This window comes from Bradyrhizobium sp. CCBAU 21365 (assembly GCF_015291305.1).
Taxonomy (GTDB): domain Bacteria; phylum Pseudomonadota; class Alphaproteobacteria; order Rhizobiales; family Xanthobacteraceae; genus Bradyrhizobium; species Bradyrhizobium elkanii.
Genome location: NZ_CP030036.1, coordinates 6,514,060 through 6,568,789, shown reverse-complemented (window position 1 = coordinate 6,568,789; position 54,730 = coordinate 6,514,060). Strand labels below are relative to the sequence as shown.

61 protein-coding genes (2 of these 61 running past the window's edge) are annotated in these 54,730 nt (G+C 64.0%); 31 read left to right on the top strand and 30 right to left on the bottom strand.

From position 1 onward, the window contains the following. A protein-coding gene (gene flgK, locus XI02_RS31030; RefSeq protein ID WP_172647510.1) for a flagellar hook-associated protein FlgK crosses the window boundary here: on the top strand, positions 1-166 show its end. 1,610 nt of this gene lie to the left of the window's left edge; the window shows 166 of its 1,776 coding nt (coding positions 1,611-1,776); its start codon lies off the left edge, out of view; the stop codon is at positions 164-166. Positions 167-182: 16 nt separating this feature from the next. Further along, on the top strand, positions 183-1,091 hold the full coding sequence (locus tag XI02_RS31025) for a flagellin (protein WP_018272904.1): 909 nt from the start codon (positions 183-185) through the stop codon (positions 1,089-1,091). 12 nt (positions 1,092-1,103) lie between these two features. Here XI02_RS31025 and XI02_RS31020 read toward each other — a convergent pair whose 3' ends face one another. The 4 genes from XI02_RS31020 to XI02_RS31005 all read right to left on the bottom strand — a co-directional run bounded on the left by XI02_RS31020 (position 1,104) and on the right by XI02_RS31005 (position 4,538). Further along, the gene (locus XI02_RS31020) at positions 1,104-2,042 is read right to left on the bottom strand and encodes an ABC transporter substrate-binding protein (protein WP_172647511.1); all 939 of its coding nucleotides are present in this window, start codon (positions 2,040-2,042) and stop codon (positions 1,104-1,106) included. Then, a complete protein-coding gene (locus XI02_RS31015) occupies positions 2,039-2,326 on the bottom strand; it encodes a cytochrome c (protein WP_050999374.1) in 288 nt (95 codons plus the stop codon). The genes XI02_RS31020 and XI02_RS31015 overlap by 4 nt, the downstream gene beginning before the upstream one ends. A 76-nt stretch (positions 2,327-2,402) precedes the next feature. Beyond that, positions 2,403-4,067 (bottom strand): methanol/ethanol family PQQ-dependent dehydrogenase, encoded by a 1,665-nt coding sequence (locus tag XI02_RS31010; RefSeq protein ID WP_018272901.1) that lies wholly within the window; start codon positions 4,065-4,067, stop codon positions 2,403-2,405. A gap of 225 nt (positions 4,068-4,292) precedes the next feature. Continuing rightward, entirely contained in the window at positions 4,293-4,538 is a 246-nt protein-coding gene (locus XI02_RS31005; protein ID WP_129965166.1) for a hypothetical protein, read from the bottom strand. A gap of 193 nt (positions 4,539-4,731) precedes the next feature. On the opposite strand from XI02_RS31005, the gene XI02_RS31000 reads away from it, so the two are divergent. From XI02_RS31000 to XI02_RS30985, 4 genes are all read left to right on the top strand, one after another. Then, on the top strand, positions 4,732-5,130 hold the full coding sequence (locus tag XI02_RS31000) for an EF-hand domain-containing protein (protein ID WP_026193097.1): 399 nt from the start codon (positions 4,732-4,734) through the stop codon (positions 5,128-5,130). 334 nt (positions 5,131-5,464) lie between these two features. Beyond that, positions 5,465-5,545 (top strand): pyrroloquinoline quinone precursor peptide PqqA, encoded by an 81-nt coding sequence (gene pqqA / locus XI02_RS30995; RefSeq protein WP_009031067.1) that lies wholly within the window; start codon positions 5,465-5,467, stop codon positions 5,543-5,545. A 226-nt stretch (positions 5,546-5,771) separates the two neighbouring features. Continuing rightward, positions 5,772-6,656 carry a hypothetical protein gene (locus tag XI02_RS30990; RefSeq protein WP_370143006.1) on the top strand — a complete coding sequence of 295 codons (885 nt, stop codon included), beginning with the start codon at positions 5,772-5,774 and terminating at the stop codon, positions 6,654-6,656. A gap of 117 nt (positions 6,657-6,773) precedes the next feature. Beyond that, positions 6,774-7,010 (top strand): hypothetical protein, encoded by a 237-nt coding sequence (locus tag XI02_RS30985; protein WP_018272897.1) that lies wholly within the window; start codon positions 6,774-6,776, stop codon positions 7,008-7,010. A 5-nt stretch (positions 7,011-7,015) separates the two neighbouring features. On the opposite strand, the gene XI02_RS30980 is transcribed toward XI02_RS30985, so the two are convergent. Genes XI02_RS30980 through XI02_RS30965 form a run of 4 tightly spaced genes read right to left on the bottom strand, consistent with a single transcriptional unit; the run spans position 7,016 to position 9,782 of the window. Next, on the bottom strand, positions 7,016-7,369 hold the full coding sequence (locus XI02_RS30980) for a hypothetical protein (protein WP_018272896.1): 354 nt from the start codon (positions 7,367-7,369) through the stop codon (positions 7,016-7,018). Between the two features lie 40 nt (positions 7,370-7,409). After that, entirely contained in the window at positions 7,410-8,120 is a 711-nt protein-coding gene (locus XI02_RS30975) for an ABC transporter ATP-binding protein (protein ID WP_038379094.1), read from the bottom strand. Continuing rightward, positions 8,110-8,847, bottom strand: coding sequence for an ABC transporter permease (locus XI02_RS30970; protein WP_018272894.1), 738 nt, complete (start codon positions 8,845-8,847; stop codon positions 8,110-8,112). Before XI02_RS30970 ends, XI02_RS30975 begins: the two co-directional genes overlap by 11 nt. A 2-nt stretch (positions 8,848-8,849) precedes the next feature. After that, positions 8,850-9,782: an ABC transporter substrate-binding protein gene (locus XI02_RS30965; protein WP_244620827.1), complete on the bottom strand. Its 933-nt coding sequence runs from the start codon at positions 9,780-9,782 to the stop codon at positions 8,850-8,852. A gap of 149 nt (positions 9,783-9,931) precedes the next feature. On the opposite strand from XI02_RS30965, the gene XI02_RS30960 reads away from it, so the two are divergent. Further along, the gene (locus XI02_RS30960) at positions 9,932-10,273 is read left to right on the top strand and encodes a hypothetical protein (protein WP_018272892.1); all 342 of its coding nucleotides are present in this window, start codon (positions 9,932-9,934) and stop codon (positions 10,271-10,273) included. Positions 10,274-10,398: 125 nt separating this feature from the next. Here the strand turns inward: XI02_RS30960 and XI02_RS30955 are convergent, their stop codons facing one another. Further along, positions 10,399-11,223, bottom strand: a complete 825-nt coding sequence (locus XI02_RS30955) for a quinoprotein dehydrogenase-associated SoxYZ-like carrier (protein WP_018272891.1) — start codon at positions 11,221-11,223, stop codon at positions 10,399-10,401. Positions 11,224-11,266: 43 nt separating this feature from the next. Beyond that, the gene (locus XI02_RS30950) at positions 11,267-12,193 is read right to left on the bottom strand and encodes a quinoprotein relay system zinc metallohydrolase 2 (RefSeq protein ID WP_018272890.1); all 927 of its coding nucleotides are present in this window, start codon (positions 12,191-12,193) and stop codon (positions 11,267-11,269) included. Positions 12,194-12,360: 167 nt separating this feature from the next. Here XI02_RS30950 and XI02_RS30945 point away from each other — a divergent pair, with 167 nt between their 5' ends. Beyond that, positions 12,361-13,242 (top strand): substrate-binding domain-containing protein, encoded by an 882-nt coding sequence (locus XI02_RS30945; RefSeq protein WP_018272889.1) that lies wholly within the window; start codon positions 12,361-12,363, stop codon positions 13,240-13,242. 10 nt (positions 13,243-13,252) lie between these two features. Beyond that, entirely contained in the window at positions 13,253-13,807 is a 555-nt protein-coding gene (locus XI02_RS30940) for a PQQ-dependent catabolism-associated CXXCW motif protein (protein ID WP_172647512.1), read from the top strand. Between the two features lie 28 nt (positions 13,808-13,835). Here XI02_RS30940 and XI02_RS30935 read toward each other — a convergent pair whose 3' ends face one another. The 6 genes from XI02_RS30935 to XI02_RS30910 all read right to left on the bottom strand — a co-directional run bounded on the left by XI02_RS30935 (position 13,836) and on the right by XI02_RS30910 (position 18,716). Continuing rightward, complete coding sequence (locus XI02_RS30935; protein ID WP_026193095.1) at positions 13,836-14,132, bottom strand: copper-binding protein; 297 nt, start codon at positions 14,130-14,132, stop codon at positions 13,836-13,838. A 142-nt stretch (positions 14,133-14,274) separates the two neighbouring features. Continuing rightward, on the bottom strand, positions 14,275-14,892 hold the full coding sequence (locus tag XI02_RS30930; protein ID WP_244981071.1) for a hypothetical protein: 618 nt from the start codon (positions 14,890-14,892) through the stop codon (positions 14,275-14,277). After that, a complete protein-coding gene (locus tag XI02_RS30925; protein WP_194483244.1) occupies positions 14,889-15,737 on the bottom strand; it encodes an ABC transporter permease in 849 nt (282 codons plus the stop codon). Before XI02_RS30925 ends, XI02_RS30930 begins: the two co-directional genes overlap by 4 nt. After that, entirely contained in the window at positions 15,734-16,555 is an 822-nt protein-coding gene (locus XI02_RS30920) for an ABC transporter ATP-binding protein (RefSeq protein ID WP_018272883.1), read from the bottom strand. The genes XI02_RS30925 and XI02_RS30920 overlap by 4 nt, the downstream gene beginning before the upstream one ends. Beyond that, on the bottom strand, positions 16,552-17,529 hold the full coding sequence (locus XI02_RS30915) for a YVTN family beta-propeller repeat protein (RefSeq protein ID WP_172647514.1): 978 nt from the start codon (positions 17,527-17,529) through the stop codon (positions 16,552-16,554). Before XI02_RS30915 ends, XI02_RS30920 begins: the two co-directional genes overlap by 4 nt. A 5-nt stretch (positions 17,530-17,534) precedes the next feature. Beyond that, positions 17,535-18,716 (bottom strand): ABC transporter substrate-binding protein, encoded by a 1,182-nt coding sequence (locus XI02_RS30910; protein WP_018272881.1) that lies wholly within the window; start codon positions 18,714-18,716, stop codon positions 17,535-17,537. Positions 18,717-18,862: 146 nt separating this feature from the next. Here XI02_RS30910 and XI02_RS30905 point away from each other — a divergent pair, with 146 nt between their 5' ends. Beyond that, a complete protein-coding gene (locus tag XI02_RS30905) occupies positions 18,863-19,378 on the top strand; it encodes a DUF3280 domain-containing protein (RefSeq protein WP_244981072.1) in 516 nt (171 codons plus the stop codon). Positions 19,379-19,543: 165 nt separating this feature from the next. Here the strand turns inward: XI02_RS30905 and fghA are convergent, their stop codons facing one another. Continuing rightward, positions 19,544-20,383: an S-formylglutathione hydrolase gene (gene fghA, locus XI02_RS30900; protein WP_172647515.1), complete on the bottom strand. Its 840-nt coding sequence runs from the start codon at positions 20,381-20,383 to the stop codon at positions 19,544-19,546. A gap of 30 nt (positions 20,384-20,413) precedes the next feature. Further along, on the bottom strand, positions 20,414-21,034 hold the full coding sequence (locus XI02_RS30895) for a response regulator transcription factor (RefSeq protein WP_172647516.1): 621 nt from the start codon (positions 21,032-21,034) through the stop codon (positions 20,414-20,416). A gap of 184 nt (positions 21,035-21,218) precedes the next feature. On the opposite strand from XI02_RS30895, the gene XI02_RS30890 reads away from it, so the two are divergent. Then, positions 21,219-22,583, top strand: coding sequence for a histidine kinase (locus XI02_RS30890; RefSeq protein WP_172647517.1), 1,365 nt, complete (start codon positions 21,219-21,221; stop codon positions 22,581-22,583). Here the strand turns inward: XI02_RS30890 and XI02_RS30885 are convergent. Both XI02_RS30885 and XI02_RS30880 read right to left on the bottom strand, forming a co-directional pair. After that, positions 22,580-23,014: a YkvA family protein gene (locus tag XI02_RS30885; RefSeq protein ID WP_244981073.1), complete on the bottom strand. Its 435-nt coding sequence runs from the start codon at positions 23,012-23,014 to the stop codon at positions 22,580-22,582. The two genes, XI02_RS30890 and XI02_RS30885, sit on opposite strands and share 4 nt — an antisense overlap. 30 nt (positions 23,015-23,044) lie before the next feature. After that, positions 23,045-24,019: a helix-turn-helix domain-containing protein gene (locus tag XI02_RS30880; RefSeq protein WP_016847804.1), complete on the bottom strand. Its 975-nt coding sequence runs from the start codon at positions 24,017-24,019 to the stop codon at positions 23,045-23,047. A 421-nt stretch (positions 24,020-24,440) separates the two neighbouring features. Here XI02_RS30880 and xoxF5 point away from each other — a divergent pair, with 421 nt between their 5' ends. The 5 genes from xoxF5 (at position 24,441) to XI02_RS30855 (ending at position 29,699) form a co-directional block, all read left to right on the top strand. Then, on the top strand, positions 24,441-26,246 hold the full coding sequence (gene xoxF5 / locus XI02_RS30875; RefSeq protein WP_018272874.1) for a lanthanide-dependent methanol dehydrogenase XoxF5: 1,806 nt from the start codon (positions 24,441-24,443) through the stop codon (positions 26,244-26,246). A gap of 122 nt (positions 26,247-26,368) precedes the next feature. Next, positions 26,369-26,851, top strand: a complete 483-nt coding sequence (locus XI02_RS30870; protein WP_038379125.1) for a c-type cytochrome, methanol metabolism-related — start codon at positions 26,369-26,371, stop codon at positions 26,849-26,851. A gap of 50 nt (positions 26,852-26,901) precedes the next feature. Further along, positions 26,902-28,011, top strand: a complete 1,110-nt coding sequence (locus XI02_RS30865; RefSeq protein ID WP_026193090.1) for an S-(hydroxymethyl)glutathione dehydrogenase/class III alcohol dehydrogenase — start codon at positions 26,902-26,904, stop codon at positions 28,009-28,011. Between the two features lie 33 nt (positions 28,012-28,044). Then, complete coding sequence (gfa, locus tag XI02_RS30860) at positions 28,045-28,608, top strand: S-(hydroxymethyl)glutathione synthase (RefSeq protein WP_018272871.1); 564 nt, start codon at positions 28,045-28,047, stop codon at positions 28,606-28,608. 137 nt (positions 28,609-28,745) lie between these two features. Next, complete coding sequence (locus XI02_RS30855) at positions 28,746-29,699, top strand: hypothetical protein (protein WP_172647518.1); 954 nt, start codon at positions 28,746-28,748, stop codon at positions 29,697-29,699. A gap of 9 nt (positions 29,700-29,708) precedes the next feature. Here the strand turns inward: XI02_RS30855 and XI02_RS30850 are convergent, their stop codons facing one another. Then, entirely contained in the window at positions 29,709-30,185 is a 477-nt protein-coding gene (locus tag XI02_RS30850) for a hypothetical protein (protein ID WP_018272869.1), read from the bottom strand. Between the two features lie 194 nt (positions 30,186-30,379). On the opposite strand from XI02_RS30850, the gene XI02_RS30845 reads away from it, so the two are divergent. After that, positions 30,380-31,519, top strand: a complete 1,140-nt coding sequence (locus XI02_RS30845; protein ID WP_018272868.1) for an epoxide hydrolase family protein — start codon at positions 30,380-30,382, stop codon at positions 31,517-31,519. A 174-nt stretch (positions 31,520-31,693) separates the two neighbouring features. After that, a complete protein-coding gene (locus XI02_RS30840; protein WP_311988744.1) occupies positions 31,694-33,412 on the top strand; it encodes a metallophosphoesterase in 1,719 nt (572 codons plus the stop codon). On the opposite strand, the gene XI02_RS30835 is transcribed toward XI02_RS30840, so the two are convergent. After that, positions 33,409-34,443 (bottom strand): AI-2E family transporter, encoded by a 1,035-nt coding sequence (locus tag XI02_RS30835; protein WP_172647519.1) that lies wholly within the window; start codon positions 34,441-34,443, stop codon positions 33,409-33,411. The two genes, XI02_RS30840 and XI02_RS30835, sit on opposite strands and share 4 nt — an antisense overlap. 84 nt (positions 34,444-34,527) lie before the next feature. Next, complete coding sequence (locus XI02_RS30830) at positions 34,528-34,992, bottom strand: GNAT family N-acetyltransferase (protein ID WP_172647520.1); 465 nt, start codon at positions 34,990-34,992, stop codon at positions 34,528-34,530. A gap of 13 nt (positions 34,993-35,005) precedes the next feature. Between XI02_RS30830 and XI02_RS45550 the strand changes: the two genes are divergently transcribed. Beyond that, positions 35,006-35,482, top strand: coding sequence for an invasion associated locus B family protein (locus tag XI02_RS45550; RefSeq protein WP_244981074.1), 477 nt, complete (start codon positions 35,006-35,008; stop codon positions 35,480-35,482). Between the two features lie 233 nt (positions 35,483-35,715). On the opposite strand, the gene XI02_RS30820 is transcribed toward XI02_RS45550, so the two are convergent. Further along, positions 35,716-36,510: a class II aldolase/adducin family protein gene (locus tag XI02_RS30820; RefSeq protein WP_021080321.1), complete on the bottom strand. Its 795-nt coding sequence runs from the start codon at positions 36,508-36,510 to the stop codon at positions 35,716-35,718. A gap of 187 nt (positions 36,511-36,697) precedes the next feature. Between XI02_RS30820 and XI02_RS30815 the strand changes: the two genes are divergently transcribed. Both XI02_RS30815 and XI02_RS30810 read left to right on the top strand, forming a co-directional pair. Further along, on the top strand, positions 36,698-37,435 hold the full coding sequence (locus tag XI02_RS30815) for a M81 family metallopeptidase (protein ID WP_172647521.1): 738 nt from the start codon (positions 36,698-36,700) through the stop codon (positions 37,433-37,435). Next, positions 37,432-38,442, top strand: coding sequence for a glutathione S-transferase N-terminal domain-containing protein (locus tag XI02_RS30810; protein WP_172647522.1), 1,011 nt, complete (start codon positions 37,432-37,434; stop codon positions 38,440-38,442). Before XI02_RS30815 ends, XI02_RS30810 begins: the two co-directional genes overlap by 4 nt. A gap of 40 nt (positions 38,443-38,482) precedes the next feature. Here XI02_RS30810 and XI02_RS30805 read toward each other — a convergent pair whose 3' ends face one another. From XI02_RS30805 to XI02_RS30785, 5 genes are all read right to left on the bottom strand, one after another. Beyond that, a complete protein-coding gene (locus tag XI02_RS30805) occupies positions 38,483-39,112 on the bottom strand; it encodes a 2-hydroxychromene-2-carboxylate isomerase (RefSeq protein ID WP_172649127.1) in 630 nt (209 codons plus the stop codon). A 507-nt stretch (positions 39,113-39,619) separates the two neighbouring features. Further along, on the bottom strand, positions 39,620-41,536 hold the full coding sequence (locus tag XI02_RS30800; RefSeq protein WP_172647523.1) for an NAD(P)/FAD-dependent oxidoreductase: 1,917 nt from the start codon (positions 41,534-41,536) through the stop codon (positions 39,620-39,622). A 9-nt stretch (positions 41,537-41,545) separates the two neighbouring features. After that, complete coding sequence (locus XI02_RS30795) at positions 41,546-42,319, bottom strand: SDR family NAD(P)-dependent oxidoreductase (RefSeq protein WP_194483243.1); 774 nt, start codon at positions 42,317-42,319, stop codon at positions 41,546-41,548. After that, positions 42,316-42,960, bottom strand: coding sequence for a TetR/AcrR family transcriptional regulator (locus tag XI02_RS30790; protein WP_172647525.1), 645 nt, complete (start codon positions 42,958-42,960; stop codon positions 42,316-42,318). The genes XI02_RS30795 and XI02_RS30790 overlap by 4 nt, the downstream gene beginning before the upstream one ends. After that, on the bottom strand, positions 42,957-44,453 hold the full coding sequence (locus tag XI02_RS30785; RefSeq protein WP_172647526.1) for an AMP-binding protein: 1,497 nt from the start codon (positions 44,451-44,453) through the stop codon (positions 42,957-42,959). Before XI02_RS30785 ends, XI02_RS30790 begins: the two co-directional genes overlap by 4 nt. A gap of 172 nt (positions 44,454-44,625) precedes the next feature. Here XI02_RS30785 and XI02_RS30780 point away from each other — a divergent pair, with 172 nt between their 5' ends. The 10 genes from XI02_RS30780 (at position 44,626) to XI02_RS30735 (ending at position 53,570) form a co-directional block, all read left to right on the top strand. Beyond that, positions 44,626-45,885, top strand: a complete 1,260-nt coding sequence (locus XI02_RS30780) for an ABC transporter substrate-binding protein (RefSeq protein WP_172649128.1) — start codon at positions 44,626-44,628, stop codon at positions 45,883-45,885. Positions 45,886-45,981: 96 nt separating this feature from the next. Continuing rightward, positions 45,982-46,884: a branched-chain amino acid ABC transporter permease gene (locus tag XI02_RS30775; protein WP_038379135.1), complete on the top strand. Its 903-nt coding sequence runs from the start codon at positions 45,982-45,984 to the stop codon at positions 46,882-46,884. Beyond that, entirely contained in the window at positions 46,881-47,909 is a 1,029-nt protein-coding gene (locus XI02_RS30770) for a branched-chain amino acid ABC transporter permease (RefSeq protein ID WP_172647527.1), read from the top strand. The genes XI02_RS30775 and XI02_RS30770 overlap by 4 nt, the downstream gene beginning before the upstream one ends. Beyond that, positions 47,906-48,685, top strand: a complete 780-nt coding sequence (locus tag XI02_RS30765; protein ID WP_069275405.1) for an SDR family NAD(P)-dependent oxidoreductase — start codon at positions 47,906-47,908, stop codon at positions 48,683-48,685. The genes XI02_RS30770 and XI02_RS30765 overlap by 4 nt, the downstream gene beginning before the upstream one ends. 2 nt (positions 48,686-48,687) lie before the next feature. Then, entirely contained in the window at positions 48,688-49,446 is a 759-nt protein-coding gene (locus tag XI02_RS30760; protein WP_172647528.1) for an ABC transporter ATP-binding protein, read from the top strand. Further along, a complete protein-coding gene (locus XI02_RS30755) occupies positions 49,443-50,159 on the top strand; it encodes an ABC transporter ATP-binding protein (protein ID WP_018272843.1) in 717 nt (238 codons plus the stop codon). Before XI02_RS30760 ends, XI02_RS30755 begins: the two co-directional genes overlap by 4 nt. 104 nt (positions 50,160-50,263) lie before the next feature. Continuing rightward, a complete protein-coding gene (locus XI02_RS30750) occupies positions 50,264-51,463 on the top strand; it encodes a CaiB/BaiF CoA-transferase family protein (RefSeq protein WP_172647529.1) in 1,200 nt (399 codons plus the stop codon). Positions 51,464-51,479: 16 nt separating this feature from the next. Continuing rightward, complete coding sequence (locus XI02_RS30745; RefSeq protein ID WP_172647530.1) at positions 51,480-52,256, top strand: enoyl-CoA hydratase/isomerase family protein; 777 nt, start codon at positions 51,480-51,482, stop codon at positions 52,254-52,256. After that, positions 52,257-52,712, top strand: coding sequence for a MaoC family dehydratase (locus tag XI02_RS30740; protein WP_018272840.1), 456 nt, complete (start codon positions 52,257-52,259; stop codon positions 52,710-52,712). A 3-nt stretch (positions 52,713-52,715) separates the two neighbouring features. Then, complete coding sequence (locus XI02_RS30735; RefSeq protein ID WP_038379140.1) at positions 52,716-53,570, top strand: CoA ester lyase; 855 nt, start codon at positions 52,716-52,718, stop codon at positions 53,568-53,570. Here the strand turns inward: XI02_RS30735 and XI02_RS30730 are convergent, their stop codons facing one another. Next, positions 53,571-54,730, bottom strand: the 3' portion of a protein-coding gene (locus tag XI02_RS30730) for a CaiB/BaiF CoA-transferase family protein (protein WP_018272838.1). Its footprint extends 70 nt past the window's final position; only the last 1,160 of its 1,230 coding nucleotides appear in the window; the start codon falls outside the window, past its right edge — the gene reads right to left on this strand; it ends in the stop codon at positions 53,571-53,573.

Genomic DNA, 54,730 nt, shown 5'->3' with positions numbered 1-54,730 from the left:
GCAGTCGACCTATGCGAATTCGCTGTCGTCGCAGTCCGGCGTCAACATTGACCAGGAGAGCGCAAATCTGAGTGCGTTGCAGAACAAATACGCTGCCGCCTCCCAGATCATTACGGCCATCAACGCCATGTTCTCGGCGCTGATGACCGCGATGAGCGCAAGCTGAACCCGAGGCCGTCGTCATGATGATGCGTGTTGCCACCTTCGCGCAGTCGGACCAGATGATATCGAGCGCGCTGCGGGTGCAGGCGGTGATGGCCAACGAGCAGGTGCAGGAGTCCTCCGGGCTGCAATCCGAGGATTTCGGCGGCTACGGTTCCGGCGCCGGGCGCGTCATCAATCTGCAGGTCTCGGTGACGCGTGCGCAGTCCTATATCGACGCCAGCCAACTCGCCGACAACAAGGTGCAGGTGATGTATTCGGCGGTCGGCTCGGTGACCGACATCATCACGCAGCTGCGGACCCAGCTCAGCGCGGCCACCACCGGCAGCAGCACGGCGACGGCATCGGTGATCAACTATGCCCAGCAGGCCATGGCGCAGATGCAGGGGCTGCTCGACACCCAGTATGACGGCGAATATGTCTTCAGCGGCGCCCGCACCGACACTGCGCCGGCGGACCTGTCGAGCTTTGGGACGGGCACCGGATCGCTGACGACATCAGACACCAGCTACTACAAGGGCGACAGCGAGATCGCGTCCGTGCGTGTGTCGGACAGCCAGTCGATCTCCTACGGCATCACCGCCGACAATCCGGCGTTCGAGCAGGTGATGCGGCTCTTGAAATTCGTCGGCAACAGCTCGAATTTGTCGTCGAGCGATGTCTCGCAGGCCCTCGACCTCGCCAGCGATGCGCTGGATGCCACCTCCACCGTGCAGGCAAAGCTGTCAACCGCGGCGTCGCAGATCGAGACCGCCAGCACGAACCAGAGCGATTATCAGAATTTTGCGAAAACGCTGTCGACGGACCTCACCAGCGTCGACGTCGCGGCCGTGACGGCGCAGCTTTCGACCTATCAGGCGCAGCTGACGGCGTCCTATTCGGCGATCTCCAAGATCCAGAGCATGAATCTGGCGAGCTATTTGCGATAGCTATCGCCAGTATCACCGGTTCAGGATTTTCAGCCAGACATCGCCGAGGATGATCGGCTCGCGCGGCGGAAGCCAGGTGAGGCCGGCGGCCTTGCCGAGCTCCGCGATGGTGCCCTTGGCCTGCAGATCGGTGAGAGCCTTGTTGACGGATTCCAGCAGCGCCTTGTCGGTTTCGAGCGCAACGTAGCCGCGGTTGGCGCCGATCGGATAATAGTAGCCCGAGGCCGTGATCCTGGTGTCGGGATGTTCAGCGCGGTAGGCGTCGAAGCGGCGCAGGTCGAGCAGCGTGGCGTCGAATTCGCCGCGTTCCAGTTCGCCCAACAGATCGCTGCGCCCCGGAACGAGGTGCGTGATGTCGTCGATCAGCTTTCCCTTGTCGAAGGTCATCAGGATGGCATCGCCCAGCGTGCCGCTTTCGATCGTCAGGCGAAGCCCGGCGAGATCGCCGATATCGCCGATCTTGCGCTCCTTGATCTTGTCCTTGGCCTTGGGACCGAGGACGACGGTCATCGGCGAATAGATGTAGGGCTGGCTTGGCGCCAGCACCCCGATCGGGATCCGCCGGCGGCGATCCTCGCGGGTGGCGCCGTCGAAGTCCGGCAGCTTGGCCGTCGTGACGCCGGGCGCCTTCAGCGAGTCCTTGGTGAGGGCGTAGCCGCCGACCAGCGAGCAGCGCCCGTCCGACAGCAGCGCATTGGCCTCGAGCGCAGGGCTCGAATCTTCGTCGAGCTTGCTCTCGAACCACTGGATCCTGAGCGGCCGTCCAAGCCGCTCGGCAATCGCCTGCGCGAGCGCCACGTCGAAGCCGGCATCCGGCTTGCCGCGATGATGCGCCGACAGCGGCGGCAGATCCTCGTCGAGGCATACCTTGAGCGGGTCGTCGGCAGCGTGCGCTGCGGCCGGCATGGCAAGAAGCAGAGCCGTCGCGGCGCCCGCAAGCAGGGCCCTCATGGGGTCCTCCGGCTCGACACGAAGGCCCAGACGTCGGCGATCTCCTGCTCGTTCAGGATGTCGACCCAGGGCGGCATCTTGCCGTTCTTGCCTTGCTTCACGGTGGTGACGAAGCGGGTCTTGTCGTCGGGAAACGCGCGCAAGTCCGGCGTGATGGTGCCGGAATTGACCATGTTGGGCCCATGGCAATGCGAGCAGTTCTTGGCGTAGGTGACCTTGCCCTGGTCGGCCTGACCCTGAAGGTCGATTGCGGTGGTTTGCTGTGCGGCGGCCGGGATCAACATGATCAAGGCCGTCGCGACGGCGGCGAAGATCGCCGCCGTCAACAGGGTTACTCGTTCAGTCACGTGTGCTCCGCGCTCAGTTCTTGACCGCGAAAACCCACAGCGAGCCGCCGGGTGGGACCTTGGCAAGCCGCTCGTCGCCCGAGAACAGCGAATAGACGCCGCCATAGCCCGAGGTGACGGCGACATACTGCACGCCGTCCTGCTGCCAGGTGACGGGTTGTCCTTCGATGCCCGAGCCGGTCTGGAACTGCCAGAGCTTCTTGCCGGTATCGGCATCGAACGCCTCGAATTCGCCGGTCAGCTGACCGGAGAACACCACGCCGCCGCCGGTGGAGAGCACGCCGGAGAAGCGCGGAATGTCGCTCGGCGCTTCCCACTTCGCCTTGCCGGTCATCGGATCGATCGCCTTCAGGTGGCCGCGCGGTCCGGTGCCCCATTCCCAGGGATCGGTGAGATCCATGCCGAGATACCATTCGCCCTGCTTGAACGTCACCGGCTCGGCCTTGTATTTGCCGCCGAAGGCGAGCGTGTTGGCGTAGGCGAGGCCGGTCTGCGGATTGAACGACATCGGCTCCCAGTTCTTGCCGCCGAGGATCGACGGGTAGACCGTGACCTTCTTGCCTTCACGCGCATCCTTGGTGATGTCGGTCTCGATCGGCCGTCCGGTCTTCATGTCGATGCCGGTGGCCCAGTTGACGTTCACATAGGGATTGGCCGCGAGCAGCTTTCCGTTGGTGCGATCGAGCACGTAGAAGAAGCCGTTGCGGTTGGCGTCCATCAGCACCTTGGTCGGCTTGCCCTCGACGTTCATGTCGGCGAGCACCATCTCGGCCACCGAGTCGTAGTCGAACGGATTGTTCGGCGAGAACTGGTAGTGCCACTTGATCTTGCCGGTCTTCGGATCGAGCGCCAGCACCGAGCAGGTGTAGAGGTTGTCGCCGGGGCGCACCGCCGAATTGAACGGTCCGGGATTGCCGATGCCCCAATACACCGTGTTCAGTTCGGGATCGTAGGAGCCGGTGATCCAGGTCGAGCCGCCGCCGAGCTTCCAGGTGTCGCCCTTCCAGGTGTCGCCACCGGGTTCGTCCGGGGTCGGGATCGAGTAGGTGCGCCAGAGCTTTTTGCCGGTTGCCGGATCCCAGCCATCGATGAAGCCGCGGGTGCCGAATTCGGCGCCCGAGATGCCGGTGATCACGACGCCGTCGGCGACCAGCGGGGCCACCGTCATCGAGTAGCCTTCCTTGATATCCGCAGCCTTCTGGCGCCACAGCTCCTTGCCGGTCTTGGCATCGAGCGCGATCACATTGGCGTCGAGCGTGGTGCGGAACACCTTGCCGTCATACAGCGCGGCACCGCGATTGATGATGCCGCAGCAAACGATACGCGGCGTCTCGGCGGGATACTCGACCTTGGTCTTCCAGATCTGCTTGCCGGATTTGGCGTCGATCGCGATCGTGGCGTTGTGCGTGGTGACGTAAATGACACCCTGGTAGACGAGCGGCTGCGATTCCTCGCTGCGGTCGTCGTTCAAACTGTAATTCCAGACCGGCACCAGATTTTTGACGGTGTCCTTGTTGATCTGGTTCAGCGTCGAGAAGCGCTGAAGATTGTAACCCATGCCGTAATTGAGAACGTTCGAAGTATCAGTCGCCCCCTTGACCAACTGCTCGTTGGTCTGGGCGCTTGCACCATACGATGCAAGAATCACGAGGCTTGCGGCCAGCGCAATGCGTCTCATCCTATCCTCCCAATGAAACCTTTTTTCTGCACGCCTATTCCTGACGTTGCGGACGGAACCATCCGCCTGAAACCAAAACGGGTCAATACGAAAACGTGAACGAGCGCCCGCTAACCGCGCGAGGCCGGTCGATAGCGTCAGGTTTTTGGCAAACGGTCCGTGGCTTACCGTCGCGTGGAATACGCTACACCAGCGCAGCCCGCCGTTATGCCGCAGCGCGAACGGTCAGCTGGACGGCGTAGGGGGACAGACACTCGGCCGCGGTTTCGCGCCCCGCTTGTCCGGCGGCACATTGCAATTATCGATACGCTGCTCGTCGGTCCATTTGCGGCCGAGCCGCTCCTTGCCGGTGAGCACGCGCTGCTGGACCGCCTCCGCCGATGGGGCAGGGTGCCGGGTCTGCGCGGACGCAGGCGCGATCAGACCGAGCACGACCAGACAGCCCAACGCACTCCTGCAAATGTCGCTCATGGCTCACCTCGATCATCCTGGTGCGATACGTCGGAGCTCCACAGGTGACCGGTCGGGAGGTCCCTTTCCACCCGAAAGCCGACGAGGGCTCACTGGTTGCGCCAGCTGTCAAAGATTCGCCGAGGCTGTTATGATGCGCCTTTCGTGGCGCGCTTCGCCCCGTCGCCGGAGCGGCACGCAAGGGAGATGAATGATGATTTCGCGCCGATCGCTTGCTCTGACTTTGGCCATGGCCGTCCTGTCGGCGCCCGCCCTGGCGGCATCCGGCCGCAAGGGCGCGCTGAAGATGCTCGATCCTGACAATGACGGTACGGTCGATCTCGCCGAAGCCAAGAAGGCTGCCGCCAATCTGTTCGCGAAGCTCGATCCCGACCATGACGGCACGCTCGACGCGCGCGAATTGCGCGGACGGCTGACCGCGAAAGAACTGGCCGCCGCCGATCCGGATCACGACGGCACCCTGACGCTCGACGAATACCTTGCGGTCGTCGAGCAGCGCTTCAAGGCCGCCGATCCCGACAATGACGGAACGCTGGATGCGAAAGAGTTGAAGTCGCGTGCCGGCCGGGCCCTGCTGCGCCTGCTCAAATAGGTTGCCAGCCGGCGAACTTTGCCGGGCGGATTGCCGTATATTGACGCAGGATTCCGCGCATAACAAAAAAAGCTGCGATTTCGCTCTTGGGCAAGACGCGGCTGGATGAATCGGGTCTCCTTACCCGCGCGTCGCCGCCCGGCAGCCGGAAAATGCCCGACAGATCAGTGTCGGAGTTCCCAATGCCGGGCAGATGTCAGCGAGCCGTCGTCCGCTTCGGCATGTCCAGCAGCGAAGTCGGGTCCTTACCCGGCCGGCTTGCGCCCTGGAAAAGGCAGCCCTAGCTTGCCGCGCGGCGCGAGGCTTGCGCCAACTTATGACTTGGGAGAAGGAAATGGCCTGGAAAACACCGAAGATCGTTGAAGTGCCGGTGGGCATGGAAATCAACATGTACGCCTGCGCAGCGCGCAAGTAATCTTAAGACAAGTAACGCGAGACAGCCTGCCCGGTTCGTGCAGCGCGCTGCATCGAGCCGGGCAGGCGTCTCTTGTGGAAAGTGTCTTTCGCGGGCCCTGATGCGGCCGCTCGGACAGCTTCCCTCATACCCTTCCCACAAGACCTTGGGGCCGACACCACCTGCGCGATTGGCGGGCCTTGCTGCTTTGTCCTACAGTGTGGCCGGAGGCGGTGGTGCGGGGACGATGAATCCAAAGATCAGGACCGGGCGCTGGATAGGGATGCTGTGCGCGTCGATTGCCGGCATCGCGGCGGTGTTGCCGCCTCGCGCCTATGCCGAGGACTTTGATACCGAGCACATTTTCGGCTTCATGATCGGCTCCGACGTGGGCAATGTCGGCGAGCGTGAATTCCAGAGCCAGACCACCGGGCGCTTCGCCAAGGACGGCGGCCGGTATCGCACGCTCAATCAGGAAATGGAGCTCGAGCTCGTGCCCGCGCCGAATTTTCGCGTCGAGCTCGGAACGTCATTCAGCGCATACGACATCGGCCGCGTTCCGGGTCTTGACGATCGGCGCCAGCTGTCGTGGCAGAGCGTCTCGGTCGATTTCCGCTATCGCTTTCTGAACCGCGAGGCGGCGCCCTTTGGCATGACGGTCGCGCTGGAGACGCGTGCCGATCGCGTCGACGAGACGACGGCCGCCGCCGTCCGTAGCTATGGCACCGAACTCACGGTCGCGTTCGACCGCGAGGTGATCCCGAATTTTCTCATCGCGGCCCTCAACCTGAGCTATGAGCCGGAATGGACGCGCACGCCGCGCACCGGCGCTGCGGATCAGGATGCAACCATCGGTGCCGCATTCGGCCTGATGGCCAGGGTGAAGCCGGATATCCTGATCGGCGGCGAAGCGCGCTATTTCAGGAAGTATGAGGGAATCGGCCTGGATGAATTGTCGGGGCAGGCGCTGTTCATCGGGCCCACCGCCTATTTCCAGCTCTCCGAACGTTCACGGCTGACCGCGACCTGGAGCGTCCAGGTCTGGGGGCAGCGGGCCGGGAGCAACGCTGCCCTCGATCTGGTCAATTTCGAGCGCCATCAGGCGCGGCTGGTGTACGGTTTGAACTTCTAGCGCGTGAAGCCTCTGGGGCCGGGTTCCGCAACTTTTCACGGGGCTGTGAAACCCGGACTTGGCTGATTACGTATTTCGTCGTGTTATCTATTGCATGAGCACGCTTGGGGATCGCGCATGAACCCGATTGATCTGATCGTCACTGTATGTGCCGTGCTGTCGCCCGCCACCTGCGAGGAGCAGCATCTGGTGTTCAACTGGAACGGCTCGCTACAGCAATGCGTCATGGCCGCGCCGCCTTACATCGCGCAATGGGTCGGCGAACATCCGAAATGGACCGCGGTGCGCTGGCGTTGTGAATATCCGCACAGCAACGATCGGGCCGGCGCGGGCGGCGAGCCGCCGGCGGGTTAGCCTTCCTATTTGTTGCAGTCCTTCAGGTCCTTGTCGGATACCGAAAACACGGCGTCCGCCTTGATCTCGATGTCGCGAACGAAGCACTGCCTGGCGCCGCTGTAGCCGACCTTGGCGTCGTAGCGACCGGGTTCGACGCCGGTGATGCGCAGCCGCTCGTCGTGGTCGACTTCCTTGTCCTTGTCGTTGAGCGTCTGGTTGGGGCCCCACGCGTTCTTGCCTGCCGGCGACAACTCAAAGCTCGAAATCGTGGCGCTGGTCAGATTCCACAGCCGAATGCCTTTGCCCTTGCTTTGGGCGAGCACTGTCGCCGGCAGCACAAGCAATGCAACACCAACAGCGATCAACGCGCGCGACATCCAGCCTCTCCCTTATGCTTTGTCCAAGGATGACGGCGTCTCACATATTTGCAAGGTCCAACTGTGAGAGTTGCCGCTTGATTTCGTCGATCTCGGGCTCGCTGCGCGTCGCGCGCGGTGCGGCGATGGTCTCGACGTGGAGGATTCGGGCCGGCCGCGACGACAGGAAGAACAGGCGATCGCCGAGGCGGACCGCGTCGTCGAGATCGTGGGTGACGAGCAGGGTCATCATTTTCCGGCTGGCCACCAGCGTCGCGACCTGGTCGCGCAGCCGCCCCGCGAGTGCATTGTCGAGCGAGGCCAGCGGCTCATCGAGGATCAGGAAATCGGGCTCGATGGCGAAGGCGCGGGCCAGCGCGACCCGGCGGGCGAGGCCGAGCGACAGCTCCGCGGGAAAATGGTTGCGGTGCGCGCCCAGTTCGAGCACCTCGAACAGCGCAGAGAGCGTGCTGTCGCCGACATGCGGCGCGGCCAGCCGCACATTCTCCTCGACCGTGCGCCAGGGCAACAGCCGCGGCTCCTGGAAGACCATGCCAAGGCGCATGCCCGGCGATCGCGTGACACGGCCCTGGTAGTTGGCGTCGAGCCCGGCGAGGATCCGGAGCAGGGTGCTCTTGCCGCAGCCTGACGGGCCGAACAGCACGCCGACCTCGCCGGCGTTCAAGGTGAAGGTGACGTTGTCGAGCACGTCGTGCCGCTTCCCGGCCGCGCTCTCAAAACTCTTGCCGGTGATATTGACCTCAAGCTGCACGGAGCCGCCACCGCGTTAGCCTGGTTTCAAACGGCTGCACCAGCAGGGTTTCGATGACGAGCACGACACCCGCAAAGCTCAGCGAATAGGCGAGCAGCAAGGGGATGTCGAACAGCTGGAAGGCGACGCCGATCTCGAAGCCGACGCCGTTCGGCCGGCCGAGATATTCAGCGACCAGCACGATCTTCCAGACCAGCGAGAGCCCGGAGCGCGCAGCGGCCGCGATGTAGGGCGCAAGCTGCGGCAGGATCACATCACGGAAGGCGCGGCCGCGCGGAAAAGAAAACGCCGCCGCCATTTCGTCGAGCGCAGGGTCGAGCGCGCGGGCGCCCTCGCGCAGGGTGACGACGGCGGTCGGCAGCTTGTTGATGGCGATGGCTGCGATTGCCGCGACCTCGGTCAGCCCGGCCCAGATGTAAGCGAGCACGATGACGACGAGCGCGGGCAAATTGAGCAGCAGGATCAGCCAGGGATCGCCAAGGCGATTGGCAAGCGAGACACGGCCCATCAAATAGCCGATCGCCGAGCCGAGCGCCATGGCAAGGGTGAAGGCCAGCGCGACGCGCGCCAACGTCGCGCCGAGATTGACGAACAGCGCGCCCGATCGGGCTTCGGCGACGAGCACCGACAGCACTGCAGGCGGCGCCGGCAGCTTCGCATCGCCGATCAGCAGCGAGGCAATCCACCAGGTCGCGATGAACAGCGCGAATGAGAGGAGACGCAGCACCGCTAGTCTCCCGGGATCGCTTGGTAGAAGGTGCCGGGATCGAGTTCGGTTGCCGTGCCGACCAGGTCGCGGCCGCCGAGCTGCGCCAACACGCGGTAGAGCACGCGGGCATCCGCCTCCTCTTCGGCGATCGGACGGCGCGGAATGCCTTCGCGATAGCGCTCACGATAGGCATGCAGGGTTGCGGCATCCTGCGCGCCGGTGAGCGACGCGATCGCGTCCCATTCGGCATCCGAGGTCGCCAGAATCTCTTTCGCGGCGCGCGTCACGGCGATGAAGCGGGCCACCAGATCCTTGTTGGCGTTGGCCCAGGCTTCGTCGAACACGTAGCCGATCATGGCGATGCGGCCCTTGCTGCCGAGCTTTTGCAGGATCTCCTCCATCCCGGCGAGCCGGCGAAAGCCCTTGGCTTCGAGCGCGGCGCAGAAATTCCAGTAGTTGAGCGTCGCATCCATCTCGCCGCCGAGCGTCTTGGCGGCCAGCAGCGGCGGTGCGCCATAGACGATGGTCGCCTGCGACTTCAGGTCGACGCCGTCCTGCTTCGATGCGGCCTGCAGCAGCAGCCAGTTCTTGTCGATCGCGCCGCCGGCAATGGCAAGCTTGCGCCCCTTGAGGTCCGCGAGCGTCTTGACCGGCGAGGAGGCCGGGACCATCACGGCGCCCAGCGCGCTCGAATAGGGATAGAATTGCAGCTTGGCGCCGAGCGACCGCTCGCGCGACACCCAGGGCCAGTCCGATACCATCACGTCGGCCGTGCCGGCGCGCAGCGCGATCTTGCCGGCCTCGGGGCTGGCCAGCTCGACGACGTCGATCGACAGATTGGCCTTCTTGTCGAGACCATGGGAGCGAATGACGGCCAGTTCCCAGGCCAGCGTTCCGGTCTTCTGCGCTGCAACGCGGATGGTCTGCGCGTAGCACGAGGTGCCGAACTGCATGACCGCCAGAACTGCCGCAGCCAACACCGTGCGTACAGAGATGATCATCGCTTCTTGAGCCACTTCCCCGAATGTTTTCTTTTCTGATCAACATCCATAGCATAGCTTGCGGAAAGAGAAGAGGAAGCAGGACCATGGCAGGAGCTGGCATGCTACGACCGATTGTCGCCATCCTGGTGCTCGCCGGGACGGCCGTCAGCGTGCGGGCCCAGGAGATCAACGACTATCCGACCTCGGCGCGGGCGGAGTATGTGTTCGGCTGCATGAAGGCCAATGGCGAATCCCGGCAGTCAATCGAGCAATGTTCCTGCTCGATCGACGTCGTCGCCTCGATCATCCCCTATGATCGCTACGTCACCGCCGAGACCGTGCTGAGCATGGCGCAGGTGCGTGGCAATCTGGGTGGCCAGTTCCGCTCGTCCGAGCAGGCGGCGACCGCGCTCAATGACCTCAGGCGCGCCCAGGCCGAAGCCGAAGTCAGGTGCTTCTAGAGGGTTTTCGAGCGAAGTGGCCCCCGGGTTCGCGTGCAGAAAACGCGTCAAGGCAAAAATCCAGAGCCCCGTTCCGCATGAAGCGGAACGGGGCTCCAGCTCTGATCGTGAGAATCGCCGGCGCGTCAGGTGCCGGGATTCTCGACCTTCCATTCGTGCTCGAAGATGTGCCCTTCGGTGTCCTTGGCTTCGGCACGGAAGCGCTTGGCGCCATTCGAGACGTAGGTGAAACGGATATTGGGGTCCTCGGAAATCGAGATTCCGCCCTCCATCGCCAGCACCGGACTGTCGTCCTGCCAGATGTGCAGCTCGTTGACGAAGAAGGCCGGGATATAGAGCTGCGTGACCTGGTCCATCTGCAGGCCTGAATTATTCGGATGCCCGATCATGATCTGGGCTTGCCGCGTGCTGGTCGCAGGTCCCTGTTCGGACTTGGTGAATTCCCGGTAGCGCATCTGGCCGAGGCGGTTCTTGGCTTCCTCGACGTTTTTGCCGGCCGGCGCCGAGCAGCCGCCGGAGGCTTTGACATAGACCTTGCTCACATAGAGCTTTCCGTCGCTGAGCTCCGCGACGGCGTGCACATTGGTGTAGTTGTTGACGCGGACGCGGGTCGAGATCTCGGTGACGTTGGCGGCCGGCCCCAGCGTGAATTTCGCGGCCATCGGCGCGGGATTCTCGTCGATCACAAGCGTGATCGCAACGACGCGGCGGCTGTCGCTCGGCTGCAGCTTGGTGCGCAGCGTGACCGGCACGATCGCGGCGTCTTCCGCGCGCATCGGCATCTCGATGCCGATGACATCATTTCCGTCATTCATCGGACGGTTGCTGAAGATGTCCTGGACGAGACCGGGCCAGGGATCATAAGCCTCCGCCGCAGGCGCAGCCGGTGTGCCCAGCGCGATCGTGAGCAGGCTTGCGATACAAAGCAGGCGGGCGCGATGTCCGGTCATGGTCGCGAAATCCTATACAGCCGCGTCACTATAGGACGAACAGCTATTCCCATTCAATTTCCGAGAATGCTGCAGTTGCGTTGCGGGCGTTGTAATCGTCGAACAATTGCCAGCGCGGCCGCTCGGCGGCTGCGGCGTGCTCCGCCGCGGCCGTGATCGGCTTGCCGCTTGCGACCAGTGCGCGCACGTCCGCGGCCAGCACCCCGAGATAACGGCGTTCATCGGCAAGCGCTGCCGGCCACGCGCTCACGGGGCCGTGACCGGGAACCACGCGCTCGGCGGAGATCGCAGCGAGCGCGTCGAGCGCGCGCAGCCAGCCCCTGAGGCTGCCGTCGACCACGGGAATATGGATGAGAAACACCATATCGCCGGCGAACAGAGTCCTGGTTTGCTCGTCGAGGACCGTGAGGTCGTTGTCGCTATGGGCGGGCGGCCACGCTTTCAGGGTGAGGGTCCGTCCGCCGAGCTCGAGCTTCAGCGTGTCCGCGACCAGCACGGTCGGGGGGACGATCTTCACCTCGTCGATCAACTCGTCGCCCATGGTCCGGCGAAACCCGTCGAGGTAGAATTGTCCGCGTGCGGCCAGCGCGCGTGGCAGCGACTTGTGGCCGACGAAGCTGGTCCCGTCGCCGACGAAAGCCGCATTGCCGAAGCTGTGATCCGGATGCGCGTGGGTGTTGATCACGTAGCGGATCGGCTTGTCGGTATGGCTGCGGACCGCGGCGAGCAGCTGTCGTCCTTCGCGGACGCTGCCGCCGGTGTCGATGACGGCGACGGCGCTGTCGCCGATCACGAATCCCACATTGGCGATGGCGCCTTCGTTCTCGCGCGTCATCAACGCGGTGACCCCGGTGTGAACGAATATTCCGGGAGCGACTTCGCTTACAGGCAATTCCACCTCTTGCGCCCGCGCTATGGTCGGCGCCCAAAGCATCAGGAGCAGCGCAAGCACCGAACCGCCATGAGCCATGTTTCCGCCTCAGTTACTCGGGGACGCGCGATCGATGTCGTGGCGTTCCAGTTTGCGCTGCAGCAAGCAACGCGGCGTGGTCGCGAACATCATTCCTGTTGCACGTCATGGTGCGCCGGGCAATTGCTGGATGGCGGCGATCGATCCGATCAAGAGGAGACCGCGTAATGAGAATTGTCGGATGCCGTCCTGTTCTGCTCGCGCTTGTCGGCTTCATCGCCTGTCTGGCCGGTCGCGACACTGCGCGCGCGCAGGTCAATGATCAGGGCGAACTTTCCATCGAACTCATCGATGCCCGCGTGCTGCGTATCTGTGCCGATCCCCGCAACCTGCCGTTCTCGAACGACAAGGGCGAGGGGTTTGAGAACAAGATCGGCGAACTGCTGGCCGGGAAACTGCAAAAGAAGCTCGACTACATGTTCTTTCCGCAGGCGACCGGCTTCGTGCGGATGACGCTCGGCGCGCATCGCTGCGACGTGATCATGGGCTTTCCGCAAGGCGATGACCTCGCGCAGGGCACCAATCCCTATTACCGCACAGCCTATGCGATCGTCGCCAAGCCGGGCAGTGGGCTCGATGAGGTCACGACGCTCGAGGACGAGCGGCTGAAGGGCAAGCATATCGGCATCGTGGCGGGAACGCCGCCCGCGACCAACATGGCCATCAACGGCCTGATGACCAATGCGAAGCCTTATCCGCTGATGATCGATACGCGCTACGATTCATCGGCCGAGGCGATGATGAACGATCTCGCCAAGGGTGAGATCGACGCCGGCATCCTGTGGGGGCCGATGGCGGGCTTTTACGCCAAGAAGGCCAACCCGCCGCTGCACATCACGCCGCTGGTCAAGGAGACCACGGGACCGAAGCTGGTCTATCGCATCGGCATGGGCGTGCGGGCATCCGACCAGAACTGGAAGCGCCAGCTCAATCGCCTGATCCAGGAGAACCAGCCCGAGATCAACAAGATCCTGCTCGACTACGGCGTCCCGCTGCTCGACGAGAACGACCGTCCAATCGGGCCGGAGACCGCGACCAAATCACCATGACCAAATCACCATGATCAGGCTCGCGGCCGTGCTTGCGGTGATGTTCGTCGCCGCTTCGTCTGTCCGCGCGCAGGACCCACCCGCAGAGCCGGAGGGCTATCGCACCGAGGACTACCGCGCGCCGGTGCCGGTGACGCTTGCCGGCGCACGGGTGCTCACGACCGCGGAAGCGGAAGCGATCTGGCGCGACAAGTCCGCCGGCTTCGTCGACGTGCTGCCGCGCGCGCCGAAGCCAAACCTGCCCGCCGGCACGGTGTGGCGCGAACGGCCGCACCTCAACATTCCCGGCAGCATCTGGCTGCCCGACACCGGCTACGGCAAGCTCGCTGCGCCCACGGAGGATTATCTGCGACGCGGGCTCGCCCGCGCCTCAGGCGGCGAGGCGACCAGATTGCTCGTGATCTACTGCCAGGAGAATTGCTGGATGTCGTGGAACGCCGCCAAGCGCGTGCTGTCCTACGGCTACCGCAACGTGGCCTGGTATCCGGAGGGAACCGACGGCTGGGAGCGTGCCAAATTGCCGCTGGCGGATGCCGAGCCCGAGCCGCGCGAGGGAGAGCAATGAGCCCGCCCCCTACGCGCCCACCCGGGCGTTACTTCTGCTTGTCGAGCTTGTTGATGGTCTTGCCGCCGTCGCTGTCCGTTGTGGTGAACGAGACCTTGTCACCGGCGTGGAAGGCCTCCAGCGATTGTCCCTTGGGTACCTTGTATTCCTGAATCGAGCCGCCCGACGCGCCCACCGTGCCGCTTTGCGTCTGCTGGATCGAGATGGTTCCACTCAGTCGGTCAATCTTGGTGACCATTCCCGACATGGATTGCTGGGCCAAAGCCGCTGAGGTGACCAGGCTCGCGGCGGCAAGGCTGGTCATGACGATCTTGGCTGCTTTCATGGAGGTCTCCCAACTTCAGATATAGTTGGAGACAACGAGCGGGCAGCGCAGTTTGTTCCGGATCGGCGCGGCCCAACAGATTGTTACCCAACAGACCGGCAAGGCGGCGCGTTAACGATCCCGGGGCGATCGGTCGCAGGCCTCAATCGAGCTCCTGCTGGATGGTCCGGCCGAGCGCGAACAGGCGCTGATCGATGGCGGTCGGCACCTCGCAGACGAATTTCACCACGCGCCCGCGGTCCTCGAAAATGCGGGTCTCCCAGACCAGTTGGTTGCCGAGCTCGTCGACCTTGACCTGGTCCGGCGGTGTCGCGTCCTGCAGCGCTTGCAGCTTGAGCGTGTCGTCGCGGATCTTCTCCGCGGCCTCGCGCTGCTTGCGCATCACGCGCTCGAGCCCGTTCATCACCGAGGCGCGCTGTCCGTTCAGCGTATCGAACAGGCCCGCGAACAGCAGCTTTCCCGCATTGGCCTTGTCGGCCGCGGCAGCTGACAGGAATTCGGTGATCTCCTTCTGCGCCTCCTCCAGCGGGACGCGGCGCGCCGCGAGCTTGATCGCGAGTGCGCTGACTTTCGGGTCGTCCTTCCACTTGGTCTCGGCGTCGCCGAGCGGCGGCCCGGCCCAGACCGCGGCGAGCGAGATCTCGGGCACCTTGGCCTGTTGGCAGGGCCAGTCCGGATAGCGCGGGTCGGCAGCTGATGCGACCTGGTTCGACAGAACCATCGCGAGCAGCGCGCCCAGTCCTGTTCGCCAGCCTGTCATGCCTCGCCTCCGCCGGGTCCGCGGCGCACCAGGCCGCGCGATGGATCGTAAGCCAGGATCGCGCCGATCATGAAGACGACCGTGCAGCCGCCGACCACCGCGAGCGAAATCCAGTTCATCTTGCCATACAGCGCAAACCGGATCAGCTCCACCGCATGCGTGAACGGATTGCACTGGCAGATATAATACAGCATCGGGCTGCCTTCCTGCACGCGCCACAGCGGGTAGAGGGCCGACGATGCGAAGAACATCGGGAAGATCACAAAGTTCATCACGCCAGCGAAATTTTCCAGCTGCTTGATGCTGGCCGAGATCAGCATGCCGAGCGCGCCGAGCATAAGGCCCGACAGCACCAGCGCCGGAAGCACGGTGAGGTAGCCGATCGTCGGCGGCGCGACGTCCCAGAACCATGCGATGACAAGGAAGGCATAGACCTGCAGCAGCGACACGGCCGTGCCCGCGAGCAGCTTGCAGAACAGGAGATAGCCGCGTGGCAGCGGGCTGACCAGCAGCGTGCGCATGTTGCCCATCTCGCGGTCGTAGACCATCGACAGCGAGGATTGCATGCCGTTGAAGAGCTGGATCATCGCCATCAGCCCGGGCGCGATGTAGACCTCGTAGAGGATGTAGGTCTCGTAGGGCGGGATGATCGAGATGCCGAGCACCTGCCGGAAGCCGGCCGCGAAGATGAACAGCCAGACCAGCGGCCTGACCAGCGCCGACACGAAGCGCTCGCGCTGATGCAGGAAGCGCAGCGCCTCGCGCCACACGATGCCGTTCAGGCAGACGATGTATTCCGACAGCGAGAAGCCGCTTCGCTCAGGCGTAACCGTCGTGCTGGTCATGACGGCGGTCTCCCCGCGAGTGTTGCCGTTCCGGTCAGCCGCATGAACGCGGTGTTGACGTCCTGGGCGCCTGCGTCCGCGATCACGCGCGACACCGGGCCGTGCGCCAGCATTCGGCCCTGATGCAGCACGACGAGGTCGTCGTTTGGCATGATCTCGTCGAACAGATGCGTCGCCCAGAGCACGCCGATGCCCTGTTCGGTGACGAGCTGCCGGACATGGTCGAGGATGTCGGCGCGCGCCTTGACGTCGAGCCCGACCGTGGCCTCGTCGAGCAGCAGCAGCCGGGGCCGGTGCAGTAGCGCGCGGGCGATCTCAAGCCTTCGCATCTGGCCGCCCGAGAGATCGCGCACCTTGCTGGCGGCGCGGTCGGCAAGCCCGATGCGGCCAAGCACCTCGGCACTGCGCAGCCGCGCCTCGCGCCGCGAGATGCCGTGCAGCGCGGCGTGATACAGCAGGTTCTGCGTCAGCGAGAGGTCGAGGTCGAGCGTTCGCGGCTGGAACACGACGCCCATCAGCCGCAGCGCTTCACCAGGCGTCCGGCTGATGTCGTGGCCAAAGATCTTGATCTGGCCGTTCTGGATGCCGAACAGCCGCGTCACCAGCGAGAACAGCGTGCTCTTGCCGGCGCCATTGAGGCCCAGCAGCGCGGTGAAGCTCGCAGGCTGTACCGTGAAACTGACATCGATCAGAGCGCGGCGCGGGCCGTAGCTATGGCTGACATTGCCGATCGACAGCGCCGGTTGCACGGCCGCGGCTGTTCCAGGGCCTGCATCCGGCGAGGGCTGGCTCGCGATATGGGCGTCGGTTGCGGTCATGGCTGCGCGATCGTGATCCCCCAGGGCAGTTCACCGACCTGAATGGTCTTGATCACCTTCTGGGATGCAACGTCGATCACCGAGACGTCGTTCGAGACGCCGTTGGTGACCAGCAAATATTTTTCGTCCGGGGTGAAATCCATGTGCCAGACCCGCTGGCCGACCAGGAGATATTTGAGGACCTTGTGGGTCATACCGTCGACGACCGCGACGCGGTTGGCGGGGCCGAGCGCAATGAATGCAGTCTTGCCGTCCTTGGTCATGCCGATGCCGACGGGCTGGATCGCCTCGTTGCGCAGGCCCGGAATTTCGAAGGTGATCTTGCCGGTCACCTCGCGCTTGACCGGATCGACGATCGACACCGTGCCGCCGATCTCGGAGGAGACCCACAGTTCGGAGCCGTCGCGCTTGAACTGGGCGAAGCGCGGCCGCGAATCGACCAGCACATTGGCGACGATCTGGCGCGTCGACGTGTCGATGAAATGCGCCATGTTGGTCGTCTCGGACGTGTTGATCAGGATCTTGCCGTCCGGGCTGATCGTCATTCCCTCGGGTTCGACGCCGACCTGGATGTCGCCGATCCGGGCGCGCTTTTCGAGATCGATCACGGTCACGGTGTTGTCGTTCTCGTTGGCGACATACATGGTCTTGCCGGCGGCATCCTGGGTGAACAATTCAGGATCGGGACCGGAGGGCAGGGTGTCGACGATCTCCTGGGTCTTGGTGTCGATCACCTGGATCGTGTCGTCGTCGCCGACCGCGACCATCACGAATTTGCCGTCGCGCGAGAACTCGATGCCGCGCGGCCGCTGGCCGACCTTGATGGTCTTGGTCACCGTCCAGCTGTTGGTGTCGATCACCGTGACGGTGTTGCCCTTCTCGTTGGAGACATAGGCAACGAAGGCGGACGCCGGTGCCGCGGCAAGCCAAACGAGCATCCCGGTCAACAGACAGCGGCGCCACATGCGTTTCATCTCCCTCACTGCAGCTTGCACTTCGTTTCAGGCCGGTCAACTCCGAGCGTGTCGAGTTCGGAGACCTGATGCAGGAAACCTTCCTGCGGCGAGACCGAGACCACCATACGACCATCGGCCAGCAGGATCGGCTGGCGGAGCTGCAGATTCCAGTCTCGCAGGGTCAAGCGCGTGCCCTTGAAAGCGGCAATCGAGAAATCCTTGCCCTTGAGGAAGGCGATGACCTTCCTGGGATCTCCTGAATTGGTGCGCGATGTGGCTTCGCCGATCATGCGCGCGGCGGTCCAGGCCTGCATGTCGAGCGCCGTCATGCGGCGCATGTTCAGCTTGACGAAGCGGTTCTGAATCTGGACCGCGCCCCATTGGTCATGTGCCGCGTCCCAGCTGGTCGGCACGAGGCCCGCCGAGCCCGCCACCGGCCGCGGGTCCCAGGTACGGTACGGCAGGTAGTTCGCGAACACCTCGCTCTCGTCGGCGGCGACCAGCACGTCGTAGGCCGGCGCCTGCTGCGTGAACACCGGCATCTGGCGCTGGATCAAGGTCACGCCGCTGTCGGTGCGGCGCGCGCCGCCGGTGTCCTCGAATGTCCGTTCCTGGACGATCTTGGCGCCGAAACGGGTGGCGGCGCGGCGCAGCGCGTCGGCGTAAAGCTTGTCCTGATCATGCGAGCCGACCACCAGCAGCCAGCGCTTCCACTGCTTCCACACCAGATACTGGCCAAGCGCGTCCGCCAGCATCGAGCGGGTCGGTGCGATGTGGATGACATTGGCGCGGCAGTCCTGCTCGCGCAGCCGGTCGTCGATTGCGCCCGCGTTCAGCAGCACGGTGCCGCGGTCGCGCAGCGCGTCGGCGACCTTGAGCAGGGCATCGGCCGGCAGGTCGGTGATGATATAGTCGTTGCGGCCGGCGAGATCGGTCGCGACCTTGGCGACATCGTCGCTGTCCTTGACCTTGACCTCGTCGAGCACGAAGCGCTGGTTGAGGAATTTCCCGGTAGTGTTGTTGTCCTCGATCGCGAGGCGCGCGCCGGCGATGCCGTCATTGTCGGCGGGCTGCTCGATCAGCGAGAGCGTCGATTTGACGCCGGAAAGGCCGAGATAGCCGATATGAACCTCGACGGGATCAGCCGCCAGCGCGCCGGTCGCCACCATGCTGAGCGCGATCGTGCCGATCAGCCATCGCAACATAACTCCTCCCGCAGTCTTTTTTCACTCGGCATGGCCTTTCGGAAATCCGGCTTCCATGCTGTTGACTTGCAAGATGCCGGAATTGGCCTAGCTTGCAACCCCGCTTTTTGTCGTTGCGACGTTACAAATTCGATTGGTTCACAATCATGAGATCGGCGCTTGGCCTCGTCATATCTTTGCTGGTGATGTCTGCGGCGGTACGCGCCGAACCGCCCAAGCTCGCGGTGTTCGACCTCGAGATGATCGACACCAGCCTGCAGGGGGAGATGAGCGGGCCGCGCGCCGATGAGCAGGCGCGGCTGCTCCGGGCCGGCGACCAGGTGCGCAAGGAGCTCGCGGACTCAGGCAAGTTCCGCGTGCTCGACATCGCCCCGGTCAATGCTGCGGCGCATGGCAGCAATCTTCAGGCCTGTGGCGGCTGCGATGTGAAGCTGGCCGGCGAGTTGGGCGCTGATCTCGTGATGACGGGCGTGGTGCAGAAGGTCTCCAACCTCATCCTCAACATCAATCTCTATCTGCGCGACGTGCATAGCGGGCAATTGCTGGCAGCGGCGAGCGCCGACATGCGCGGCAATACCGACGAATCCTGGTCGCGCGCCACCGACTACCTCGTGCGCAACCGCCTGCTCGCGCCGAATTACGGCGCGCCGCAGGCACGATGAGCGACGGGTGTTTGGACGATTTCGGAATATTAGAAGAATAGTCCTGAGTTGCCCGACGTGTCAAGTCGTCTGGTCGAACGTTGGCTGGTCGAGCGCCGCCGCCGGCTACTGTGCATGGGGTTGTTTTCGACATTTTGGTATCGCGCCGCCTCGGCGCGGCAAGCATCACGCCTTCAGCCGCGCTGCGTGCCAGCGCAGGTGATCGGCCATGAAGGTCGAGATGAAGTAATAGCTGTGGTCGTAGCCCGGCTGACGCCGCAGGGTGAGGGGGATGTTGGCCTTCTCGCACGCGACCTTCAGGAGTTCGGGCCGCAGCTGCTCGGTGAGAAATCCGTCGGCATCGCCGTAATCGACCAGCAGATCGGAGAAGCGGGCACCGTCCTCGATCAGGGCAACGGCGTCGTGCTTGCGCCACGCCTGCTTGTTGCTGCCGAGATAGCCGCCGAGCGCCTTGTTGCCCCACGGCACCTGCGACGGCGCCACGATCGGCGCAAACGCGCTGGCCGCCCGATAACGATCGGGATAGCGCAGCGCCACCGTCAGCGCGCCATGGCCGCCCATGGAGTGACCGAGGATCGACTGCCGCGTCGTGTCGACCGGGAATTGTTCGGCGATCAGCTTTGGCAGTTCCTCGGTGACGTAGCTCCACATCCGGTAATTGGTCGCGAACGGCGGCTCCGTCGCGTCGACATAGAAGCCCGCGCCGAGCCCGAAATCGTATGAATTGGCGGGATCGCCGGGGACGCCTTCGCCGCGCGGGCTGGTGTCGGGTGCGACGAAGATCAGGCCGAGCTCGGCGCATGCCTGGCGGAATTCGCCCTTCTCGGTGACGTTGGCGTGGGTGCAAGTCAGGCCCGACAGATAGGTGACGACGGGCAGCCTGGTGCCGGCCGCATGCTCAGGGACGAACACCGAGAAGGTCATGTCGGTCTTGGTCTCGCGGCTTGGATGCCGATAGACGCCTTGCGTGCCGCCATGCGACTTGTTCTGGGAAACCGTCTGCATTGTCGTATTCCTCTTGGTTGGAGCGCTGCGTCAGGCGACGCCGCTCTCGATCGCCAGCCGCACCAGCTCTGCCGACGTGCGCACGCCAAGCTTCTGGCGCATGATCGATGACGTGTTTGCGACCGTCTTGTATGACGAATGCACCAGCCAGGCGATCTCCGACAGGCTCTTGCCGGAACTGAGCAGGCGCAGGATCTCCATCTCGCGCGAAGTGAGCTTGGAGAGTGGATTTTGCGCAAAGCCCGGCCGCGCGAACGCCACGTTGCGCGCGATCGCCGGCGGCAGATAGACGCCGCCATTGCCGACCTCGCGCACCGCTTCCACCAGATCGTTGGGATCGCCGGTCTTTGAAACGTAGCCCTTGGCGCCGATGTCGATGGCGCGCGCGGCGAACACCGGGTCGTCGTTCATGCTGAACATGATGAGGCGCGCAGATGCATCATGCGTCAGGATGCGGCGCGCCAGCTCGAAGCCGGAGACCGTCGGCAGGTTGATGTCGATCACGCAGAGATCGGGCTTCTCCGCGACGAACGCCCGTTCGCCGCTTTCGGCATCCGCCGCTTCCAGCAGCGTGATCTCGGGATCGTCGGCGAACACGGTGCGGCAACCGGAGGCAACGATGGGATGATCGTCAACGATCAGAATGTGCATGGCGTTGTTGTTCCGGCGACCTGCTTCGATTCACTCGTCATCACATCGGTTTGCGCGAAGGACAGGTCGGTTCCGACCGGTTGTGCACCTCGTGCGAGATTGCGATAGGGTGCGATTAGATAGCCGGGCAAACTTGGCTGTCAACGATCCTCTCGGAGGAGGGATCGCGGTCGGGGGCAACGTCATGTGGCAAAAGCTATCCTTGCGCGCGCGGATCAACCTGCTGCTGGCGCTGATCCTGGCGCTTGGCCTCGGCATCAATATTGCGCGGCTCGTGCTGGAAGCGGGGCCGCGTGTCCAGGCCGAGGACCAGAGCGTGATCCGCCTGGCGCGCGAGTTCGTTGCGACGATTGTGGCCGGTCTCGACGAGGCGCCGGATCCCGATGCGCGGCTCGATCAGATCGTTCAAGACCTGAGCCGGCTGCGTCATGTCAGCATCACGCGGCAGGATGGCGCGACCGCAAAATCTCCTGATCGCCCCGAGGACGCCGGCGAGCCGCGCGCTCCGCCGCAGTGGTTCGTCGCGCTGGTTCATCCCGAGCAGACTTCGGTGCGAGTGCCGATCTCGGTGCACGGCAAGCCGCAATCGCTGGTCATCACCTCGCATCCCGACGACGAAATCGCCGAGATCTGGGACGGCATCGTCACCCAGCTCGAGGTCGGCTCCGCGATCGCGGTCGCGCTGCTTCTGGTCACCATGCTGGTGGTCGGCCGCGCGCTGGCGCCGCTGGAGGCGTTGTCGCAGGCCATGACCGGCATCGAGGCCGGGGACTACGATGCACGCGTCGAGCCCGGCGGGTCGCCGGAATTGGCCGCGATCTGTGCCAAACTGAACCATTTGGCGACGACCCTTGGCGACGCCGTGGAGGGCAAGCGGCAGCTCGCCGAGCGTGCGGTCTCGCTGCAGGATTCCGAGCGCAAGGAGATCGCGCGCGAATTGCACGACGAGTTCGGGCCCTATCTGTTTGCCCTGCGCGCGCATGCCGGCGCGCTGACCCGGCTGTCGGAAGTCGAAAGGCCGGACCCTGCGGCATTGCGCAAGCACGGCAACGCCATCCTCGAGCAGGTCAACGCGCTCCAGCAGTTCACGCGCCGGATTCTGGAGCGATTGCGGCCGGTCGGACTCGCCGAGCTCGGGCTTGCGGAAGCGCTCGGCGCGCTGGTGCGGCTATGGAGCGAAACCCACCCGGAGGTGGAGATCGAGAGCCGCATCTCGCCGGCGCTCGGCGATACCGGCGAGATGGCCGACCTCACGATCTACCGCATCGTCCAGGAAGCGCTCACCAACGTGTTCCGCCATGCCGGTGCGACGGCGGTCGATATCACGATCGAACCGGCGGAACGGCAGGCAGGGCTACGCGGCAGCCGCGACTGCGCGCTGGTGCGGGTTCGCGACAATGGCCGCGGCCTGCTGAGCGATCACAGGCTTGGTCGCGGTTTAACCGGGATGCGGGAGCGGATCCTCGCGCTCGGCGGTACGCTTAGCATCAATTCCAGCGATGATGGCGTGACGGTCGAGGCGCTTGTGCCAAAGGCCGCACGGTCCTAGACGATTGGCTGTCGCCAGTATTTGAAAGCCGCCCAAGCCAGCGCCAGCGCGCCGGCGATCCAGAGCACGACGATCGCGATCATTCCCGCCCGGCTGGTCGGACGCTGCGAGACGGCGCTGGCCTTGGCTCGGCATTCCGTCATCACCTCGTCCGGCACGAGCGAGATCGCAAGCCAGATGCCGAGCGGCAGCAGGATCAGATCGTCGAGATAGCCGATCACCGGAATGAAATCCGGGATCAGGTCGATGGGAGACAGTGCGTAGGCAGCGACGGCGACCGCAAGGGCCTTGGCATACCAGGGTACCCGCGGATCACGCGATGCGAGATACAGCGCAACGCTGTCCCGCTTGAGGTTGCGCGCCCAAACCTTGATCGAGGACAGCTTGGTTGAGGACAACTTGATTGAGGAAAGTCTGTTGGCGGACGGCATGGCGCAACGCCTGCACGTCGGATGGAACTGCTATTCCAGCACCACATCGGCCGGCATACCGCCGTGCAGGCCCTTGTGGACGGAGGAGGGCGCGATGCCGAAATACTTCCGGAAGACGCGGCTGAAATGCGATGAGCTCGAGAAGCCCCAGGAGAATGCGACGTCCGTGATGGTCTTGCCGTTCTGGGACTCCAGCTCCTGCCGGCAATTCTGCAGCCGGGCCTTCCAGATGTAGTCGCTGACTGTCATGCCGCGATCGCTGAACAGCATGTGCAGATAGCGCTTCGAACAGCCGAGCGCCGCCGAAATGCGATCGATGCAGAGATCGGGATCGCGCAAATGCTCGCGAATGAAGCCCTGGGCCCGCACATAGGTGGCCTCGGCGCTGCCGCGGTCGAACATGGCGCCGGTCTCGCGCAGCGGCAGCAGCAACAGGTCGATCAGCGCATCGGCCACGCCGACCGCGTTGACCGGGGTCAGCGTCGGTGCCTCGCCGAAGGCGGCATGGACGAAATCATAGGCGATGCGGCCGGTGCCGTTGCGCGCCGACAGCTTGCACGGCGCCATCTTGGAGAGCTGGAAGCCGCGCTCCTTGAGAAGATCCTTTGGAACGATGACGACCTCATGCCGCGTCAGCGACGGGCTGATGATGGTGTGCGGACACGACACATCGTAGGCGAAGCAGTCGCCCGGCATGATGTCGAAGTGCAGGCCGTCCTGCTCGAAATGCGAGACGCCGTGGGTCTGGAACACGATCTTGATGTAGGGATGCTCGCTCAGCTTGATGCGCGAGATGGTGTGCGCGATCCGGTGCTGGCTTGCCTCGATCTGGCACAGCTTCAAGCGCGATACCGTCGTGAAATTAACCCGGGCTTCGAGCGACGATCCTTCCAGCGCATCGACGTCGAACTGGCCGCAAAGGTCAGTGAGCGCATCCGACCAGCGCTGGATCTGCCGCTTGGGCGTCAATCCGTTCGTGCTGAGAGAATGGACTGTATCGGACATCTTTCCAGCCACCGATTCGATCCCCAACGTGACTGCTCACCGAGCTTAAGTCTGGCCCGGGATGATGCGCCTTCTCCCTGATTCTGAATAGCTTAGGGAGGCGGCGGGATTTCTTCCCGGTTAATGTCGGGTGATCCTCCGACTTAGTTCTGGGCTCGTCAAGCGCAACCTTAGCACGCGTCAATCTGGCATCCGGATCGCGCCGGCTGCGATTGATGCCCTGCAACATGAAGCAAGCTTTCCAGCCAATTCAGGGCCGGGCGACAAAAATCTGACGAAGCTTCGCTTTTGAGCAAACGGCTCTTCTCTATTGGGCAAGCCAGCGTGTTTCGAGAGGACTACGACTGGGGCACCAAAATGGAAGAAGTGGGGCCGTTTCGGCGGAAACCCTTGAGCTCTTGAACCTGGGAGGAAATCCACGATGCGCAAGATGCTTTACGCGACCGGTCTTGGGGCAATGGCGGTATTTGCCGTCGGAGCTGCCAACGCCAATGACGAACTCCACAAAATGTCGCAGAACCCGAAGGACTGGGTGATGCCGGCTGGAGACTACGCCAATCAGCGTTACTCCAAGCTGAATCAGATCAACGCCTCGAACGTCGGAAAGTTGCAGGTCGCCTGGACGTTTTCGACCGGCGTGCTGCGCGGCCACGAGGGCGGTCCGCTGATCATCGGCAACATCATGTACGTCCACACCCCGTTCCCAAACAAGGTCTATGCTCTTGACCTTTCGCAGGACAACAAGATCGTCTGGAAGTACGAACCGAAGCAGGATCCGAACGTCATTCCGGTGATGTGCTGCGACACCGTCAACCGCGGCGTTGCCTATGGCGACGGCAAGATCTTCCTGCACCAGGCCGACACCACGCTGGTGGCGCTCGATGCCAAGACCGGCAAGGTGGAATGGACGGTGAAGAACGGCGATCCCAGCAAGGGCTCGACCGGCACCTCCGCGCCGCTGGTGGTCAAGGACAAGGTGCTGCTCGGCATTTCCGGCGGCGAGTTCGGCGTCCAGGCTCATGTGACCGCCTACGACATCAAGACCGGCAAGCAGGTCTGGCGCGGCTACTCGGAAGGTCCGGATGACCAGCTTCTGGTCGACGACAAGACCACCGAGCTTGGCAAGCCGATCGGCAAGGATTCGAGCCTGAAGACCTGGCAGGGCGATCAGTGGAAGATCGGCGGCGGCGCGACCTGGGGCTGGATCTCCTACGATCCCGAACTGAACCTCGTCTATTACGGGTCGGGCAATCCCTCGACCTGGAATCCGAAGCAGCGTCCGGGCGACAACAAGTGGTCGATGACGATCTGGGCACGCAACCCGGATACCGGCGTCGCTAAGTGGGTCTACCAGATGACGCCCCATGACGAATGGGACTATGACGGCGTCAACGAGATGATCCTCTCGGATCAGACGATCGACGGCAAGGCGCGCAAGCTGCTGACCCACTTCGACCGTAACGGCCTCGGCTACACCCTCGATCGCGCCACCGGCGAACTGCTGGTCGCCGAGAAGTACGATCCGAAGGTGAACTGGACCTCCGGCGTCGACATGAAGAAGGACTCGCCGACCTATGGTCGTCCGAAGGTTCTTGATGCCGCGTCGACCGACAAGGCCGGTGAGGACGTCAACGTGAAGGGCATCTGTCCGGCAGCGCTCGGCTCGAAGGACGAGCAGCCGGCAGCCTACTCGCCGGATACGCAGCTGTTCTACGTGCCGACCAACCACGTCTGCATGGACTACGAGCCGTTCAAGGTGAGCTACACCGCAGGTCAACCCTATGTCGGCGCGACGCTGTCGATGTATCCGCCTCCCGGTGAGACCAACATGGGCAACTTCATCGCCTGGGACGGCAAGACCGGCAAGATCGTGTGGTCGAACAAGGAGCAGTTCTCGGTCTGGTCGGGTGCGCTCGCGACCGCCGGCGGCGTGGTGTTCTACGGCACGCTGGAAGGCTACCTGAAGGCTGTCGACGCCAAGACGGGCAAGGAGCTCTACAAGTTCAAGACCCCGTCCGGCATCATCGGCAACGTCACCACCTATGAGCATGCCGGCAAGCAGTACGTCGCCATTCTGTCGGGTGTTGGCGGTTGGGCAGGCATCGGTCTCGCGGCCGGTCTGACTGATCCGACGGCCGGTCTTGGTGCAGTTGGCGGCTATGCCGCGCTGAGCAACTACACCGCGCTCGGTGGAACGCTCACCGTGTTCTCGCTGCCGCAGCAGTGAGCTGAGCAACCTCGTTCCGGCGCATGGGCGATCTCCATGCGCCGGTCCGTCTTCAATCTGCACGCGAGGATATGCTTTTGCGTAAGATCTGGTTTGTGAGTGCTGCGATCTTTGTCGTGGCAATGGGTGGAGTTGCCTCCGCCGAGGACGCTGGCGACCCGACCGCCGTCAAGTCCGAGGACGGCAAGTATCTCGACAAGGATGGAAACCCGACGTTCAAGGTTACGGCCGACGGCACGACGGACTGGTACACCTACTCCGGCTACCGCCGCTATCACTCGGAGTGCCACGTTTGCCACGGTCCCGACGGAATGGGATCGACCTACGCTCCGGCGCTGGCGAATTCGCTCAAGACCATGACCTATCCGGATTTCATGGGCGTGGTCGCTAGCGGGCGCAAGAACGTCTCGACGGCGCAGGAAAACGTCATGCCGGCATTCGGCGATAACCCGAACGTTGCCTGCTACATGGACGACCTCTATGTCTACCTGCGCGCCCGCGCCAATGATGCGGTTGGGCGTGTTCGGCCGGCCAAGCATGAAGACAAGTCGGAAGCCTATGGAAAGGCGGAAGACGCCTGCATGGGTCACAACGACAAGAAGTGAGCGTGTCCGGCGCGAATGAGAAACCTGTTTGATGTTTTGTGGAGACCAAGATGAAGACCCGCGCCGCAGTCGCATTTGAAGCAAAGAAGCCGCTTGAGATCGTCGAGCTCGATCTGGAAGGCCCCAAGGCCGGCGAGGTCCTTGTCGAGATCAAGGCGACGGGCATCTGTCACACCGATGCCTACACGCTCGACGGCTTCGACAGCGAGGGCATCTTTCCCTCGATCCTCGGGCACGAAGGTGCGGGCATCGTTCGCGAGGTCGGCGCCGGCGTGACGTCGGTCAAGCCCGGCGATCATGTGATCCCGCTCTACACGCCGGAATGCCGGCAGTGCAAAAGCTGCCTGAGCCAGAAGACCAATCTCTGCACCGCGATCCGCGCCACCCAGGGCAAGGGGGTCATGCCCGACGGCACCTCGCGGTTCAGCTACAAGGGCAAGACGGTCTTCCACTATATGGGCTGCTCGACCTTCTCGAACTTCACCGTGCTGCCCGAGATCGCGGTGGCCAAGATTCGCGAGGACGCGCCGTTCGACAAGAGCTGCTACATCGGCTGCGGCGTCACCACCGGTGTCGGCGCGGTCGTCAACACCGCCAAGGTGACGCCGGGCTCCAACGTGGTCGTGTTCGGCCTCGGCGGCATCGGCCTCAACGTGATCCAGGGCGCCAAGATGGTCGGCGCCGACAAGATCATCGGCGTCGACATCAATGACTCCAAGGAGGCTTGGGGCAAACAGTTCGGCATGACGCATTTCGTCAACCCGACCAAGGTGTCGGGCGACATCGTGCAGCACCTTGTCGGGCTCACCGATGGTGGCGCCGACTACACCTTCGACTGCACCGGCAACACCAACGTGATGCGGCAGGCGCTGGAAGCCTGCCATCGCGGCTGGGGTGTCTCGGTGGTGATCGGCGTCGCGGAATCCGGCAAGGAGATCGCGACCCGGCCGTTCCAGCTCGTCACCGGACGGGTCTGGAAGGGCACCGCCTTCGGCGGCGCGCGCGGCCGCACCGACGTGCCGAAGATCGTCGACTGGTACATGGGCGGAAAGATCCAGATCGATCCGATGATCACCCACGTGCTGAAACTCGACGAGATCAACAAGGGCTTCGACCTGATGCACGAGGGAAAATCGATCCGTTCGGTCGTCGTATTCTGAAATCAAAACACCAAGCACTAGGAGGATAGGTCAATGACTGTTCATATCCACCCGTCGGTCGACAATGGCGTCAAGCAAGGCTCCGGCAGCTTTGCCGGCGGCACGCTGGTCTGCAAATGCGCGGACAAGCCGGTCAAGGTCGGCATCAAGGGCGACGTCGCCCACAACCACGCCTGCGGCTGCACCAAATGCTGGAAGCCTTCGGGCGCCACCTTCTCGGTGGTCGCGGTGGTTCCGCGCGAGAACGTCACCGTGCTGGAGAACGGCGACAAGCTGAAGATCGTCGACGCGGCTGCGGTGATCCAGCGCCATGCCTGCACCGGATGTGGCACCCATATGTACGGCCGGATCGAGAACAAGGGCCATCCGTTCTATGGCCTCGACTTCATCCATCCCGAGCTGTTCCAGGAGTCCGGCTCGGCTGCGCCCGGATTTGCCGCCTTCGTGTCGTCGGTGATCGAGTCCGGCGTCAAGCCGTCCGATATGGCCGGAATCAGGTCGCGGCTCAAGGAGCTTGGGCTCGAGCCCTATGATTGCCTGTCGCCGCCGCTGATGGACGCGATCGCCACCCACGTGGCGAAGTCCAAAGCGGCCTGACGACGGCATCGTGACAAAGGCGGCCTGACCGGCTCGCCTTGACGAGATCCTGCGCCGGCAGAGGATCTGCCGGCGAGGGATATGCTGGTAGTACCCGTGACCTTGAACCTTGCATGCCCTGCGGACGACCACAGGGCATGCATTTTATTTTCCGCCTTGCCCTCGTCCTTCCCCCGATCCTGCTGCTTTCGCCGGCCCGCGCCGCGTCGCCGGAGGACCGCTATATCGCCGCGCGTGACGCCGCGATCGCCAAATTCACCAAGCTGTCGAACGACAACAAGATCAATGAGTCCGTCGACAAGGCAGAGGCGGCCGCGCGCGACGAGCTGAAGGAGCAGCTGACGGCTATCCTGTCCCAGCCCGCCCGGCCAGGCTTTGCTCCCGCCCAGCTCAACCTCGACACTTTATATAAGGGCGATATGGGGTTCGGTATGCTGGACGGCCTGCGCTTCGATGCCGACACCGGCAGGGACGGGGCAAAGATCGGAGAAAAGCGCCCCGACGGCAGCTTCGTCGAGCCGAAAGCCCATATCATCGTCACCACCGAGCCTCTGTTCACGCGCTGGCTGCACGAACACAAGACGTGGTGGGACAAGGGCAGCAAGAACGTGCCGCAGCAGGTCGATGCTGCGCTGAAGTTCGAGGGCCTCTACACCCAGGCGATCTCGACCGATGCCGCGGTGGTCAATTTCGACGAGCTGCCAATCGCCAAGCCGGCGTCCGTCGCCCTGGCTTACGGCTTCCTGGCCGGCCGCACCCAGGATTCGTTCCCCGACAAGGCCGACGAGGTGTTCGTGGCGGCGCTCGCCGGCGGCAAGATGTATGTCGCCTATGGCGAGATCGAGCCGGCGGTGCAAGTGCCGGCCTGCACCGCGATCCGCACCGACTACAACAAGAAGGCCGACGCAGCGGCCGAGAAGCTCGAGCGCAAGCAGATCACCAGGCAGGCCTATGACAAGCTCGGCGACCTGCGCCAGCAGGGCGAGGACGCGTTCAAGCGCTGCTTCACCGAGCGCGCGCCGCAGCAGCCGGCCTTCGCCGTAGCCACCAGGCAGGCCCAGGCGCTGCTCGACGCGGCGATCGGCAAATAGCTCAGCGAGCTATTCCCACTCGCCGAACAGCAGACACATCCACACCACCTGCAGGATCGGCCAGGCCGCAAATGCGATACACAGCAGCCCATTGCCGAGCGGCTTGCCTTGTCGGCGCACCCGGATCAGGGAAGCGACCCCGAATGGAACGAGCAGAAGAAATGTCGGTGCGAAAATCGCGCCGTATAACATGACGAGCTCCGCTTGCGCGGCAATGCCTTCCTGCATGCTGGACTGCAGCACGTAGAAGTACATGACGAGGAGAACGGGGGCGAACAGGGCAGACGATGCTGCCGGCGAAAACCCTGGCGCGATGCCGGGCGTGCTAACCCATCGCCTGATGATGATCCATCCCGCCAAGAACATGATGATCAGCGGCAATCCCAGCTTCAATAGAACGTCCTGCGCGTTCAGGACGCTCGTCAGGTAGAGTGCCACAAGAATCTCCGTGAGCTGCGATATGCGTGCCTCGATCGCGCGATGCATGCCGATCCATCGCCGCCTCTCTTAACAAAATGACGGCGGCTGTGACGGACTTTGTCATGCCGAATTCGCGCTTTGTCGTGCAGGGTTTGTGCAGACGACGCAGAGAGGCGCCGCAAATGACGCGGCCCGGATTTGATCGGCGGGCTTGGCGCCCCTATCTTCTCCGGAAAGTTCAGCATCCCCGGGGAGACGCCATGACCGCCATCAGCCCGTTCCGCATCGCCGTCAGCGACGATGTCCTCGAGGATCTGCGCAGCCGGCTGCGCCGAACGCGCTGGCCGGAAGCCGAGCTGGTCGACGACTGGAGTCAGGGCGCGCCGCTGCAATGGATCAAGGACGTCTGCCACTATTGGGCCGAGACCTATGACTGGCGGCAGCGCGAGGCGCGGCTCAACCGCTTCAGCCAGTTCACCACCGAAATCGACGGGCTCGACATCCACTTCATCCATGTCCGCTCGAAGCACCCGGAGGCGCGGCCCTTGATCATTACTCATGGCTGGCCGGGATCGGTGGTCGAATTCCACAAGGTGATCGAGCCATTGACAGATCCTGTGGCGCATGGCGGCGTTGCCGCCGATGCCTTCCACGTGGTGTGCCCGTCACTGCCGGGCTTCGGCTTCTCGGCCAAGCCTGTAGCGACGGGCTGGGGCGTCGACCGGATCGCCAAGGCCTGGGCCGTCCTGATGCAGCGGCTCGGATACGCCAGCTATTTCGCACAAGGCGGCGACTGGGGTTCCGCGGTCACGACCGCGATCGGCGGACAGGATGCTGCACATTGCGCCGGCATTCACATCACGCTTGCGATGTCGACCCGGCCCAATGTCGAGGGACAGCCGACGCCGGAGGAGACGAGGGCGCTCAACGGCATCAAATATTACGCCGACTGGGATTCCGGCTATTCCAAGCAGCAGTCCACCCGGCCGCAGACGCTCGGCTATGGCCTGACGGATTCGCCGAGCGGGCAGGCGGCCTGGATCCTGGAAAAATTCTGGGCCTGGACCGATTGCGACGGCCATCCGGAAAACATCCTCAGCCGCGACGAGCTGCTCGACAACGTCATGCTGTACTGGGTCACCGCGACGGCCGCGTCGTCGGCGCGGCTCTATTGGGAAAGTTTCGGGCCGGGCAAGCGAACCCCGCACAAGGTGAGCGTGCCGACCGGCGTTGCTGCGTTCCCCAAGGAGATCGTCACGCCGGTCCGCAAATGGATGGAGACGAACTTCACCAACATCCAGCACTGGAGCGAGATGCCGAAAGGCGGACATTTCTCGGCATTCGAGCAGCCCGAGCTGTTCATCGGCGAGGTGCGCGAATTCTTCGGCAAGCTGCGCTGAAGCATGAACCGGAAAAGTGCGACGCGGTTTTCCGGACAGATCATGCTCAAGCAAGCCGCAGGCGAAACCTCCAGGTAAGCATGTGTCAACGGAGTAACCCGCCAAGGTCGAGAGCGCGTATGTTGGTCTGAAGCGGTTTGTGACAGAATGCGCCATGCAACGGAGGACGTCGGCGTGCTGCTTGATCCCCGCCACGGCGACTTTGAGGACAATGCCGCCAGCCCGGAACAGCGTTCGTTGTTCGCGATCGTGGGTAGCCTTCTGGTTGAGATAAGCCCCGCGAAACTGTTGTTCGCCTGGACGATTTCGCTTCTGCTCCCGGGCGTGCTGCTCGGCCTTGCGCCACTGGTCGCGTCCGCCTGGATTTCGAGCCTTTCGCAACACGCTCTTGCCCTCTCCGAAGTGGGCGCCGTGCTGGCGCTGGTTGTGATCGCGGCGTTGGGATGGCTCGGCGGGCGACCGCTGTTTCAAATCGCGGAAACAAGCTTCTGGTCGCTGAACGCGCTCGCGGTCCAACCGAGTTACGCCTTCACGCGCGAGGCACTGGGCCATCTGGCGGAGCTGCTCTGGCGCGCCGGCGCAACTCCTGCCTCTCGCACGAGGCTGCGGCGCAGTTGCTCGGTCGGCGCCGGCATACTGCTCTCTGCGGGGGCGGCATTGATCGCGGCCTTGGCCTGGCCTGCTTCGCAATGGACTGCGACCATCAATGACCTGGTCCTGATCCATCGTCTTGTGCTGCCGACGTTCGCGAACGCCGTGGTGCTGGTGTCCTGCTATCTTGCGGTCGCATCACTGGCCTGGAGCGTGGCCGACGCCAGTATGGAACAACCGGCCGACCTTGCCGGTTTCGACGCGGCGCCGTCCGGAGGCCGCTGCTGGCGCGTTGCGCATCTGTCCGATCTTCACGTGGTCGGCGAGCGATACGGCTTCCGCATCGAAAGCGGGACCGCCGGTCCGCGGGGAAACGAACGCTTCAATCGCGTGCTGGCTCGCCTTGCCGAAATTCACACCATTGATCCGCTCGACCATGTGCTGATCAGCGGCGATATGACGGACGCCGGCCGGCCCGGCGAATGGGCGGAATTTCTCGATGCATTGGCGGGTCATCCCGAGCTCGCTGCGCGCATCATCATGCTTCCGGGCAATCATGACGTTAACGTGGTGGATCGCGCCAATCCCGCGCGCCTCGACCTGCCGTTCAGCCCAGGCAAGCGGCTACGGCAGATGCGCACCCTGTCGGCGATCGCGGCCGTCCAGGGCGATCGCGTCCGCGTCATCGACGGTTCCGGCAAACCATCGGCCACGCTGAACCAGGCGCTGGCCCCTTATCATGATCGGATAACGCAATTTGCGCAGCACGGGGGCGTGCGCCGCGCGGCGGCGCTCCGCGGCCTGTTCGATGATCAATTCCCAATGATCCTGCCGCCGGACCAGGACGGCGGCCTCGGGATCGCCATTCTCAACTCCAACGCCGAAACCCACTTCTCCTTCACCAACGCGCTCGGTTTGGTTTCGGAAGCGCAAACACGGCGGTTGGAGGCTGCGATCCGTCATTTCCCGACGGCATGCTGGACCATCGCGCTACATCATCACTTGATGGAATATCCCATGCCGGTGAAGACATTTGCGGAGCGCATTGGGACAGCCTTGATCAACGGCAGTTGGTTTGTGCGCAGGTTGCAAAGGTTCTCCGATCGCTCGGTGGTGATGCACGGTCACCGGCATATCGATTGGATCGGTACGTGTGGTGCGTCGAAGGTCGTCTCGGCCCCTTCACCGGTGATGGGGGCCGACGATGCGGTCAGTTATTTCTATATCCACAGAATGATGGTCGGCCCGGACCGGAAGCTCTGCCTCGCCGAGCCTGAGCGGGTTGAGATTGCCAGAAGCTAGGAGGTTTCCGGCTTATCTTGGTGCGATCCGCCGAACAGATCAGCGATCCAGGCGGCCGACGGACTCTCGGCACAGAACGTCAGAATAGCGAGCGTGATCGGCACGCCGATGAAGGTCCCGAACAGGCCCCAAAGCGAGCTCCAGAAGAAGATCGCAAACAACACCAGGAACGGCGAGATCGACAATGTCGAGCCGGCCACCCGCGGTTCGATATAGCTGCCTACCACGAACTGGATGACGTTGAGACAGGCGAACACACCAAACACCGCGGGCCAGCTCTCGAACTGCGTCATGGCCAGCAGCGTGGGGAACAGCGTCGCGATGAAAGGGCCGACGAAAGGAATGTAGTTGAGGACAAAGGCGATCACGCCCCATTCGAATGCGAATGGCAGTCCGGTCACGGCGGCGAACAGGCCGACCAACAGACCCGTGACCGCGCTCATCTGCGTCCGCACCAGCATATACTTGCGAAACTTGGCGGCCGTCGCTTTGCTGCCCTTGAGCAGGACGCGCGCAGCGGTGCGATTCTCCAACCGCTGGATTCGTCGACCAGCGTCTTCGACCTCGAGAAGTCCCAGCACGACATAGACCAGCGCGACGAGCCAGAAACTCAACGTGGTGTTGACGCGGCCGGTGACGTATTGCGTGGTGCGCAGCAGCCAGCCGACGTTGAAATGCTCCGCCCAAAGGCCGGCGAACGAGACGCCATGGCCGTCGAGCCAGATCACCGCGGCATCGTAGAAGGCTTGATACCGCGCCGCATCCGTAATCAATGAGCGCCCGACGCGGCCGAACCCCCACGCCGCAAGCGAGGCAAATGCGACGCAGGTAGCGGTCGTAACGACGACGGTAACCGCGAGCGCGAGGAGTTTCGGCAGCCACGACTGCAGCCGTTGCTGAACGGGCCAGACGATCGCGATGATGAACAGGGCGGCCGCAAGCGGGGCGAGCACGCTGCGCGCCTGAGCCACCGCCGCAATGACCAGCACCGCGGCAATGATGCCGGTCGTGATCTTCAACCCGCCTGCCATCCTTGAGTTGTCCGACCTCCGTGAACGCAGAGATTGTCAGTCTGTCTCGTCGCGCGACAAGACCGGAAAGGGACTTGCGCGCAGCTACAGCAATCCTCGATAGATTCCTGGCGCGGAGCCTTCGATGGCGACCGCGCCGACGGCCTTCGTATAGAATTCTGCCGGCCCGACGCCGCCGATGATGGCATAGCCAAAACCCTCGTGTTTCATGTCCTCGAGGCAGGCGAACAGCAGCGCCTTGCCGATTCCGCCCTGCTGCGCCTTCGGCGCGACACCGGTCGGGCCGAAGAAGTTGCGACAGGCCGTGTCGTGGCAGGCAAATCCCACGATCTTCTTTTGCTGGATCGCGATGAAGCAGGAGACCGGTTGGCGGCTGAACGCGACCTCGGTTTCGCTGGCCCACGCCTCGCTGAATGTCTCCCGCACCCAGGCCACGACCTTGTGCTTTTCAGGCGCGAGCGCGCGGCGCATCGCAATTCCGGCCTTGAGCAGTCGATCATAGGCGGGCCGGGAATCGGGCAGGGCGTAGAGCTTGACGAGCATGTCCATCCGGCGAGCTTAGTTGAAAACGCGTCCCGCGGGCAAATCACGGGAGCAAGGCGACGGCGCCGGACTACCATTTGCGTTGTCGCTTGTTCGCGGTCGTCCTGAGTTCACGTGCAATTGCCCGGAAATACCCGCCGCAGAATGCAACAACCGCGACAATCACGCCGGCGGCGATCAGCTCTTGCATATCAGCGGTTCTCCAAGTCGACGCACCTCGCATATGTGGGAATTATACCCACAAATTCGCCGACGAAAAGGCAGATCGGTTTCGAGAGACGCCAAGGATCTGGAGCAGACGCGGTTTTCCACCCGCACGGCGCAAGGTTGCTTGCCGCCGGTGTCCTTTCCCACGGTCGTGAACGACACCATCAGCAGGGCCAAAACGCTCACCGTTGCCGCGCAGACCATCAGCAACGGGCAGGCCGTCGTCTTTAACGTCCCCCTCAACGGCTTCGCCGCGGCGCTGGAGCGCACCATTCAGCTCGGAAGCTGAGCGGCCCAGCGCTCCGCGCCCACCGAAACACGCCGCGAGAATGCGGGCGTATGACTCACAGGTCGCGCAACACACTCGCTGTCGTCCCGGCGAAGGCCGGGACCCATAACCACGAATGGTTATTGGTACGCAATGTCGGAACGACAAGCCTCTTCAACAACACCTGCCGTGGCGTATGGGTCCCGGCCTTCGCCGGGACGACGAATGGAGAAAGCCTGCGCTGGCTTTCGCTCTCAATCCCGATACGACGGATCCGCCCGGTCGAGCTTGCGCAGCAGCGCGGGCCAGGCGAGTTCGCCGTTGCGGGCGGCGCGGCCGGGCTTCGGCAGCATCCGCTCATAGGTGTCTTCGAGGATATTCTGCGGCGGATAGATCAGCTTGGTGTTGCAGGACAGCGCCATCACCTGGGTCTGGCAGGCGCGCTCGAGGCGGAACAGCACGTTGAAGGCGGCGGGCACAGTGCGGCCGACGACCAGGAGGCCATGGTTGCGCAGGATCATCGCCTCGTTGTCGCCGAGGTCGCGCACCAGGCGCTCGCGCTCGTCGACATTGTCGGCGATGCCCTCGAAGTCGTGGTAGGCGATGTGCAGGAAGCGCATCGAGGTCTGTGCCAGCGGCAGCAGGCCGCATTCCATCGCCGAGACCGCCATGCCGGCCGGGGTATGGGTGTGCGCGACGCAGTCCATGTCGTGCTTGGCCATGTGGATGGCGCTGTGAATGACGAAGCCCGCGACATTGACGTCGTAGTCGGTCGCGTTGAGCAGCGTGTTGCCTTCGACGTCGACCTTGATCAGGCTGGAGGCGTCGATCTCCTCATACAGCATGCCGTAGGCATTGATCAGGAACTGGTCAGTGGTACCGGGCACGCGGCAGGAGATGTGGTTCGCGATCATCTCGGTCATGCCGTACATCGCCGTGAGCCGATAACAGGCGGCAAGATCGACGCGGGCCTGCCACTCCTCGGCGCTCACCTGCTCGCGGACCGATTTGACGACCTTGATCGCGGGCGAACTGACGGGGGGATTCATGGCGTTCTCTCCTCGAGATATCTGCGGGACCAAGGCCCGATTGTTGCGGCGGACCATAGCAGAATCCGCGCGGCGGCAAGCTGCGCTGCACCTGCGTATTTGCAGGTCTGGCGGGCAAAAACCGAATGCGGATTGGCGCGCCGCGCCTTCAATGCCACAATGCGGAAGACAGCCGAGGCGCACCAAAATGAGCGATCGCAAGATACGTATCGCCGTCCTGCATTTCTCCCACGAAACCGTCTCGTTCCTGCCGAACGAGACCACCCTCGACGACTTCATCTATCCGGGCTCGCCGGCCAAAGGCGAGGCGCTGCTGCAGTTCGATCCCAAGAACTATATGGGCGGCTTCGTGCAGGTGGCACGCGAGTTCTCCGAGGTCGAGCTGGTCCCGCATTATGATGCGCATCTGCAGGGCGAACGCGCAGCGCGCATGCTGGTGCGGGCGATCCGCGGCGACTACAAGCCGGCGCACAGGACGATCAAGGTTCCCGTGATCTCACCCACCGTGCTGCAGTGGACCGGTGCGCGTCCGTGGATGGACCTCGTGCAGCGCGCGCTGGTCTGGGAGGCGCGCGAGGTCGACGTCTACGTCAACACCTTCTTCGGCTTCCCGTTCGCCGACGTTCCCGATGTCGGCATGACCGTGCAGGTCCTGACCAACGACAATCCAAAGCTCGCCGAGCAGGTCGCGCGCGATCTCGCCGGCACGATCTGGCGGCTGCGCGAAGCCTTGCTGGCGATCAAGTCGCGGGTCCATTTCCGGCGCGGCTTCGACGATAATGGCTTTGCCAGGACGATCCTCCTGGTCGAGCCCGAGCAGCCGTTCCTCGGCACGACGCGTCTCGACAAGCTGCCCTACAGGAACGTCGATCTCGCGCGGTTCTATCCGTACGGCGATCCCGCGTTTTTGGAGGCATCGTCATGACGGAGGGACGCTATCGCCTGATCGGCTCGACCGCCTCGCCCTATGCGATCAAGCTGCGCGCGCTGATGCGCTACCGGCGGATTCCGCACGACTGGGTGATCATGACCAAGGCGCTGCGCGAGGCAACCGCGCATCTGAAGCCGATGCTGATCCCGGTGCTGCAATATCCCGACGGCAGCTATCGCGGCGAGACCACGACGCTGGCCTATGATCTGGAAGCGCGGCATCAGGGACGGTCGGTGATCCCGGAAGACAGGGCCATCGCTTTCATCTGCGATCTGCTCGAAGACCTCGCGGACGAATGGGCGGTGAAGCCGTTGTTTCTCTATCGCTGGTGGGATCCGGAAGATCAGGCCTATGTCTCGCGCTGGGCCGGCGAGGAGTGGTCGACGTCGGAGGCCGAGGCCGGCAGCCGCGAGGAGATCGAGGAGTTCCGACAGCGGCAGATTTCGCGCATGGTCATTCTCGGCGCGACCGATGAGAACAGGCCGCTGCTGGAAGAGAGCTACCGGCGGACCCTTGCGGCGTTCGAGCCGCATGTCGGCATGAGGAACTACCTGTTCGGCAGCCGGCCCTCGCTGGCGGATTTTGCCTGGTTCGGCCAGCTCAGCGAGATGGCGACCGATCCGACCCCGATGCGGATCATGCGCGAACGCGCGCCGTTCACCGATCACTGGGTGCGGAGGCTCGATGACGCGTCAGGTGTCGAGGGTGACTGGTATCCTCGTGAACAGGCGCTCGGCGGATTCGCCGAGGCGCTGCTGCGGATCGCCGGTGAGATCTATCTTCCGTTCCTGGCCGCCAATGCGGATGCGTTCGCAAAGGGCCTCGAGCGGCTCGAGATCAATGTCTGGGGACTGCCCTACGCGCTGGCGCCGTTCAAATATCAGGTCAAATGCCTGCAGCAGCTGCGCGAAAAGTTTGCCGCGCTCGATGCCGGCGAACGTGCGGCGTTGAAACCGGTGCTGGAACGCACCGGCTGCTGGGCCATCCTGGTTGGAGGCTGATCGATCGGGGACGACAATCGGGGTTCAAAACAGCGTGAGCTTAGGTCCGGTGCCGGCTCCCAAGCGCGATCGCGATCGTCTCCGGCTGCTTGATCCGCTCGATCAGCATGTCGATGCGGTCGCCGCCCCAGAACAGCTCGCCGTTGAACACCATGCTGGGCACGCCGAACACGCCGAGCGCTTCAGCCTCGTCGATAATGCGATTATGTTCGGCGCGGGCAGGGCCGCGAACATAGGCCTCGAAGGCGTCGGCGGAACCACCGACCGCGGTGATCACCCCCGCTATCTCCGCGAGTTCGTCGATCTCCAGCTCGTGGTTCCAGAATTTCCGGAACACCGTGTCGTGATAGCGCCGGAACAGCCCGTGGCGCTGCGCGAACAGCATGCCGGCGCTGGCGTAGAAGGCGTCATAGATCCGGCGCGGGCCCTTCATGGTCAGTCCCTGCGCGTTGGCGAACCGGCGCGCATCCATGTAGGCGTAGCGCACCTTGCGCCAGAAGTGCGGCGTGCGCTCCTCGACCGTGCCCATGAATTCGGGAATGCGCAGCGTATAGGGCAGCCATTCCAGCTCGACGCCGTATGTCTCCTCGAGTTCGAACAGCCGCTTGTTGGCGACATAGGCATAGGGAGACTTGTAGTCGGTGTAGATTCGAACCCGCGGCTTTTCCATCATCGTTCCTCACCTCGTCGGGATAATTGTTCCCGATCCCGCGCGGTGGCGCAATGCGGTGTGACGAAGGGGAAATCGCGGGCAAACGAACGGGCCCCGGTGCAGTCAAGCATCGCGGGGCCCTGCTACTTCGTTTTAGCGAAGGATCTCTGGTATCGACCAGTGGTGTTTCGGGACCTAAAAGCGCGTGGCCTTTGCGCTCCTGTCCTGCGGATATGTTCAGATTGTCGGCAGTGCACGCGGCTAGCAGCTGCTGTTCGCCTCAACGTGCACCGAGTCCTTGCCGCTGAGCAAGGTCGCTGGCTTGCGCCGGTGGCGTCATGCTCCTCTCCAAGAGGTGGGCCGACGGACATCTGTCCGCTTCTGCTGCCTGGCGGCCGATCCCATAATCGTCCGTCAATTCCTGCGACGCGAGGAGCGAGCGCTCCAGCACCCCAACAGGTGCAGTCAGCGAAATGCTGCGGCAGTTATGGCGATCTGTCAAGTTAACGAGCGGGGTAATTCAGGTCAGGAGTCCTGTCGGGACTTTCGATATTGGGTGAAATCCGGATCGTGCGTCATCTTCCAGTAGTCGACGAACCGCCACGGCATCGCCGAGAACACGCGGCCGCTTCTGTTCCGGTAATAGGTCGTCATGCCCGGATGCGTCCAGATCAGTTGCTCATGCTCGGCGTCGACGTCGCGGATATACGCGTCATGCGCGTCGGGATGCACGTCGATCGCGGCGATGTCGTTCTCGATCATCTCGACAAGGCAGGCGGAGATGTAGCGGCTCTGGCATTCCGACTGGAAGATCACGCTGCCGCCATGCGCAGGCCCCGAATTGGGCCCGAGCATCAGAAAGAGATTGGGGAAATCAGGCACGGTGAGGCCGAGATAGGCGGTCGGATTGTCGTCGCGCCACGCCTGCTTGAGGTTCTTGCCGTCACGTCCGGTGATGTTGAGCCGCGCCGCCATCTCGGAGACCTTGAAGCCGGTCGAGATCACGATGACGTCGTGCTGCCGCGATGTGCCGTCGGCGGTGACGATTCCATCCGCAGCGAAATGGTCGATCTTGTCGGTGACCAGCTCGACATTCGGTTTGGTCAGCGTCTTGAACCAGTTGTTGTCGAGCAGGATGCGCTTGCCGTAGGGCGGATAGGTCGGCATGCATTTCTCGATCAGGTCGGGGCGATCCTTCAGCTCGGAGAGAATGAAGTCGGCCAGTTCCTGGCGATGCCGGTCGTTGCCCTTGTTGACGGCGCGGTCCGGATGCGGCCAGGCCGGATCCTTGCGCAGGAACGGCAGCAATCCGTCGCCGTAACGCCAGAACATGTTGAAGCGATACCACTGCACATAGAACGGCAGATGCGCGAGCAGCCACTGCGCACCTTCGGTGATCGGATCGGAATAACCCTTCACCGGCCGCGCCCACTGCGCGGTGCGCTGGTAGACGGTGACCGAGGCGACGCGGTCGGCGATCGACGGCACCAGCTGCATCGCGGTCGCGCCGGTGCCGATCACAGCGACATGCCTGCCGTCGAGCTTGATGTCGTCGGACCACAGCGCCGAATGAACCTTCAGACCGGTGAAGTCCTCATCTCCCTCAAAGCGGGCAGGCAAGGGATCGTTGAGCTGGCCGATCGCGCTGACCAGCGCGGTGGATTCAAAGGTTTCTTCGCCGCGGGCGGTCCTCAGCGTCGAGATCCAGCGCCGTTTGCCTTCGTCCCAGCGCGAGGCGATGAGCTCCGTGCTAAGGCGGACGTGTTTGCGGATATCGTATTCGCGCACGACCTTGAGCAGATAGTCGAGCAGCTCCTGGCGCTGCGCGAAATAGCGGGTCCACGGATTGCGGGCGCCGAACGAAAAGGAATAGGAGTGGTTCGGCGTATCGACGCCGCAGCCGGGATAGCGGTTGACGTACCAGGTGCCGCCGATCTCGTCCTGCTTCTCGACGATCGTATAGGGAATGCCGAGCCGGCCGAGCGCAACGCCAAGCGCGATCGCGCAGACCCCGGCGCCGACGATCAGCACATGCTGCTGCGCCAGCTTCTCGCCAGAAGGGCGCTCGCGCCAGCGCGCGTCGCGCGGAACGAAGCCCATCTCCTCCCGCATCAGCGGGGCATATTCCGGCGCGACTTTCTCGCCGAGCGTCGCGCGCATCATCCGCAGCATCAGCTCATCGCCGGGATCGGTGATGACGGGCTTGGGCGTGCCACGCGCGAACAGGTTCAGGACGGCCGCGCGAATCTCGTCCCGGATCTCCTTCGGGACGCCGGCGTCGGGATCCGGGATCAGGCGGACGTCGCGCTTCGGCTTGTAGGGCGGTTCGAGCCATTTCTCGTCGCCGGTCATGTGCACCAGCACCATCAGCAGCACGCGGATGTCGCCCTCGGCGATGGCGGAGGACAGATCGAGGTGTTTGCGCGGAAGCTCGATATTCATGCGTTGTCCTCAGCTGCGTGGGGCTTCCGGCAGGCCGCCATAGGCGGCCCAGGTGGTGCCTGCGATGTAGCCGGCATCGACCGGCAGGTTGATGCCGGTGACGCCGCTGCTCTGCGGCGAGAGCAGCCAGGCGATCGCCTGCGCCACTTCGATCGGCTCGACCAGCCGGTTCATCGCGGTCGGCCGCGCCAGCAGATCCTTATTCAGCGCGCCCGATGCGATGCCGGCTTCAAGCGCGGCCGTGCGGGTGAAGCCGGGCGATACCGCGTTGACGCGGACGCCGGAACGTCCCCATTCGGCGGCGAGCGTCTGCGTGATCTGGATGACGCCGGCCTTTGCCGCTGTATAGGCGTGGATCGGGCCCGACGTCATGCCGGCCACCGAGGCGACGTTGACGATCGCGCCATGCCGCCGCTGTGCCATTCCGATACCGACGCTGCGCGCGACCAGGAAGGTGCCGCGCAGGTCGATATTGACCTCGCGGTCCCATTGCTCCATCCGCACCCGTTCGATCGTGTGCATCTTGCCGAACACGCCGGCGGCGTTGACGAGGCCGCTGATCGGACCATGCGCCTTCTCGATATCGGCAATGCCCGCGACAACGGCGCTCTCGCTGGCGACGTCGAACGGCGCCGGCCACAGGATGGCGGTCGTTCCAACCAGCGGCTCGGGCGCGATGTCGACGATGACGACGCGCCGACCCTGATCGGCGAGCAGCGTTGCGGTCGCCGCGCCAATGCCGCGGCTGCCGCCGGTGACGAGGATGGTGCCCTCAGCGCTCATGATTTTCTTCCCTTGTCGCTGGTGGCGAACAGGCCGCGGGTGACCAGCTTTTGATAGGCCGTGATCACATAATCGGGCACCGCGGTGACGCCGCGTTCGGAATAGGAGTAGCGGCGGCTGAGATAACCGCGCGCGCCCATCAGCACCTGGACGATGGCCTCGAATTCCTCGTCGCTGAAGGTGTTGGTCGCACCCGCTGCCCGCGCGCGTTGCAGGATCCGCACATAGGCACTGGAGATGTTGTCAAAATGCTTCTGGTAGCCGATCGGCGCGAAGAATTCGGCCTCGTTGAGGATGCGCAGGAATTCCGGCACCTCGCGGATGAAATCGAAGAAGGCGCTGAAGCGCTCGACCTCCTGCCGGGCCTCGCTCGCGGTGCCGGTGCGCGCATGGATGAAGCGGACCATGTCGAGGCCGATCTTCGGCAGCAGCTGGTCGAGCAGCTCCTGGCGGTTCTCGAAATGATTGTAGAAGGTGCCCTGCGCGACGCCGGCGGCCTCGGTGATGCGCGCGACCGAGGCTTCGGCATAGCCGTATTTGCCGACGACCTTGGTCGCGGCGTCGAAGATCTTCTGCTTGGTCCAGGCGTTGCGCTCGACCCGGTTGAGCTTTGTCACTTTGGCGGATGTCGCTTGCGTCATGCGGTGGCCTCGAGTTCGGCGCGGAGCACGCGTTTGAGCACCTTGCCGGATGGATTGCGCGGCAGGCTGTCGCGGATGACGAGCTGCCGCGGCACTTTGAAGCCGGCGAGCCGTGTCCGGCAGTGGTCGGTGAGACCGGGCAGGTCGAGCTTGGCGTTGTCGGCGAGCACCACGATCGCGACCGGCTTCTCGCCCCAGCGCACGTCCGGCAGGCCGATCACCGCGACCTCGCGTACTTCAGGCATTTCGTAGATGACGCGCTCGACCTCAGAGGAGGCGATGTTCTCGCCGCCGGAGATGATCATGTCCTTCTTGCGATCGGTCAGATAGAGGAAGCCGTCGTCGTCGAGATAGCCAACATCGCCGGTGCGGAACCAGTCGCCGATGAACGCGGATGCGGTCTTCTCCGGATCCTTCCAGTAGCCCTGCGTGACCTTCGGGCCGCGCAGGCATATCTCGCCGTTCTGGCCGGCCGGCAGGCGCTTGCCGGCATCGTCGCGGATCTCGATCTCGACATGGGCGATGGCGCGGCCGGTCGAGCCGATCTTCTCGATCTCGCGGCCCGCGTCCATGAAGGTATCGCCGCCGCAGCTTTCGGTGAGGCCGTAGGCATCGATGTAGCGCGCGTTCTTGAAATAATCCGAGAAGGCGCGGATGCGGAGCTCCGGCGTCTTCTCGCCGCCACCGATCGCCCATTGCAGGCTGGAGACGTCGTAGCGCTCGCGGTTCGGGCAGGTGAGGAGCGCCGTGGTCATGACCGGCGCGAACCATGCTGCGTTGAGTTTCTCCCGCTCGATCGCGGCGAGTGCGGGCTCAGGCTCGAAGGTGCGGTGAATGCACAGCATGCCGCCATGCCAGAGCACCGCGATGCCGGGCAGGTCGAGCGCGCCGACGTGATAGAGCGGGCCGACGACGAGCAGCCGCGTGTCCGCGTTGAGCCCGAGCACCAGGGTCTGGTCGGCGGACTTCCAGTAGATGTTCTCGTAAGTGAGCATCACCCCCTTGGGACGATCCGTCGTGCCCGAGGTGTACATCAGCCGCATCAGGTCGCGCGGCTGGCGCACATGGATCGGCGCCGGCGCGATGTCGGGCGCAAGGTTGGTGACGCTGGACTGCGCGACCTCATCGAGCAGCACGACCGGCGCGCCGCCGGCGGCGATCGCGGCAAATTCCTCGTCGGTGACCAAGAGGCGCGCGCCGGAATTGCCGACGATGTAGCCGACCTCGTCGGCCGAGAGGCGATAGTTGATCGGCAGGAACACCGCGCCGATATGGCTCGTCGCGAACACCAGCTCGAGAAAGGCCGTGCTGTTCTTCATCAGCACGGCGACGACATCGCCGGGCGTGATCCCGCGCGCCGCGAGCCAGCCGCCGACCTGCCGGATCCGCAGATCAAAGTCGGCGTAGGAGACGTCCTCGCCGCGATATTTCAGCGCACAGCGGTCCGGAGTCCGCCGGGCATGAAATGCGATGAAGCTGGAAAGGTTGATCATTTGCCGCTGGCGGGGCCGATTCCGGCGCCGTTCCCTCCCTAGATGAATTATGAGTCGTAATTCATCTTTGGCTTGACGTCACCCCCCTTGCTCTGAAAACATTGTGGCCATGGAGACGAAACGATCTCCGGCAGGAATTTTGGGGAACGCGAACCCGACAGGGAGGGGAATGATGAAGAGGACCCGGAAACCGGGCATCACCCGGCGCTCGACGCTTGCGCTGATGGGCGCCGGTGCGGTGAGCTTTGCCGCGCCATGGATGGCGCGCGCACAGGCCAAGACGATCAAGATCGGCATGCCGACCATTCTGTCGGGCCGCGTCGCGCAGCTCGGGACGTCCTCGCGCAACGCGGTGCTGCTGGAGGTCGAGAAGGTCAATGCCGCCGGCGGCCTTGCCGGACGGCAGATCGAAATGGTGATCCGCGACTCCAAGGGACAGCCGCAGGAAGCCGCGCGCATCGCGCGCGAGCTCGTCAACACCGACGGCTGCGAGATGCTGCTTGACGGCGAAGCGTCCTCGGGATCGTTCGCGGTTCACGAAGTGGCGCGCGATCTCGGCGTGCTCTGCATCCACACCTGCTCGGAAGCGTCATCGCTGACCGCTGATCCCAAGCAGCACATCCCGAACGCCTTCCGCTGCGTGCGGCAGGGCATTCATGACTCGATCGTCGGCGCCAGCTACGCGGCAGGGATCGCCAAGGCCAAGGGCCTGAAGAAATGGGCGACCTGTTCGCCCGACTACGCCTATGGCCGCGACACCACCGGCGAGTTCGTGCTGTACCTGAAGAAGTTCGCGCCCGACGTCGAGATCATCAGCGAGTCCTGGCCAAAGCTGTTCCAACCCGACTACACCGAGGTGGTGACGAAGATCCTGCAGGCCAAGCCGCAGGCGCTCTATTCCTGCCTGTGGGGCGGCGATCTCACCTCCTACATCGATCAGGCCAACATCTACGCGATGTTTACCCAGATGGAGGTGTTCGCGGTCAACATGGCCGACTACACCGCGCTCACGGTGGTGAAGAACCTGCCCAAGGGCATCCACTCCGGCGACCGCTACATCAAGACATTCCCGCCGACGCCCGAAAATGCCGCCTGGGGCGACGCCTATAAGGCCAAGTACAACGAGTATCCGACCAACTGGTCGTGGCAGAACGCCACGGCGGTCATGTTCCTCAACGAGGCCGTCAAGAAGGCGAACTCCACCGACGGCAAGAAGGTCGCGGAGGCGCTCACCGGCCTCACCATCAAGTGCCCGTTCGGCGCCGACGGCACCGTCACCATGCGCGCCGACGACCACACGCTGGTCGGTTATGCCATCGGCTGGGGCACTACGATTCCGCAGGAGCCCTACGTTCCCGATGTGAAGGCCGGAGACTGGAAGACCATCTTCGAGCTCGAAGCCGAGTGGAAGAAGAGCAAGGGCTACACCTGACCCGCGTGTGCGGCGGAGGGCAGCCTGCTGCCTCCGCCTCGCATCTGATGTTTGTCGCGCGCCGACGTTGCGGCCCGCCGTGATGGATGATTTTCCGTGGACCTCGACGCGCTCGCCAGTTGCCTCGCCAGCCCTGCCTGCCTGGTGACGCAAACCACCAGCGGCCTGATTATCGGCATGCTGCTGTTCCTTGTCGCCGTTGGGCTGACGCTGATCTTCGGCGTGCTCAAGGTGGTCAATTTCAGCCACGGCGCCTTCTATATGTTCGGCGCCTATTTCGCGATGACGGCCTATCAGCTCACCGGCAGCTTCGCGCTGGCGATGCTGAGCGGCGCCGTCGGCACCGCGATCCTCGGTTTGATCTTCGAGCGCGTGTTCATGAGCCGGGTCTACGGCCGCGACGTTTTGATGCAGCTTTTGGTGTGCTACGCCTTCGTGCTGATCTTCGACGATGTCGTCCGCATGATCTGGGGGCCTGAATTCAGGTCGATGGGCATGCCGGCCGCGTTCCAGGTGCCGCCGCTGTTCATCGCCGGCGGCGTGGTGCCGCCATATTATCTGCTCTTGATCGGGGTGGCGCTCGCCGCAGCCGTTGTTCTCGGTCTGGGGCTGGCGCGCTCCACGATCGGCAAGGTGATCCGTGCGGCCGCGCATAATCCCGGCATGGTCTCGGCGCTCGGTATCAATACCGGGTTGATCTATGGCGGCGTATTCGCGCTCGGCGGCATGCTGGCGGGACTGGCGGGAGCGCTCGCCGCGCCGGTGCGCTCGCTGACGCCAGGCATGGGGTTCTCGGTGCTGATCGAGTCCTTCATCGTCACAGTGATCGGCGGCATGGGCTCGATCCTCGGCGCGTTGATCGGCGCGCTTTTGATCGGCCTGATCCGCTCGTTCGGATCGCTCGGCTTCCCGCTGTTCACCGAGGGCTTGATGTATCTGTTCATGGTGATCGTGCTGGTGTCGCGTCCGACCGGGCTGTTCGGCAGGGAGGTCGCATGACCGAGTTGCAGGCCGGGCAGGGCACGCAGCCCCTCGATGTTACCCGGATCGATGCCAGGCCGCAGCGTTACCGCGATGTGCTGATCGCGCTCGTGGCCTTTGTGCTGCTCGCGCTGCTGCCGTTCATCTTCGGCAGCAAGCAGCTGCTCGACTTCGTGATCCGCTGCGCCGCCTACGGATTGTTCGCGACGTCGCTCAACCTTCTGGTCGGCTACACCGGGCTGATCTCGTTCGGCCACGGCATGTTCTTCGGCCTCGGTGCCTATGGTTTCGGGCTGATGATGCAGAAGACCGGCGTGCCGATCCCGGTGGCCTTCGTCGCCACGCTGGCGATGACCCTGGTCGTCGCCGTCGTGATCGGCGCGATTTGCGTGCGGCTGAAGGAAATCTACTTTGCCTTCGTCACGCTGGCATTCCAGATGCTGATCCATTCGACCATCCTGTCGTGGCAGTCGCTGACCGGCGGCGACCAGGGCCTGCGCGGCGGGATTCCGCGGCCGCCGTTTCTCGGCATCGATCTGTCGAACCATCTGCATCTCTACATCACGAGCTGCGCCCTGCTGGTGATCGGCCTGCTGCTCATGCGCCAGATCGCGCAATCACCGTTCGGCTACACCCTGCGGATGATCCGCGACAACGCCACGCGAGCGAGCTTCATCGGCATCGATGTCTGGCGCGCCAAGCTGACGATCTTCGTGCTCGCCGCGCTGTTCGCGGCGACCGGCGGCATCATCATGGCGCTGTTCGTCTCCGGCGCCTATCCCGAATTTGCCTATTGGACGATCTCGGGCGAGGGCATCTTCATCAACATGCTCGGCGGCGTGACAACCTTCCTCGGACCGATGGTCGGCACGGTGCTGCTGCTGATCCTCAACGATACCGTTACCCGCCTGACCGAGTATCACGGCATCGTGCTCGGCATCGTGATCCTGTTCTTTGCCATCGGCCTGCGAAAGGGCCTGATGGACTTTGTCGTCGAATGGTTCGCGCAGCGTCGCGGAGAAGCCGGGGAGCGCGCGCCATGAGTGCACAGACGCGGATCAGCGTCGTTACCGGTGGCGCCAGCGGCATCGGCGCGGCTTGCGTTCGCGAACTCGCAGCGGCCGGCGATCTCGTCGCCGTTCTCGACCGCGATCTCGCCAAGGCGCAGACGGTTGCGGCGGAAGTCGGTGGCAAGGCCTTTGCGGCCGACGTGGCGGACGAGCGCAGCGTCGAGGCCTGTGCGGCCGCGATCGAGCGCGACTGCGGCCCGGTCGCGGTGCTGGTCAACAGCGCCGGCATCATCCAGGTGCCGGTCCGGCCGCACGATCTGCCGATGACCTCCTGGGACGACGTCGTGCGCGTCGACCAGCGCGGCACCTATGTCGCCTGCGTTGCCTTTGCGCGGCAGATGATCGCGCGCAAGCGCGGCAGCATCGTCAACATCGCCTCGATTGCCGGCATGCGCTCGATGCCGCTGCATGCCTATGCGCCCGCCAAGGCGGCGGTGATCGCCATCACCGAATGCCTCGCGGCCGAATGGGGGCCGTCCGGCATCCGCGTCAATGCGGTGTCCCCTGGCTATACGCTGACGCCGGCGCTGAAGAATGCTATCGATCGCGGAGAGCGGGATGTCTCGGCGCTGGCTGCCAATGCAGCACTTCGGCGCCTCGTCGATCCCTCGGAGATCGGCCGCGTCGTCGCATTTCTGGCGTCCGACGCGGCCTCGGCGATGACCGGCGCCAACGTGCCGGTCGATTGCGGCTGGCTTGCCGGCACATCGTGGAGCACCTATGGCGGTCTGCGGGAGGCGAGCGGCTAGCCATGCTGGAGATTCGCGGACTCTCGAAATCCTTTGGCGGCGTCAAGGCGACCGACAACGTCTCGCTCGACTTTGCCGACGGTTCGCTCACCGCCGTGATCGGCCCAAACGGCGCCGGCAAGAGCACGTTCTTCAATCTGATCACGGGCGCGCTGCAACCCGATGCCGGGCAGATTTTGCTCAACGGCGTCGACATGGCGGGCAAGGCCCCGCCGGACATCGTGCGCCATGGCATCGGCCGCGCCTTCCAGGTCGCGAGCATCTTCCCGTCGCTGACGGTCGAGGAGACCATGCTAGCTGCTGTTTGCGCCGATCAGCGACGCGCCGGCGTGATGCATCGCCGGTTTCCGCTGGCCGAGACGCGCGACCGCGCCGAGCATGCGATGGAGCTGCTCGGCCTCGCCGGCAAGCGCAACCGGACCGCGGCGACGCTGTCGCACGGCGACCAGAAGCTGCTCGACATTGCGCTCGCGCTGGTGCTCGAGCCCAAGGTGCTGCTGCTCGACGAACCGACCGCGGGCATGGGTACCGAGGAGCGCTGGCGCATGATCGACAAGGTGCGTGAGCTCTGGGAGAAGCAGAAGATCACCGTCGTGTTCATCGAGCACGACATGGACATCGTATTCAAGATTGCGCCTCGGATCGTCGTACTGTGCTACGGCCGCATCCTGGCGACCGGGACGCCGGACGCGATCCGCAGGAATGACGCCGTGATCGAAGCCTATCTCGGCAGCGACGACCACGCGGGAGCGGTGGCATGAGCGCGCAGCCGGTGGTGCAGGTCGAAGATCTCGACGTCTATTATGGCACCAGCCAGATTCTGTTCGGCGTCGGCCTGTCGGTGCGGCAGGGCGAAACCATGGCGTTGCTGGGCCGCAACGGCGCCGGCAAGTCGACCACCATGAAGGCCATCATGGGGCTGGCGCCGGCGCGCCGCGGCAAGGTGACCCTGCGCGGCCGGGTGGTCTCAGGAATGCGGCCGCATCACATCGCGCGCGCCGGGCTCGGCTTCGTGCCGGAAGACCGTCAGATCTTTCCCGAGCACACGGTCGAGGACAATCTCGTCATCGGCCAGAAGAAGGGGCCTGATGGCGAGGACGAGTGGTCGATCCGCCGCGTCTATGACGTGTTCCCGCTGCTCGAGCCGCTGCGGCACCGGATCGCCGGCAGGCTGTCCGGCGGCGAGCAGCAGATGCTGGCGATCGCCCGCACGCTGATGGGCAATCCGGTGCTGCTGCTGCTGGACGAGCCGAGCGAGGGGCTCGCGCCGATCATCGTGCAGCGCATCGGCGAACTGCTGCGGCAGCTCCGCGGCACCGGTGCCACAGTATTGATCGCCGAGCAGAACATGCATTTTTGCCTTGGCCTTGCGAGCCACGCGACGGTTATCGACAAGGGACAGATCGTCTACACATCTGCCATCGAAGAGCTGAAGGCCAACGATAACATCCGGCAGCGCTATCTGGCGCTGTAGGGCATGATCGGGGAAAAGCGCGGAGCGGTTTTCCCCCGCGACAAAAGCGCAGCGTTTGCGCGGGGATCATACCCAAAGGACAGGGCACTTCGACAGGAGGACAAATGGCGGGCAAGCTGACGCCGACGCATGAAGCGCCGTATCGCGGGCTGAAGGTACTCGATCTCGGGCAGGGGATTGCCTCGCCCTATTGCGCGATGCTGCTCGGTGTCTACGGCGCCGACGTCATCAAGGTCGAGCCGCCGGAGGGCGACTGGTCGCGCTATCTCGGCACGACCTACGGCAACCACACGACGCTGTCGGCGGTCTACAACCGCGGCAAGCGCAGCCTGTGCCTCGACATGAAGCACAAGGACGGGATCGCGATCGCGCAGCGGCTGGCGCGCGAGGCCGACGTCCTCATCGAAGGATTTCGCCCTGGTGTCGCAGAGCGGCTCGGGCTCGGCTATGAGAGCCTGTCGCGCGACAATCCCGGCCTGGTCTATCTGTCGGTCAGCGGCTTCGGGCAGAGCGGCCCGTACGCCAAGCGGCCCGGCTCGGATTCGGTCGCGCAGGCGTTCTCGGGGCTGGTCTCGGTCAATCTCGGCGCCGATGGCGTGCCGCATCGGGTCGGTACCACGATTTCCGACGTCGTCACCGGCGTCTATGCGTTCCAGGCCATCGCCACGACGCTGTTCGCGCGTGCGACCGTCGGCACCGGCCGCTGGATCGACGTCAATCTCTGCCAGTCGACGTCGGCGCTGCTCGGCCACAAGGTGGCGGAGTTCATCCTCGAGGGCGGCGCGCCGCGCGCGCTGAACGTTCCGGCTGGCACCTACCAGACCCAGGACGGCTGGATGATGGTCACCCTGGTGAACGAGCCGCAATACAAGCGGCTGTGCGGTGCGATCGGGCGTGAGGATCTCGCCGGCGATCCGCGTTTTGCCGACTTCGCCCGGCGCGCCGATGCGGCCGACGCGCTGATCCCGCAATTGCGCGAGGTGTTCTTGACCCACGCGACGGATGCCTGGCTGACCCGGCTGCATGCGGCCGATATCATCGCCGAGCGGATCCTCAATCCCGGCGAATGGCTGCGCAACGTCCATGTCGAGGCGACCAGGGCGTCGGTGTGCCAGGACACACCCGGCGTCGGCGCGGTCTACACGCCACGCACGCCGGGGATCGCGAGCCTGTCCGAGGATCACCTTTGCCCCGCGCCTGACGTCGGACAGGATAGCCGCGCCGTGCTGACGGAAGCCGGCTTCGGTTCCGCCGAGATCGACGGCCTGCTGCTGTCGGGCGCGGTGCGGCAGGCCAAGAGCTAACGGGAGGCAACACATCATGAGCACCGACCTCGTTCGTTACTCGGTCACCGACCAGATTGCGGAGATCGTGCTGGATCGCGCGCCGGTCAACGCACTCAGCATTCCCCTGATCGACGCGCTGCTGGCGGCGCTGGCGAAAGCGCGCGATGACGACGCGGTGCGCGCCGTCATCATCAGCAGCGCCCATAAGGTGTTTTGCGCCGGCCTCGATCTCGACATCGTCAGGGGCAAGCCCGCGATCGAGACCAAGACATTCCTGGAGCGGCTGTATTTCGCGCTGAACGATACGCAGTACCGCATGGGCAAGCCGACGATTGCGGCGATCGATGGCGCGGTGCGCGCCGGCGGCATGACGATCGCGATCTCCTGCGACATGATCGTCGCGGGCGACGGCTCGACCTTCGGCTATCCCGAGATCGATGTCGGCCTGATCCCGGCGATCCATTTCGTGCAGTTGCCGCGGCTGGTCGGAAAGCACCAGGCATTCGGCCCGCTGTTCCTTGGCGAGCCCTTCGATGCCGCGACCGCCTTTCGCATGGGCCTGCTCAGCGAGGTGGTGCCGAAGGGCACCGCGCTCGCGCGGGCTCGCGAGATCGCACGCAAGCTCGCGGCGAAATCGCCGATCGTGATGAAGATCGGACGCGACGCCTTCATGCGCGCGGTCGATGCCGATTTCCGCCGCTCGGTGGAAAACACGGCGGAAAGCTTTGTTGTGGTCGCATCGACGGAAGACTGCCAGGAAGGGATCAATGCGTTCGTCGAGAAGCGGACGCCCAACTACAAGGGACGGTAAATGGCTGGATTGTATTTCGAGGAGTTCGAGGTCGGGCAAGAATTCCACCACGAGTTCAGCCGGACCGTGACCGAGATGGACAACACCATGTTCAGCCTCCTGACCATGAACCCGCAGCCGTTGCATATCGACGCGCATTTCTCCGAGAAGACCGAGTTCGGCCAGCGGCTGTTCAACAGCCTCTATACGCTCGGCATCATGATCGGCATGAGCGTGTACGACACGACGCTGGGAACGACCGTCGGCAATCTCGGCATGACCGACGTCAAGTTCCCCAAGCCGGTGTTCCATGGCGACACGCTGAAGGCGCACACCAGGATCATCGGCAAGCGCGCCAGCAAGTCGCGGCCGACCCAGGGCATCGTCGAGTTCGAGCACACCATGACCAACCAGCGCGGCGAGGTGGTGGCGAGCTGCCGCCGCACCGGCCTGATGCACTGCAAGCCGAAGGCGTAAGCGATGCGATCGTTCCTGTTCGTTCCCGGCGACAGCACCCGGAAGTATGAAAGCGCGAAGAAGACTGCGGCCGACGCGCTGATCCTCGACCTCGAGGATTCCATCGCGCCGGACCAGAAGGTCGTCGCGCGCGGCATCACCCGCCAGATGCTCGATGCGCGCAATCCGGAGCAGAAGCTCTATATCCGCGTCAACGCGCTCGACACCGACCTGACGCTCGGCGATCTCGCCGCCGTGATGCCCGGCAAACCCGATGGCATCGTGCTGCCGAAATGCGCCGGCGCCGCCGACGTCAACAGGCTCGCGCTCTATCTCGACGCATTCGAGGCGGCCTCGGATATCGCGCAGGGCACCACGCGGATCGTGACGGTCGCGACCGAGACGGCGCGGGCGGTGCTGAAAATCCTCGATTTCGAGAACATGAGCCCGCGGCTGTGGGGCATGATGTGGGGCGCGGAGGATCTCGCTGCCTCGCTCGGGGCAACGCGCAACCGCAGCGATGGCCGCTATCACTCGCCCTTCATCCTGGCGCGCGATCTCTGCCTGATCGGCGCGGCCGCCGCCGGCGTGGTCGCGATCGACACCATCGCGACCGACATCAACGATCTCGATGCCTTGAAGGCCGAGGCGATCGCCGCGCGGCAGGATGGCTTCCTCGCCAAGGCTGTGATCCACCCAAAGCATGTCGACGTCGTCAACGCGGCCTTCATGCCGACGGATGAAGAAATCGCATGGTCGGAGCGGGTGATCGCCGCGTTCGCCAATAACCCATCGGGGGTCGCCAAGATGGACGGCAAGATGCTGGACAAGCCGCATCTGCGCGCCGCCGAGAAGATCCTGGCGTCGCACAGGAAATAGTCAGCGGTCGGGCTCGATCAGCGCGCCCTTCGCAAGGAGCGCGGCAATCTCCGCCTCCGCAAGTCCTGCTTCACGGAGAATCTCACTGCCATGCTCGCCAAGCCGCGGCGGACAGGTCCGGATCGACGGCGGCGTCCGGCTCCAGGTCGCGGCCGGTCCGGCGACCCGCAGCGTGCCCTCGGTCGGATGCTCCAGTGACTGGATCAGCCCGACCTGAGCCAGATGCGGATCGTCGATCAGGCGATCGAGGTCATGCAACGGCGCATGCGGAATGTCGGCCTCTTCGAAGAAGCGCATCCATTCGGCGGTGCCGCGGGTCTTCATCATCTGCGAGAACCAGTCGTAGACGAAATCGTAGTTCCGGGTTCGGGCGGAAATGCTGTTCAGCCGAGGATCGCGATCGGCTTCGTTCGCAAGGCCGATCTTGGCGAAGAAGGCGTTCCACTGCTTGTCCGAATAGACCAGCGCGCAGATGTAGCCGTCGCTGGTCTGATAGGGGCGGCGGTCCGGCGACAGCAGCCGGGAGTAGCCGGGCGGTCCGATCGGCGGCTCGAAGCTGCGGCCGGCCATGTGATCGCCGAGCACGAACTGGGCCATGGTCTCGAACATCGGGATCTCGATCGCCTGGCCTTCGCCGGTGCGCTCGCGATGGAATAACGCTGCGAGGACGGCGTGGACGGCATTGAGACCGACGATGCGGTCGGCCATCGTCGCCGGAGAGTAGCGCGGCTCGCCGGTGATCCTACCGGTCAGCGCGGGCAGGGCCGTCAGCCCTTGGATCAGGTCGTCATAGGCGGGCCGGCCGGCATACGGCCCGGTTTCGCCGAATCCATGCAAGCTGGCGTAGACGAGCCGCGGGTTCGTGGTGAGGAGGTCGTCGGCGCCGAGTTTCAACCGTGCCATCGCCGCGGGGCGGACGTTGTGGACGAACACGTCGGCGGCTGCGGCGAGCCGCAGTAGCGCCGCGCGGCCGCTCGGCTTCTTCAGGTTGAGCACGATCGAGCGCTTGTTGCGGTTACCCTGCAGGTACATTGCGCCCATCGCTGGGTGGCGCATCGGGGCCGCATGGCGCATGACATCGCCGTCCGGGCTCTCGACCTTAATCACGTCGGCGCCGTAGTCGCCGAGGATCATGGTCGCGTACGGTCCCATCATCACGC

Excerpts from the sequence above, each read along its gene's own strand:
- XI02_RS30800 (WP_172647523.1), bottom strand. The coding sequence starts at position 41,536 with ATGAATATCGAGCTTCCGCGCAAACACCTCGATCTGTCCTCCGCCATC.
- XI02_RS30770 (WP_172647527.1), top strand. The coding sequence starts at position 46,881 with ATGACCGAGTTGCAGGCCGGGCAGGGCACGCAGCCCCTCGATGTTACC.
- XI02_RS30760 (WP_172647528.1), top strand. The coding sequence starts at position 48,688 with ATGCTGGAGATTCGCGGACTCTCGAAATCCTTTGGCGGCGTCAAGGCG.
- XI02_RS30965 (WP_244620827.1), bottom strand. The coding sequence starts at position 9,782 with ATGCAGTTCGGCACCTCGTGCTACGCGCAGACCATCCGCGTTGCAGCG.
- XI02_RS30910 (WP_018272881.1), bottom strand. The coding sequence starts at position 18,716 with ATGTTGCGATGGCTGATCGGCACGATCGCGCTCAGCATGGTGGCGACC.
- XI02_RS30735 (WP_038379140.1), top strand. The coding sequence starts at position 52,716 with ATGCGATCGTTCCTGTTCGTTCCCGGCGACAGCACCCGGAAGTATGAA.
- XI02_RS30820 (WP_021080321.1), bottom strand. The coding sequence starts at position 36,510 with ATGAATCCCCCCGTCAGTTCGCCCGCGATCAAGGTCGTCAAATCGGTC.
- pqqA (WP_009031067.1), top strand. The coding sequence starts at position 5,465 with ATGGCCTGGAAAACACCGAAGATCGTTGAAGTGCCGGTGGGCATGGAA.
- XI02_RS31010 (WP_018272901.1), bottom strand. The coding sequence starts at position 4,067 with ATGAGACGCATTGCGCTGGCCGCAAGCCTCGTGATTCTTGCATCGTAT.
- XI02_RS30985 (WP_018272897.1), top strand. The coding sequence starts at position 6,774 with ATGAACCCGATTGATCTGATCGTCACTGTATGTGCCGTGCTGTCGCCC.
- gfa (WP_018272871.1), top strand. The coding sequence starts at position 28,045 with ATGACTGTTCATATCCACCCGTCGGTCGACAATGGCGTCAAGCAAGGC.
- XI02_RS30850 (WP_018272869.1), bottom strand. The coding sequence starts at position 30,185 with ATGCATCGCGCGATCGAGGCACGCATATCGCAGCTCACGGAGATTCTT.
- XI02_RS30880 (WP_016847804.1), bottom strand. The coding sequence starts at position 24,019 with ATGTCCGATACAGTCCATTCTCTCAGCACGAACGGATTGACGCCCAAG.
- XI02_RS30960 (WP_018272892.1), top strand. The coding sequence starts at position 9,932 with ATGCTACGACCGATTGTCGCCATCCTGGTGCTCGCCGGGACGGCCGTC.
- XI02_RS30810 (WP_172647522.1), top strand. The coding sequence starts at position 37,432 with ATGACGGAGGGACGCTATCGCCTGATCGGCTCGACCGCCTCGCCCTAT.
- XI02_RS30795 (WP_194483243.1), bottom strand. The coding sequence starts at position 42,319 with ATGAGCGCTGAGGGCACCATCCTCGTCACCGGCGGCAGCCGCGGCATT.
- XI02_RS30920 (WP_018272883.1), bottom strand. The coding sequence starts at position 16,555 with ATGACCGCAACCGACGCCCATATCGCGAGCCAGCCCTCGCCGGATGCA.
- XI02_RS30955 (WP_018272891.1), bottom strand. The coding sequence starts at position 11,223 with ATGACCGGACATCGCGCCCGCCTGCTTTGTATCGCAAGCCTGCTCACG.
- XI02_RS31015 (WP_050999374.1), bottom strand. The coding sequence starts at position 2,326 with ATGTTGATCCCGGCCGCCGCACAGCAAACCACCGCAATCGACCTTCAG.
- XI02_RS30830 (WP_172647520.1), bottom strand. The coding sequence starts at position 34,992 with ATGGACATGCTCGTCAAGCTCTACGCCCTGCCCGATTCCCGGCCCGCC.
- XI02_RS30905 (WP_244981072.1), top strand. The coding sequence starts at position 18,863 with ATGAGATCGGCGCTTGGCCTCGTCATATCTTTGCTGGTGATGTCTGCG.
- XI02_RS30805 (WP_172649127.1), bottom strand. The coding sequence starts at position 39,112 with ATGGAAAAGCCGCGGGTTCGAATCTACACCGACTACAAGTCTCCCTAT.
- XI02_RS30780 (WP_172649128.1), top strand. The coding sequence starts at position 44,626 with ATGAAGAGGACCCGGAAACCGGGCATCACCCGGCGCTCGACGCTTGCG.
- XI02_RS30925 (WP_194483244.1), bottom strand. The coding sequence starts at position 15,737 with ATGACCAGCACGACGGTTACGCCTGAGCGAAGCGGCTTCTCGCTGTCG.
- XI02_RS31020 (WP_172647511.1), bottom strand. The coding sequence starts at position 2,042 with ATGAGGGCCCTGCTTGCGGGCGCCGCGACGGCTCTGCTTCTTGCCATG.
- XI02_RS30930 (WP_244981071.1), bottom strand. The coding sequence starts at position 14,892 with ATGACAGGCTGGCGAACAGGACTGGGCGCGCTGCTCGCGATGGTTCTG.
- xoxF5 (WP_018272874.1), top strand. The coding sequence starts at position 24,441 with ATGCGCAAGATGCTTTACGCGACCGGTCTTGGGGCAATGGCGGTATTT.
- XI02_RS30845 (WP_018272868.1), top strand. The coding sequence starts at position 30,380 with ATGACCGCCATCAGCCCGTTCCGCATCGCCGTCAGCGACGATGTCCTC.
- XI02_RS30855 (WP_172647518.1), top strand. The coding sequence starts at position 28,746 with ATGCATTTTATTTTCCGCCTTGCCCTCGTCCTTCCCCCGATCCTGCTG.
- XI02_RS30885 (WP_244981073.1), bottom strand. The coding sequence starts at position 23,014 with ATGCCGTCCGCCAACAGACTTTCCTCAATCAAGTTGTCCTCAACCAAG.
- XI02_RS30895 (WP_172647516.1), bottom strand. The coding sequence starts at position 21,034 with ATGCACATTCTGATCGTTGACGATCATCCCATCGTTGCCTCCGGTTGC.
- XI02_RS31000 (WP_026193097.1), top strand. The coding sequence starts at position 4,732 with ATGATTTCGCGCCGATCGCTTGCTCTGACTTTGGCCATGGCCGTCCTG.
- XI02_RS30915 (WP_172647514.1), bottom strand. The coding sequence starts at position 17,529 with ATGAAACGCATGTGGCGCCGCTGTCTGTTGACCGGGATGCTCGTTTGG.
- XI02_RS30835 (WP_172647519.1), bottom strand. The coding sequence starts at position 34,443 with ATGGCAGGCGGGTTGAAGATCACGACCGGCATCATTGCCGCGGTGCTG.
- XI02_RS30815 (WP_172647521.1), top strand. The coding sequence starts at position 36,698 with ATGAGCGATCGCAAGATACGTATCGCCGTCCTGCATTTCTCCCACGAA.
- XI02_RS30745 (WP_172647530.1), top strand. The coding sequence starts at position 51,480 with ATGAGCACCGACCTCGTTCGTTACTCGGTCACCGACCAGATTGCGGAG.
- XI02_RS30890 (WP_172647517.1), top strand. The coding sequence starts at position 21,219 with ATGTGGCAAAAGCTATCCTTGCGCGCGCGGATCAACCTGCTGCTGGCG.
- XI02_RS30755 (WP_018272843.1), top strand. The coding sequence starts at position 49,443 with ATGAGCGCGCAGCCGGTGGTGCAGGTCGAAGATCTCGACGTCTATTAT.
- XI02_RS30865 (WP_026193090.1), top strand. The coding sequence starts at position 26,902 with ATGAAGACCCGCGCCGCAGTCGCATTTGAAGCAAAGAAGCCGCTTGAG.
- XI02_RS30740 (WP_018272840.1), top strand. The coding sequence starts at position 52,257 with ATGGCTGGATTGTATTTCGAGGAGTTCGAGGTCGGGCAAGAATTCCAC.
- fghA (WP_172647515.1), bottom strand. The coding sequence starts at position 20,383 with ATGCAGACGGTTTCCCAGAACAAGTCGCATGGCGGCACGCAAGGCGTC.
- XI02_RS30940 (WP_172647512.1), top strand. The coding sequence starts at position 13,253 with ATGATCAGGCTCGCGGCCGTGCTTGCGGTGATGTTCGTCGCCGCTTCG.
- XI02_RS30790 (WP_172647525.1), bottom strand. The coding sequence starts at position 42,960 with ATGACGCAAGCGACATCCGCCAAAGTGACAAAGCTCAACCGGGTCGAG.
- XI02_RS30765 (WP_069275405.1), top strand. The coding sequence starts at position 47,906 with ATGAGTGCACAGACGCGGATCAGCGTCGTTACCGGTGGCGCCAGCGGC.
- XI02_RS31025 (WP_018272904.1), top strand. The coding sequence starts at position 183 with ATGATGATGCGTGTTGCCACCTTCGCGCAGTCGGACCAGATGATATCG.
- XI02_RS31005 (WP_129965166.1), bottom strand. The coding sequence starts at position 4,538 with ATGAGCGACATTTGCAGGAGTGCGTTGGGCTGTCTGGTCGTGCTCGGT.
- XI02_RS30945 (WP_018272889.1), top strand. The coding sequence starts at position 12,361 with ATGAGAATTGTCGGATGCCGTCCTGTTCTGCTCGCGCTTGTCGGCTTC.
- XI02_RS30980 (WP_018272896.1), bottom strand. The coding sequence starts at position 7,369 with ATGTCGCGCGCGTTGATCGCTGTTGGTGTTGCATTGCTTGTGCTGCCG.
- XI02_RS30950 (WP_018272890.1), bottom strand. The coding sequence starts at position 12,193 with ATGGCTCATGGCGGTTCGGTGCTTGCGCTGCTCCTGATGCTTTGGGCG.
- XI02_RS30785 (WP_172647526.1), bottom strand. The coding sequence starts at position 44,453 with ATGATCAACCTTTCCAGCTTCATCGCATTTCATGCCCGGCGGACTCCG.
- XI02_RS30870 (WP_038379125.1), top strand. The coding sequence starts at position 26,369 with ATGGGTGGAGTTGCCTCCGCCGAGGACGCTGGCGACCCGACCGCCGTC.
- XI02_RS30750 (WP_172647529.1), top strand. The coding sequence starts at position 50,264 with ATGGCGGGCAAGCTGACGCCGACGCATGAAGCGCCGTATCGCGGGCTG.
- XI02_RS30935 (WP_026193095.1), bottom strand. The coding sequence starts at position 14,132 with ATGAAAGCAGCCAAGATCGTCATGACCAGCCTTGCCGCCGCGAGCCTG.
- XI02_RS30990 (WP_370143006.1), top strand. The coding sequence starts at position 5,772 with ATGAATCCAAAGATCAGGACCGGGCGCTGGATAGGGATGCTGTGCGCG.